The organism is Sulfurospirillum diekertiae (assembly GCF_002309535.1).
Classification (GTDB): Bacteria; Campylobacterota; Campylobacteria; order Campylobacterales; family Sulfurospirillaceae; genus Sulfurospirillum; species Sulfurospirillum diekertiae.
On the sequence record NZ_CP023275.1, the window covers coordinates 2,418,881 to 2,476,551 of the forward strand.

The 57,671-nt window shown below is 40.2% G+C and carries 58 protein-coding genes and 1 tRNA gene (2 of these 59 running past the window's edge); 30 read left to right on the top strand and 29 right to left on the bottom strand.

Annotated features, from left to right (window positions below):
* Both SJPD1_RS12435 and SJPD1_RS12440 read left to right on the top strand, forming a co-directional pair.
* Positions 1 to 20 carry the end of a sensor histidine kinase gene (locus tag SJPD1_RS12435; RefSeq protein ID WP_096047426.1) on the top strand. It extends 1,831 nt beyond the left edge of the window, so the window shows 20 of its 1,851 coding nt (coding positions 1,832-1,851); its start codon lies beyond the left edge, outside the window; its stop codon occupies positions 18 to 20.
* Positions 17 to 664: a response regulator transcription factor gene (locus SJPD1_RS12440; RefSeq protein ID WP_096047427.1), complete on the top strand. Its 648-nt coding sequence runs from the start codon at positions 17 to 19 to the stop codon at positions 662 to 664. The genes SJPD1_RS12435 and SJPD1_RS12440 overlap by 4 nt, the downstream gene beginning before the upstream one ends.
* Before the next feature lie 71 nt (positions 665 to 735).
* Here SJPD1_RS12440 and ureG read toward each other — a convergent pair whose 3' ends face one another.
* The 12 genes from ureG to SJPD1_RS12500 form a co-directional block, all read right to left on the bottom strand.
* Positions 736 to 1,326: an urease accessory protein UreG gene (ureG, locus tag SJPD1_RS12445; protein WP_096047428.1), complete on the bottom strand. Its 591-nt coding sequence runs from the start codon at positions 1,324 to 1,326 to the stop codon at positions 736 to 738.
* Between the two features lie 10 nt (positions 1,327 to 1,336).
* Positions 1,337 to 2,011 carry an urease accessory protein UreF gene (locus tag SJPD1_RS12450; RefSeq protein WP_096047429.1) on the bottom strand — a complete coding sequence of 225 codons (675 nt, stop codon included), beginning with the start codon at positions 2,009 to 2,011 and terminating at the stop codon, positions 1,337 to 1,339.
* Positions 2,001 to 2,435 carry an urease accessory protein UreE gene (locus SJPD1_RS12455; RefSeq protein WP_096047430.1) on the bottom strand — a complete coding sequence of 145 codons (435 nt, stop codon included), beginning with the start codon at positions 2,433 to 2,435 and terminating at the stop codon, positions 2,001 to 2,003. The genes SJPD1_RS12450 and SJPD1_RS12455 overlap by 11 nt, the downstream gene beginning before the upstream one ends.
* A 14-nt stretch (positions 2,436 to 2,449) precedes the next feature.
* Positions 2,450 to 4,153, bottom strand: coding sequence for an urease subunit alpha (gene ureC / locus SJPD1_RS12460; protein WP_096047431.1), 1,704 nt, complete (start codon positions 4,151 to 4,153; stop codon positions 2,450 to 2,452).
* A complete protein-coding gene (locus SJPD1_RS12465; RefSeq protein ID WP_096047432.1) occupies positions 4,150 to 4,836 on the bottom strand; it encodes an urease subunit beta in 687 nt (228 codons plus the stop codon). Before SJPD1_RS12465 ends, ureC begins: the two co-directional genes overlap by 4 nt.
* Before the next feature lie 12 nt (positions 4,837 to 4,848).
* A complete protein-coding gene (locus tag SJPD1_RS12470) occupies positions 4,849 to 5,601 on the bottom strand; it encodes an urease accessory protein UreD (protein ID WP_096047433.1) in 753 nt (250 codons plus the stop codon).
* Between the two features lie 2 nt (positions 5,602 to 5,603).
* A complete protein-coding gene (gene urtE, locus SJPD1_RS12475; RefSeq protein ID WP_096047434.1) occupies positions 5,604 to 6,299 on the bottom strand; it encodes an urea ABC transporter ATP-binding subunit UrtE in 696 nt (231 codons plus the stop codon).
* A 1-nt stretch (position 6,300) separates the two neighbouring features.
* Positions 6,301 to 7,089 (bottom strand): urea ABC transporter ATP-binding protein UrtD, encoded by a 789-nt coding sequence (gene urtD, locus SJPD1_RS12480; protein WP_096047435.1) that lies wholly within the window; start codon positions 7,087 to 7,089, stop codon positions 6,301 to 6,303.
* Positions 7,076 to 8,200, bottom strand: a complete 1,125-nt coding sequence (gene urtC, locus SJPD1_RS12485; protein WP_096047436.1) for an urea ABC transporter permease subunit UrtC — start codon at positions 8,198 to 8,200, stop codon at positions 7,076 to 7,078. The genes urtD and urtC overlap by 14 nt, the downstream gene beginning before the upstream one ends.
* Before the next feature lie 3 nt (positions 8,201 to 8,203).
* Positions 8,204 to 9,805 (bottom strand): urea ABC transporter permease subunit UrtB, encoded by a 1,602-nt coding sequence (gene urtB, locus SJPD1_RS12490; RefSeq protein WP_096047437.1) that lies wholly within the window; start codon positions 9,803 to 9,805, stop codon positions 8,204 to 8,206.
* A gap of 50 nt (positions 9,806 to 9,855) precedes the next feature.
* A complete protein-coding gene (gene urtA, locus SJPD1_RS12495) occupies positions 9,856 to 11,136 on the bottom strand; it encodes an urea ABC transporter substrate-binding protein (protein WP_096047438.1) in 1,281 nt (426 codons plus the stop codon).
* Positions 11,137 to 11,235: 99 nt separating this feature from the next.
* A complete protein-coding gene (locus tag SJPD1_RS12500) occupies positions 11,236 to 13,869 on the bottom strand; it encodes a response regulator (protein WP_096047439.1) in 2,634 nt (877 codons plus the stop codon).
* 68 nt (positions 13,870 to 13,937) lie between these two features.
* Between SJPD1_RS12500 and SJPD1_RS12505 the strand changes: the two genes are divergently transcribed.
* Entirely contained in the window at positions 13,938 to 14,999 is a 1,062-nt protein-coding gene (locus SJPD1_RS12505; protein WP_096047440.1) for a hybrid sensor histidine kinase/response regulator, read from the top strand.
* Positions 14,999 to 15,670: a response regulator transcription factor gene (locus SJPD1_RS12510; RefSeq protein ID WP_096047441.1), complete on the top strand. Its 672-nt coding sequence runs from the start codon at positions 14,999 to 15,001 to the stop codon at positions 15,668 to 15,670. The genes SJPD1_RS12505 and SJPD1_RS12510 overlap by 1 nt, the downstream gene beginning before the upstream one ends.
* Positions 15,671 to 15,676: 6 nt before the next feature.
* Here SJPD1_RS12510 and SJPD1_RS12515 read toward each other — a convergent pair whose 3' ends face one another.
* The gene (locus tag SJPD1_RS12515; protein ID WP_096047442.1) at positions 15,677 to 16,297 is read right to left on the bottom strand and encodes a lytic transglycosylase domain-containing protein; all 621 of its coding nucleotides are present in this window, start codon (positions 16,295 to 16,297) and stop codon (positions 15,677 to 15,679) included.
* Between the two features lie 228 nt (positions 16,298 to 16,525).
* Here SJPD1_RS12515 and SJPD1_RS12520 point away from each other — a divergent pair, with 228 nt between their 5' ends.
* From SJPD1_RS12520 to SJPD1_RS12565, 10 genes are all read left to right on the top strand, one after another.
* Entirely contained in the window at positions 16,526 to 17,473 is a 948-nt protein-coding gene (locus SJPD1_RS12520) for an AAA family ATPase (RefSeq protein ID WP_096047443.1), read from the top strand.
* Between the two features lie 10 nt (positions 17,474 to 17,483).
* Positions 17,484 to 18,311, top strand: coding sequence for a DUF58 domain-containing protein (locus SJPD1_RS12525; RefSeq protein ID WP_168171365.1), 828 nt, complete (start codon positions 17,484 to 17,486; stop codon positions 18,309 to 18,311).
* A gap of 1 nt (position 18,312) precedes the next feature.
* Positions 18,313 to 18,699 carry a hypothetical protein gene (locus SJPD1_RS12530; protein WP_096047445.1) on the top strand — a complete coding sequence of 129 codons (387 nt, stop codon included), beginning with the start codon at positions 18,313 to 18,315 and terminating at the stop codon, positions 18,697 to 18,699.
* On the top strand, positions 18,692 to 19,573 hold the full coding sequence (locus SJPD1_RS12535; protein ID WP_096047446.1) for a vWA domain-containing protein: 882 nt from the start codon (positions 18,692 to 18,694) through the stop codon (positions 19,571 to 19,573). The genes SJPD1_RS12530 and SJPD1_RS12535 overlap by 8 nt, the downstream gene beginning before the upstream one ends.
* Positions 19,574 to 19,576: 3 nt before the next feature.
* Positions 19,577 to 20,545, top strand: coding sequence for a vWA domain-containing protein (locus SJPD1_RS12540; RefSeq protein ID WP_096047447.1), 969 nt, complete (start codon positions 19,577 to 19,579; stop codon positions 20,543 to 20,545).
* The gene (locus tag SJPD1_RS12545) at positions 20,538 to 21,386 is read left to right on the top strand and encodes a tetratricopeptide repeat protein (RefSeq protein WP_096047448.1); all 849 of its coding nucleotides are present in this window, start codon (positions 20,538 to 20,540) and stop codon (positions 21,384 to 21,386) included. Before SJPD1_RS12540 ends, SJPD1_RS12545 begins: the two co-directional genes overlap by 8 nt.
* Complete coding sequence (locus SJPD1_RS12550) at positions 21,364 to 22,893, top strand: BatD family protein (protein WP_096047449.1); 1,530 nt, start codon at positions 21,364 to 21,366, stop codon at positions 22,891 to 22,893. The genes SJPD1_RS12545 and SJPD1_RS12550 overlap by 23 nt, the downstream gene beginning before the upstream one ends.
* 102 nt (positions 22,894 to 22,995) lie before the next feature.
* Complete coding sequence (locus SJPD1_RS12555) at positions 22,996 to 23,709, top strand: sulfite exporter TauE/SafE family protein (RefSeq protein ID WP_226372206.1); 714 nt, start codon at positions 22,996 to 22,998, stop codon at positions 23,707 to 23,709.
* 366 nt (positions 23,710 to 24,075) lie between these two features.
* A complete protein-coding gene (locus tag SJPD1_RS12560; protein ID WP_096047450.1) occupies positions 24,076 to 24,861 on the top strand; it encodes a transporter substrate-binding domain-containing protein in 786 nt (261 codons plus the stop codon).
* A gap of 135 nt (positions 24,862 to 24,996) precedes the next feature.
* Positions 24,997 to 25,665 (top strand): amino acid ABC transporter permease, encoded by a 669-nt coding sequence (locus tag SJPD1_RS12565; RefSeq protein WP_096047860.1) that lies wholly within the window; start codon positions 24,997 to 24,999, stop codon positions 25,663 to 25,665.
* A gap of 77 nt (positions 25,666 to 25,742) precedes the next feature.
* Here SJPD1_RS12565 and SJPD1_RS12570 read toward each other — a convergent pair whose 3' ends face one another.
* Both SJPD1_RS12570 and SJPD1_RS12575 read right to left on the bottom strand, forming a co-directional pair.
* Positions 25,743 to 26,561 carry a tetratricopeptide repeat protein gene (locus SJPD1_RS12570; RefSeq protein WP_096047451.1) on the bottom strand — a complete coding sequence of 273 codons (819 nt, stop codon included), beginning with the start codon at positions 26,559 to 26,561 and terminating at the stop codon, positions 25,743 to 25,745.
* Between the two features lie 93 nt (positions 26,562 to 26,654).
* Entirely contained in the window at positions 26,655 to 29,147 is a 2,493-nt protein-coding gene (locus tag SJPD1_RS12575; protein ID WP_226372207.1) for an efflux RND transporter permease subunit, read from the bottom strand.
* 240 nt (positions 29,148 to 29,387) lie between these two features.
* Between SJPD1_RS12575 and SJPD1_RS14570 the strand changes: the two genes are divergently transcribed.
* The 3 genes from SJPD1_RS14570 to SJPD1_RS12585 all read left to right on the top strand — a co-directional run bounded on the left by SJPD1_RS14570 (position 29,388) and on the right by SJPD1_RS12585 (position 31,203).
* Positions 29,388 to 29,487: transfer RNA gene (locus SJPD1_RS14570), tRNA-Sec, on the top strand.
* A 44-nt stretch (positions 29,488 to 29,531) separates the two neighbouring features.
* On the top strand, positions 29,532 to 29,747 hold the full coding sequence (locus SJPD1_RS12580) for a type I restriction endonuclease subunit R, EcoR124 family (RefSeq protein ID WP_096047452.1): 216 nt from the start codon (positions 29,532 to 29,534) through the stop codon (positions 29,745 to 29,747).
* A gap of 238 nt (positions 29,748 to 29,985) precedes the next feature.
* Positions 29,986 to 31,203, top strand: coding sequence for an OprD family outer membrane porin (locus SJPD1_RS12585; RefSeq protein WP_096047453.1), 1,218 nt, complete (start codon positions 29,986 to 29,988; stop codon positions 31,201 to 31,203).
* 63 nt (positions 31,204 to 31,266) lie between these two features.
* Here the strand turns inward: SJPD1_RS12585 and SJPD1_RS12590 are convergent, their stop codons facing one another.
* Positions 31,267 to 32,568, bottom strand: coding sequence for a DNA polymerase Y family protein (locus SJPD1_RS12590; RefSeq protein ID WP_138070111.1), 1,302 nt, complete (start codon positions 32,566 to 32,568; stop codon positions 31,267 to 31,269).
* A 324-nt stretch (positions 32,569 to 32,892) separates the two neighbouring features.
* Here SJPD1_RS12590 and mgtA point away from each other — a divergent pair, with 324 nt between their 5' ends.
* The 6 genes from mgtA (at position 32,893) to SJPD1_RS12620 (ending at position 39,486) form a co-directional block, all read left to right on the top strand.
* Positions 32,893 to 35,607: a magnesium-translocating P-type ATPase gene (mgtA, locus tag SJPD1_RS12595; RefSeq protein ID WP_096047455.1), complete on the top strand. Its 2,715-nt coding sequence runs from the start codon at positions 32,893 to 32,895 to the stop codon at positions 35,605 to 35,607.
* 23 nt (positions 35,608 to 35,630) lie between these two features.
* The gene (locus SJPD1_RS12600) at positions 35,631 to 36,545 is read left to right on the top strand and encodes a cation diffusion facilitator family transporter (protein WP_210394371.1); all 915 of its coding nucleotides are present in this window, start codon (positions 35,631 to 35,633) and stop codon (positions 36,543 to 36,545) included.
* Between the two features lie 273 nt (positions 36,546 to 36,818).
* A complete protein-coding gene (locus SJPD1_RS12605) occupies positions 36,819 to 37,280 on the top strand; it encodes a YccF domain-containing protein (protein WP_096047456.1) in 462 nt (153 codons plus the stop codon).
* A gap of 12 nt (positions 37,281 to 37,292) precedes the next feature.
* A complete protein-coding gene (locus SJPD1_RS12610; RefSeq protein WP_096047457.1) occupies positions 37,293 to 37,880 on the top strand; it encodes a DedA family protein in 588 nt (195 codons plus the stop codon).
* A gap of 54 nt (positions 37,881 to 37,934) precedes the next feature.
* Positions 37,935 to 38,513, top strand: coding sequence for a DUF4337 domain-containing protein (locus tag SJPD1_RS12615; RefSeq protein ID WP_096047458.1), 579 nt, complete (start codon positions 37,935 to 37,937; stop codon positions 38,511 to 38,513).
* Entirely contained in the window at positions 38,503 to 39,486 is a 984-nt protein-coding gene (locus tag SJPD1_RS12620) for a Ppx/GppA phosphatase family protein (RefSeq protein WP_096047459.1), read from the top strand. The genes SJPD1_RS12615 and SJPD1_RS12620 overlap by 11 nt, the downstream gene beginning before the upstream one ends.
* 2 nt (positions 39,487 to 39,488) lie before the next feature.
* On the opposite strand, the gene SJPD1_RS12625 is transcribed toward SJPD1_RS12620, so the two are convergent.
* Entirely contained in the window at positions 39,489 to 39,839 is a 351-nt protein-coding gene (locus SJPD1_RS12625) for a hypothetical protein (protein WP_096047460.1), read from the bottom strand.
* Between the two features lie 138 nt (positions 39,840 to 39,977).
* Between SJPD1_RS12625 and SJPD1_RS12630 the strand changes: the two genes are divergently transcribed.
* A complete protein-coding gene (locus SJPD1_RS12630) occupies positions 39,978 to 40,166 on the top strand; it encodes a hypothetical protein (protein ID WP_087439471.1) in 189 nt (62 codons plus the stop codon).
* 40 nt (positions 40,167 to 40,206) lie between these two features.
* On the opposite strand, the gene selD is transcribed toward SJPD1_RS12630, so the two are convergent.
* The 3 genes from selD to SJPD1_RS12645 all read right to left on the bottom strand — a co-directional run bounded on the left by selD (position 40,207) and on the right by SJPD1_RS12645 (position 42,213).
* Entirely contained in the window at positions 40,207 to 41,238 is a 1,032-nt protein-coding gene (selD, locus tag SJPD1_RS12635; protein WP_096047461.1) for a selenide, water dikinase SelD, read from the bottom strand.
* Positions 41,239 to 41,352: 114 nt separating this feature from the next.
* Complete coding sequence (yedF, locus tag SJPD1_RS12640) at positions 41,353 to 41,943, bottom strand: sulfurtransferase-like selenium metabolism protein YedF (protein WP_096047462.1); 591 nt, start codon at positions 41,941 to 41,943, stop codon at positions 41,353 to 41,355.
* Positions 41,944 to 42,024: 81 nt separating this feature from the next.
* Entirely contained in the window at positions 42,025 to 42,213 is a 189-nt protein-coding gene (locus SJPD1_RS12645) for a sodium-dependent tyrosine transporter (RefSeq protein ID WP_087439474.1), read from the bottom strand.
* A 122-nt stretch (positions 42,214 to 42,335) separates the two neighbouring features.
* Here SJPD1_RS12645 and SJPD1_RS12650 point away from each other — a divergent pair, with 122 nt between their 5' ends.
* The 5 genes from SJPD1_RS12650 (at position 42,336) to SJPD1_RS12670 (ending at position 47,773) form a co-directional block, all read left to right on the top strand.
* Positions 42,336 to 43,118 carry a substrate-binding periplasmic protein gene (locus SJPD1_RS12650; RefSeq protein WP_096047463.1) on the top strand — a complete coding sequence of 261 codons (783 nt, stop codon included), beginning with the start codon at positions 42,336 to 42,338 and terminating at the stop codon, positions 43,116 to 43,118.
* Between the two features lie 4 nt (positions 43,119 to 43,122).
* Entirely contained in the window at positions 43,123 to 45,369 is a 2,247-nt protein-coding gene (locus SJPD1_RS12655; protein ID WP_096047464.1) for a diguanylate cyclase domain-containing protein, read from the top strand.
* Positions 45,370 to 45,438: 69 nt separating this feature from the next.
* Positions 45,439 to 45,852, top strand: coding sequence for a MarR family winged helix-turn-helix transcriptional regulator (locus tag SJPD1_RS12660; RefSeq protein ID WP_096047465.1), 414 nt, complete (start codon positions 45,439 to 45,441; stop codon positions 45,850 to 45,852).
* 8 nt (positions 45,853 to 45,860) lie between these two features.
* The gene (locus SJPD1_RS12665; protein WP_096047466.1) at positions 45,861 to 47,012 is read left to right on the top strand and encodes an MFS transporter; all 1,152 of its coding nucleotides are present in this window, start codon (positions 45,861 to 45,863) and stop codon (positions 47,010 to 47,012) included.
* Positions 47,013 to 47,149: 137 nt separating this feature from the next.
* On the top strand, positions 47,150 to 47,773 hold the full coding sequence (locus tag SJPD1_RS12670; RefSeq protein ID WP_096047467.1) for a hypothetical protein: 624 nt from the start codon (positions 47,150 to 47,152) through the stop codon (positions 47,771 to 47,773).
* A gap of 48 nt (positions 47,774 to 47,821) precedes the next feature.
* Here the strand turns inward: SJPD1_RS12670 and SJPD1_RS12675 are convergent, their stop codons facing one another.
* Positions 47,822 to 48,859, bottom strand: a complete 1,038-nt coding sequence (locus SJPD1_RS12675) for an energy-coupling factor ABC transporter ATP-binding protein (RefSeq protein ID WP_096047468.1) — start codon at positions 48,857 to 48,859, stop codon at positions 47,822 to 47,824.
* Positions 48,856 to 49,557, bottom strand: coding sequence for a tungstate ABC transporter permease TupB (tupB, locus tag SJPD1_RS12680; RefSeq protein ID WP_087439483.1), 702 nt, complete (start codon positions 49,555 to 49,557; stop codon positions 48,856 to 48,858). The genes SJPD1_RS12675 and tupB overlap by 4 nt, the downstream gene beginning before the upstream one ends.
* An 85-nt stretch (positions 49,558 to 49,642) precedes the next feature.
* Here tupB and tupA point away from each other — a divergent pair, with 85 nt between their 5' ends.
* The gene (gene tupA / locus SJPD1_RS12685) at positions 49,643 to 50,482 is read left to right on the top strand and encodes a tungstate ABC transporter substrate-binding protein TupA (RefSeq protein ID WP_096047469.1); all 840 of its coding nucleotides are present in this window, start codon (positions 49,643 to 49,645) and stop codon (positions 50,480 to 50,482) included.
* 124 nt (positions 50,483 to 50,606) lie between these two features.
* Here tupA and SJPD1_RS12690 read toward each other — a convergent pair whose 3' ends face one another.
* From SJPD1_RS12690 to SJPD1_RS12720, 7 genes are all read right to left on the bottom strand, one after another.
* Positions 50,607 to 51,344, bottom strand: coding sequence for a winged helix-turn-helix domain-containing protein (locus SJPD1_RS12690; RefSeq protein ID WP_096047470.1), 738 nt, complete (start codon positions 51,342 to 51,344; stop codon positions 50,607 to 50,609).
* Between the two features lie 3 nt (positions 51,345 to 51,347).
* Positions 51,348 to 52,136 carry a formate dehydrogenase accessory sulfurtransferase FdhD gene (gene fdhD, locus SJPD1_RS12695; protein WP_087439486.1) on the bottom strand — a complete coding sequence of 263 codons (789 nt, stop codon included), beginning with the start codon at positions 52,134 to 52,136 and terminating at the stop codon, positions 51,348 to 51,350.
* 182 nt (positions 52,137 to 52,318) lie between these two features.
* Entirely contained in the window at positions 52,319 to 53,218 is a 900-nt protein-coding gene (locus tag SJPD1_RS12700; protein WP_096047471.1) for a formate dehydrogenase subunit gamma, read from the bottom strand.
* 11 nt (positions 53,219 to 53,229) lie between these two features.
* Positions 53,230 to 53,835 (bottom strand): formate dehydrogenase FDH3 subunit beta, encoded by a 606-nt coding sequence (gene fdh3B / locus SJPD1_RS12705; RefSeq protein WP_210394373.1) that lies wholly within the window; start codon positions 53,833 to 53,835, stop codon positions 53,230 to 53,232.
* Between the two features lie 7 nt (positions 53,836 to 53,842).
* The gene (locus SJPD1_RS12710) at positions 53,843 to 56,704 is read right to left on the bottom strand and encodes a formate dehydrogenase subunit alpha (RefSeq protein WP_096047472.1); all 2,862 of its coding nucleotides are present in this window, start codon (positions 56,702 to 56,704) and stop codon (positions 53,843 to 53,845) included.
* A gap of 18 nt (positions 56,705 to 56,722) precedes the next feature.
* On the bottom strand, positions 56,723 to 56,920 hold the full coding sequence (locus SJPD1_RS12715; protein WP_096047473.1) for a twin-arginine translocation signal domain-containing protein: 198 nt from the start codon (positions 56,918 to 56,920) through the stop codon (positions 56,723 to 56,725).
* A gap of 84 nt (positions 56,921 to 57,004) precedes the next feature.
* A protein-coding gene (locus SJPD1_RS12720; protein ID WP_096047474.1) for a TorD/DmsD family molecular chaperone crosses the window boundary here: on the bottom strand, positions 57,005 to 57,671 show its 3' portion. The gene runs 77 nt beyond the window's last position; the window shows 667 of its 744 coding nt (coding positions 78-744); its start codon lies beyond the right edge, outside the window; it ends in the stop codon at positions 57,005 to 57,007.

Consider the following 57,671-nt stretch of genomic DNA (forward strand, 5'->3'; position numbering starts at 1 on the left):
CCTTAGGAAACGCAACATGAAAATACTGGTTCTTGAAGATAACGAACGCCTTGCCAATGTCATCAAAAGTGTCCTGATTAAAGAAGGCTATCATGTCGATCTTTTTCTGGATGGTGAAAAAGCATTGGATGCACTCAACAATGGCTATCACTGCTTTATCTTAGATATTAATGTCCCTTCCATCGATGGACTCTCTATCTTAGAGACGGTGCGTATCTACCATAAAGAGATTCCTGCCATCATCATGAGTTCGAACCACGATCTGGAGAAAATACAAGCTTCTTACGAGATCGGCTGTGATGATTACCTCAAAAAACCTTTCTTTATCTACGAATTGGTACAGAAGGTGAAAAAACTCTGTCACAAACCCTCTTCTACGATCGCTTTATGGATCGGATATACCTATGACTATGTCAATCATCGCTTGTTTGATCCAAACAATGAAGAGATAAAATTGGCTAAAAAAGAGGGGAAATTTTTAGACCTTTTCATCAAAGACAGGCACCGTGTCATTACATTTAGCGAACTGGAAGAGTATGTCTGGGAAGGGGAAGAGACGAGTATCCTTAACATGCGAGCTCTCATTAAACGGTTACGCAGAAAATTACCTGATGGAGCAATAGAGATGATTAAAGAGGTTGGATACAGGCTAGGAGAATTGTAAACTTTCAACCATTGTTTAAGCTTGATGACCCCATGCACATATAGTATAGTAAACCCTGTATCCAGAACCCATCACATGAGCGCTTCAATCCACATCACAAGTTTTTGGAAGCTTTCAGGTTCTTTATTGGACAAAAAGAGTGCTGGTTTATTTTTACGATTTTCACTGACATCCGTATGCATTTGAGCCATATCGACCCCTACGTAAGGCGCTAAATCCGTTTTATTGACCACCAAAAGGTCACTGAAAAGCAGCCCTGCCCCTTTTTTGCGAGGAATATCCCCGCCTTGTGCAACATCTATCACATACATGTAATAATCAATCAACTCATACGAAAACGTTGCTGAAAGATTATCCCCGCCACTTTCAACAAAAAGAATGTCTAAAGGAAATTCCTTTTGAAGTGCTTCACAAGCTTTTTGATTCATAGAAATATCATCACGAATTGCCGTATGCGGGCAGCCGCCTGTTTCAACCCCAATGATACGTTCACTTCCAATATCGAGCTTTCCTTTTAAGTAATTCGCATCTTCCATCGTATAAATATCATTGGTCACAATGCCAATCGAATAGTTCGTTTTCAATAAGTTAGTGAGTGTTTCGATGATGGAAGTCTTGCCACTTCCAACAGGCCCTGCTACACCGATTTTAATGGTAGCCATACGTTCTCCTTCATGTCATAAAAAGCTTAGGTTCACACACACGATGTTGATAAATAGTTTGTTCAAATAATGGGTTAAAATTGCCCATCGTTGGAAAATGATGCTTTATTGCATCCAACAAAAAGTTATCCAACTCAAACAAAATTTCTTGAATATCCGAGGGCTTAATACGACTAATCTTTACAGCGCACATCGCAATTCCCATAAGATTTTTTTTGGCCCACATGACCAAAAACAACGCTTTATCCATCCCCAATTCAAAAGCATACGTCGATAATACCGCCAATTCATTACCAACAGCATACTGCATTTTAATTGCATGAAAATAATCCTTGACTATGGCATGATGCGGTAAGGCTTCAATATGCTTGAGATAATTACTGCCAATGTCATGCGAAGCTTGAGCAAAGGCATCGCTGAACATTGCTGAAAATTGGTAATCCAATCGTATCAGCACTTTAAGATTATGCGCCAAGAGATTTTGATAACACTGTGCCACGAAAGGAAATTCACATTGCCTATATTGATCAACAATGTGATTTTCAAGATACTGCTTTAAACTCTCTTTATCGTGCACCATTCCTGAAACAACGTGGGATTCCAGTCCAAATGAGTGCACAAATGAACCTGACGGGAAAGCACTATCGAGTACCTGCATGAAACGAGCGATGGCTTCAATGGGCATGATGTGCTTTTCCACTGGGTTGAAAAAAATCGTGAATCAACTGCACATGAATACCCTGCTTTTCTTTGATACTTTCAATCAAAGGGTGCAAAGCAACATCGTTGAGCACCATGATCGTCAAAGGCATGATACAAATGGGCTGATGGCGATTTCCTATTTCATACGCGATATTTGCAAACGAGATGGCATCATCAAATCTCATCTGAATCACCTCATCCTTTCCTTTTTGAACACAAATACGGTACCCATCTTCACACACCAAAAGATCATTGGCATGAAGATGGGAAGCACTGACTTTGAGGATAAATTCCACGCCTTTGTCACTTACTGCGGAGAGATGTGGCTTTTGCATATCGAACCAACCAAGAACGACAGCATCATCCGCTTCGCCTTCGTGCATAATGTGCGTTACTTTCTTAATCATCTATATCTATGCTCCTAAAAGAGAAAATAGCGTTGAGTCATCGGCAAATGCGTCATCGCCTTAGAATGAATGATGTTTCCATTCACACGCACTTCATAGGTCTCTGGATTGACATGAATATCACCCACAAAATCATTGAGTTTCATAGATTTTTTACTTAAATTTCGCGTGTTTTTAACCGCAACCAAACGCTTAGCAATATGCAATTTTTCCGCTAAATGATTTGTAATGGCCGCTTGAGAAGTAAAGATCACACTGATTTGACTGGGAGCCTTACCCAAAGAGCCAAACATTGGCCGATAAAAATTAGGTTCGGGCGTAGGAATGGAAGCATTGGAGTCACCCATCATACTCAGCGCAATAAAACCACCTTTTAAAATCATTGTGGGCTTTACGCCAAATAAGGCACGATCCCATAGAACTAAATCTGCCATTTTCCCCACCTCAACACTGCCAACAAGTGTATCAATACCACATGCAACAGCTGGATTGATGGTGTATTTGGCGATATAGCGTTTAATGCGAAAATTATCGTTTCGCGCCGTGTCTTCTTCTAAGGAACCTCGTTGTGTCTTCATACTGTGTGCAACTTGCCATGTACGCATAATAACCTCGCCGACTCTTCCCATCGCTTGCGAATCTGAACTTGTCATAGAAATTGCCCCAATATCGTGTAAAACATCCTCTGCTGCAATGGTATTGCCTCGAATCCGCGATTCGGCAAAGCTCACGTCTTCTGGGATTTTTGCACTCAGATGATGGCATACCATTAACATATCCAAATGCTCTTCAATCGTGTTTTTGGTATACGGTAAGGTCGGATTGGTAGAGGAAGGCAAAATGCTCTCTAAACCCGCTACTTTCATAATGTCAGGAGCATGCCCTCCACCTGCACCTTCAGAATGAAAAGTATGAATTGTACGCCCTTTAAAGGCATTAATCGTATCATCCACAAAACCTGATTCATTGAGCGTATCGGTATGAATGGCTACTTGAACATCCATATCATCGGCAACCTGTAAGCATGTGTCAATGGCGTGTGGTGTAGTACCCCAATCTTCATGGAGTTTTAAACCCATTGCACCCCCTTCAATTTGGCTCTTAAGCGCTTCGTAACTGCTGGAGTTTCCTTTGCCCATAAACCCAAAGTTAAGTGGTAAATCATCCACCGATGCAATCATCTTCGCCAGATTCCACTCCCCCGGTGTGCAAGTAGTGGCATTGGTTCCTGTATTGGGTCCCGTACCGCCACCAATCATCGTTGTGATGCCACTGGCAAGTGCTTCATGAATTTGCCCCGGTGAGATAAAATGGATATGTGAATCAATGCCCCCTGCGGTAATAATTTTGCCCTCCGCCGATAAAATCTCCGTATGCGCTCCTATTTCCAAGCCTTCGGTAATACCATCGCAATTATTGGGATTGCCACTTTTGCCAATAGCGCAAATAAGCCCTTCTTTGATGCCAATATCGGCTTTATAAATACCTGTATAATCCATAATAATTGCATTGGTAATAATCAAATCCGCACTGGCTATGGCCGTAGGCGACTGGCTCATCCCATCTCGAATTGTCTTTCCACCACCAAATTTACTCTCTTCGCCGTAAACCGTATAATCTTTTTCAATCTCTGCGATTAAATCTGTATCCGCCAAACGAAATCGGTCATTACATGTAGGCCCATACATTGATGCATATTTTGCTTTGGACAGTTTCATGCCTTACTCCCTAAAAAGACGTTTAAGCGTTGCATTGCAATTTCTTTGGTTTTGAGATCATCCAAATATCCTTCAACCAAACCATTAAATCCGCTGATATACCGTTTTCCACCATACGGAATTAAACTCACCTCTTTAATGGAGCCTGGCTCAAAGCGAACCGAAGTTCCTGAGGGAATATTGAGTCTACACCCATATGCAGAGACTCTTTCAAACGATAATGCACGATTAACTTCAAAAAAATGATAGTGTGAGCCCACTTGAATGGGTCTGTCTCCCTCATTTTTAACCTCCAGAACATGGGCTTCTTTACCTTTGTTGAGTTCGATATCGCCTTCATCAATCAAATATTCTCCTGGTAAGCCCGTCGTTGAAGCATCTATAGCGATGGGTTGATGCACGGTGACAAGCTTTGTGCCATCATTAAAGGTCGCTTCGGTTTGCACCATTTCCATCATAGAAGCGACTCCTTCCATGACATCTGTATGGCTTAAAATATGCCGTGCACTGACCATAAGCTCCGCCACACTTTTACCTTCTCTCGCACCCTCTAAAATGAAGGCGCTAATGATCGCCACAGCCTCTGGAAAATTAAGTTTGAGTCCTTTTGCTTTTCGCTCCCACGCTAATTGTGAAGCAGTGTAAATCATCAATTTTTCTTGTTCACGATATGTTAAAAACACTGTTTTTCTCCTTTACCATTTGCCAAGATGAAACTTAGCTTTTTGATTGATTGTACGATAAATTTGCCATGCCTGCGTCACCTTTTTTTTCACTTCCACCATGCTTGAACCTGAAAAAAGTCCTAAAAGCATTTGACGATTTTGGGTATAGCCAAAGCAGCCAAGTTGTGCATCAAAACAGTTCTTTGCATACGCTTCCAAATGAGCACATTTAACATACACTTTGGCAAAAATCATCTGGGAAGCATGATGGCGTATCAGATACGATTTTATGACTTCCTTGCTTAAATCAAATGCTTCGTGGTACTCTAAAACACCTTCAATACTAAAACGATTGCGTATCACCATACGTTCAAAATCATACGCTTCGAAGCTTCTACCATGGGTTAAAATATCGCTGTAAAAGAAGTCAGAATTTTTGGAAGCTTTTACATGTAAACATTGAATGAGCTTGGCACCTTGAAACAAAATCATCTCGTCATTCATATATTCAAGATTGGAGGAGACTAAATCAAGCTGAATCGCATGAATACCAAATTGCCCCTGCGGAGAAGGATAGACTTTCGTTGCCGATTCACTGGCCACAATACAGCTCGATTGTTGCAGTGAGAAATGAGTTTTAATACGATCCTTAGGGAAAATGCCTTCACCGATAGAAAGCAACTTTACATAGTTTTCCCCTTCATTGAAATGAAAATACCGTGAAGGCAATGTTAGCTTTTGAAGATCAAATCGGTTATGATCAAACGTAATGCTAACACTCATGGCTAAACAGAGAGATACTGGGTTACGGTGGTATCGTTTAGGTCAGCCATCTCACCGTGGGCAACCAAAGTGCCACGCTCTAAAATATTAAAATGATCACCATATTTTCGCGCAAACGGTAATTTTTGCTCAATCAGCATGATCGTGAGTTTCTCTTCATGCGTTAAATAGTGAATTACGCCCCCTATTTGTTGAACGATATTGGGTTGAATTCCTTCCGATGGCTCATCCAAAATTAAAAGTTTGGGTTCAAGACACAATGCACGAGCAATGGCTAATTGCTGCTGTTGCCCGCCTGACAAATCGCCACCTTTTCGCTTCAGCATCTCTTTAAGCACAGGAAAGAGTTCGTAAATTTTCTCTGGTACCTTACGCAATTTATTGCGATTGCCAAGCAATCCAATGTCAAGATTTTCTTTCACACTCAACTGCGGGAAAATTTCTCTGCCTTGCGGCACATAGCCGATGCCCAACCCAGCTCTCTTATCAGCTCCCAATTTGGAGATGTCAGATCCTTCATAATAAATTGCACCCTCCCTGAGAGGCAAAAGTCCCATAATGACTTTGGCAAGTGTCGTTTTACCTACACCATTTCTTCCCATAATGCAGGTACATCTTGAGGGGGATATTTCAAAACTCAGTCCTCTTAAAGTATGGCTTTGTCCGTAATATTGATGGATATTTTCCAAACGTATCATCTCATTCACCTAAATAGACTTTGCGAACTTTTTCGTTCTCTTGGATCATTTTCATTGGACCTTCTGCTAAAACGGAACCTTCATGCAAGACGGTCACTTTTTTAGCAATTTTTCGAATGAACTCCATATCATGTTCTACCACAACCACACTGTGCTCTTTGGCCAAATCAGTCAATATTTCCCCTGTTTTTTCCACTTCGCCAGGCGTCATACCCGCAACCGGCTCATCCACCAACAACAATTTAGGACTTTGCATCAAAAGCATTCCGATTTCCAACCACTGCTTTTGTCCGTGCGATAAAATCCCAGCAGGGGTATGATACAACGCTTGCAAACCAATCAGTTCCATTGTTTTTTCAATCGATATTTTCTCTTCAGGTTGTAATGTAGCAAAGAGTGTTTTAAAAAAACGTTTATCGGCTTTCATCGCCAATTCTAAATTCTCAAAGACGGTGTGATACTCAAATACTGTTGGCTTTTGAAATTTGCGCCCGATACCGAGTTGCGCAATGGAAGGTTCATCCATTTCACGTAAATTAGTGATCTGTCCAAAGATGACTTGCCCTTCATCGGGCTTTGTTTTACCCGTGATTACATCCATCATAGTTGATTTACCAGCACCATTGGCTCCGATAATACAGCGCAACTCTTGGTATTCTATCGTCAAAGACAACGCATTGAGGGCTTTAAAACCATCAAAACTGACCGTAACATTGTCTAAATATAAAATACGATCGCCCTTTTTAAATGTCTCAGGATCATCGTATGTGTGAGGTTTAAGCACGTGCATAGAGTTCTCCTTTACCTTTGAGCCTGAGCTTATGTAACAGGCCAATGACACCTTTAGGCAAAAAGAGTGTGACAAACACAAACAACCCGCCAAGGGCATAGAGCCATACCTCAGGAAGTGCGGAGGTGAAATAGGTACTAGCATAATTGACAATAAATGCACCTAAAATCGCACCATAAAGTGTACCACGCCCTCCAATGGCTACCCAAATGACAATTTCAATGGAAAAAAGTGGCGAAAACACACCCGGATTGATAATACCAACTTGTGGTACATAAAGAGCTCCCGCCACTCCTGCAAGCATTGAGGAAACAACAAAAATAAACAATTTGTATTGCTCCACCCTATAGCCTAAAAAGCGAACGCGACTCTCTTCATCTCGAATCGCTAAACACACACGCCCCAGTTTGGAGTGGATAATATACTGACAGAGGCTATACCCTAACACCAAAGCGATTAACGAAATCACTAAAAGTACGACGCGTGTTACATCACTTTGAAGGTCAAAACCTAAAATATCTTTAAAATCCGTCAAACCATTATTGCCACCAAAGCCCATATCATTTCTAAAAAATGCCAACATCAAGGCATACGTTAAAGCTTGCGTGATGATAGAAAGGTAAACCCCTGTCACGCGTGATCGAAACGCTAACCAACCAAAGAAAAATGCCAGTAATCCAGGGACTAATACCACCATAATGAGCATAACTCCAAAATGGTCAAAGCCATGCCAAAACCATGGGAGTTCTTTTAAGTTCATAAACACCATAAAATCGGGAAGCTCTGGATTGCCATAAACGCCTCTATCGCCAATTTGACGCATCAAATACATTCCCATTGCGTAACCACCCAGTGAGAAAAAAGCCCCATGTCCGAGGCTTAAAATTCCCAAATAGCCCCATACTAAATCTAAGGCTAATGCCAAAAGAGCAAAAGAGAGATATTTACCAAGCAGCGTCACTGTGTATGTTGACATGTAAAAAAAAGACCCTTTAGGCAGTGCTAAATTGGCAAAAGCCACATAAAGAACAACCAAACTTAAAAGGATCAATAAGGTTTGTCCACCTTTATCGTATTCAAATATACGTAAGAGAATCGGTTTTCGTTTCATCGTTTAATCCTGTGCATCTCGGCCTCTTTGAGGGAAAAGCCCTCGAGGTCGTTTTTGTATAAAAAGAATGATGAAGATCAAAATGATCACTTTCGCTAACACCGCACCTGCAACAGGTTCAATAAACTTATTAATCTCACCGAGTGTCATCGCACCAATCAAGGTTCCCCATAGATTTCCAACACCACCAAAGACAACGACCATGAATGAATCCACGATATACGCTTGCCCTAAATTAGGACCAACATTGGTTAATTGACTGAGTGCAACTCCTGCAATACCCGCAATACCCGAACCTAGACCAAAGGTTAGCGCATCAATCCACCCCGTTTTGATTCCCATGGCTTGAGCCATGCGTCTATTTTGCGTTACCGCACGTACTTTTAGCCCTAACGATGTTTTATTAAGGAGTGCTAAAATACCACCAAAAACGATTAAAGAGAAAACAACAATATACAAACGATTGTAAGTTAACGATAAGGCGTTATTGATTTCTAACGTTCCACTCATCCATTGGGGCGTTTTAACCTCTTGATTGAGAGGAGAATAGACACTTCTCACCACTTGTTGTAAAATGAGGCTAATACCAAATGTAGCTAAAAGTGTTTCAAGTGGCCTTCCATAAAGATGACGAATCACTAAACGCTCAATAATAATGCCTACAAGACCGCTTACACAAAAGGCAAGTGGAATCGCTAATAAAACAGAATATTCAATAGCTTGAGGCATCATTTGTTGCAACGTATAAGTAGTATAGGCGCCTAGCATCATCATCTCACCATGCGCCATATTGATGACTTTCATAACACCAAAGGTAATAGCCAAACCAATGGCAGCTAGCAATAAAACCGAACCGAGACTTAAGCCAAAAAACGCTTTTTCTATCCATGCGTAAACGGATCTACTCTGCTCAATAGATGTAACAGATTTTGCGGCTAATGCTTTAAGATTTCCATCTTCACTTGCTACTATAAAGGCATTTAAAGCCTGTAAAGCCTCCGAAGATAATGCATCATTAAGTGCAGTAATCGCCTGCTGTTTCACTTCATCAGATCCAAATTTGACCTTCAAAATCCAATCCGTTTCTTGTAGAACTTTACGTACTGCACTCTCTTTTTCAACAGCGAGTGCTCTGGTAACGAGTTCTATGTTATCTTCGCTTGTATTTTTGAGAATATCTTTAGCCGATTGCAAACGAACAGAAGTTTTTTTAGAAAAAAGATTGAGTTCGGCAAGTTTACTGCGAACAACACTTCTTAATTTATTATTGATTTTAATCTTTTGAAAGGATGCTTTTGGCTGTGCTTCTAAAAGTTGATTTGTCTCTACATTTTTACATTCGAGACTATCCTCTTTTTCGCGCACAACTGCAACGATTTGTCCCAAATCAGCTGTCACATACAAATCACCGTTTAACAATGCTGTAAGAAGGGTTGATAGCCTTTCATCATCACTGTATGATTGGCTCAAATGATCGATGACACTCTCTTTTTGTGTAAAGCTATTCGATGTTAACGCAAGGATATCTTCATGAAAATCACTTGCATTCAGCGGTGAAACCAATAAGAAATAAAAAAGAATAATGCTTACCCATACTGTTTTCATGTGCGCCTCATATCGTCAATACGGAGGGAAACTCCCTCCGTAAAAGACCATTAATAATTTTGTCCGGAACATTTACCGGTTTTAACATTGTAATTACCGCAATGAAGTGGAGATCTCCAATCCGCGATAAGATCTTTACTTCCGGGAAGAAAATCGCTCCATGCATCACCCACAACGGTGTCAGGTGTTTTCCAAACGGTTTCAAATTGACCATTTTCTTGAATTTCACCAATTAAAACAGGTTTGGTTAAGTGATGGTTTGGCATCATCGTAGCATAACCACCAGTGAGGTTGGGTACTGTGATACCGATCATTGCATCAAGGACAGCATCGGTTTTGGTTGTACCTGCTTTTTCCACTGCTTTAACCCACATATTAAACCCAATATACGTTGCTTCCATTGGATCGTTAGTCACACGTTTATCGTTTTTGATATATTTTTTCCACGTAGAAATGAATTGTTTATTGATAGGCGTATCGACACTTTGGAAATAGTTCCAAGCAGCCAAATGTCCGACTAATGGTTTTGTATCTATGCCTGAAAGTTCTTCTTCGCCTACAGAAAATGCTATGACAGGGATATTTTCAGCACTGATGCCTTGGTTAGAGAGTTCTTTGTAAAAAGGAACGTTTGCATCACCATTGATAGTTGAAACAACGGCTGTTTTTTTGCCCGTTGAACCAAATTTCTTGATATCACTTACGATACTTTGCCAGTCAGAATGACTAAACGGTGTATAGTTGATCATAATATCTTCATCTTTTACGCCTTTAGATTTAAGGTATGCTTGTAAAATTTTGTTGGTTGTTCGTGGATAAACATAGTCTGTTCCAGCCAATACCCAACGTTTTACGCCCATATCTTTCATCAAATAATCCACAGCAGGAATCGCTTGTTGATTAGGTGCAGCCCCTGTGTAAAATACGTTTTTAGAAGACTCTTCACCCTCATATTGAACAGGGTAAAACAAAATGCCATTTAGCTCTTCCACAACAGGAAGCACAGATTTACGAGAAACGGATGTCCAGCAGCCAAAGGTAACATCGACTTTGTCTTTGGTTAAAAGTCCACGCATTTTTTCAGCAAACAGTGGCCAGTTTGAAGCAGGATCAACGACAACAGGCTCTAGCTTTTTACCTAATACGCCACCTTTTTTATTTTGCTCCTCAATGAGCATTAAAACCGTGTCTTTCAGTGTTGTCTCTGAGATGGCCATGGTTCCTGATAGTGAGTGTAAAACACCAACTTTAATCGTATCTGCCGCTTGTGCCATATATCCCATACCAATGATGGCGGCGATGGATATACTTTTAACAATACTCTTAAGCATTTTGCCTCCTTATAATTTTCAAAAACAATTATAAAAAAGAAGTGTTGCGCAAGTGTTGTTTTTTCTCTTTCAGAAAGAGTGTGAATGTTTATTTTTTAATCATTGGCAGATTTTAGCGATTTTACCAAAATCAAAACGCTCCAATGCTTCTTGAATTTTTTGCGTAAATTCCTCACTTAGCGTATGCTGAGCAAGAAGCGTTTGAATCATCTCTCCATCCAACCTCATGGAAGCATCCACAAACTGTTTTAAGAGGAGAGGATCAAGACTTGGTTGTACATCTTCGTTTACATGTAAAGGTTTAGACTCTTGTGATGCGTACACCACCGTAAGATGGAGTGCATTGGCCAGTTTTGTCACTAAAGCGTATTCATCAATCGGTTTTTGTAAAAAGTCATGTGCTCCAACGCTTAGGGCTTCTTGCTTATCTTCCGAAAAAACATGGGCGGAGACAATGATAATAGGAATATGCTTGGTTACAGCAGAGACTTTCAGACGCTTTGTGGCTTCTAATCCATCGAGTTTTGGCATCAAGATATCCATAAAAATCAAATCAACGGAATGCAAAGTAGCCTGTTCTATTGCTTCCAAGCCATCACTTGCTTCTAAAAGATTAAAAGAAAATGGCTCTAAAATTTGACGAATAAGAAAGCGGTTTTGAGGCATATCATCAACGATCAAAATTGTTTTTTGAGTATCACTGATAAGCGCTTGAATCGGTTGTTCTTTTACATGTAACGTTGGCTCTTCTAAAGGAATCTCGCCGTCAACCCAAAAACGAAACGTGCTTCCCTTCCCAAACGTACTTTCAAGCTCGATACTGCCTCCCATACGTTCAACCAACTCTTTGGTAATGGCAAGCCCCAATCCTGTTCCACTTTTACTGTACTTATCCGATTCAATTTGTTCGAATGGTTTGAAGATACTCTTTGTATATTTTTCGTCGATTCCAATACCTGTATCGCGTACAAAAATCTTTAATTGGTTCTGTGAAAAGTTTACATGTAAAAGAATAGAGCCATCTTCTGTGAACTTAACTGCATTACCCAAAAGGTTGATAATAATCTGCCTTAGCCTTTGTTCATCACAGATAATCCAACGAGGAACGCTCGGATCAAGTTCAATCTGAAATGCCAACCCTTTATCCTCACAACGGCTTTGAAACATCTGTTGAATCGTTGCAATGCTTTGATAAAAATCAAAGGTCGTTGGTTTAATATAAATCTTCCCCGCTTCAATTTTAGAGAGTTCTAAAATTTCATTAATGAGTTCTAGCAGATGTTTTCCACTGTTTTCAATAATCATGGCATTCTCTTTTTCCACGGCACGAAGATGTGAAGACTGACATAGCAGTGTCGCAAAACCCAAAATTGCATTAAGCGGTGTGCGTAGCTCATGGCTCATATTTGCTAAGAAAACCGATTTGGAGTGATTGGCAGCTTTGGCTTCTTCGGTGGCTTTTTTCAGGGTTTCTTCGTAGCGTTTGCGCTCTGTTATGTCGCTAAAAACAACAACCGCACCTTCAATGTAGCCTTTTTTATTTAACATCGGCGTACTCACATAATCAATAGGGAAAAACACACCCTCTTTTGTTGCAAACTGCATATCAGCTATTTTTTCAAGCATCATACGCTGCGTATAGGTAGATTTTTGATTCATTTTTTCAGAATCAGTCATTTCATAAAGGTATTTTCCAATTAACGTTTCTTGATGCTCATAGCCTAAAAGGCTACACCCCATAGGATTGATAAATTCAATACGCCCTTTTGCATCCAACCCAAAGATACCTTCTGCTGCCAAATCTAAAAGTGATTTATTTTTCTGCTCGCTTTCGATGAGTTTCATAGCATTATCTTTAAATATGGTCATCGTATCGATCATCTCTCCCACTTCATCATGATTTTTATATGTGGGTATAACCGTATCCATATCGTTTTTTGCCAATTGTAGCATTGCGTTTTTAAGTGTCTCTAAGGGATCAATGATGCGCGATAAAATAATAGTGAATGAAAAAAGAACTAAAACAATTAACGCAATAATGACAAAACTGACATAAGTTTCTAATTTTTTAACCCGCTCATGTGCCTCTAAAATTCGTGCTTTTGTCCGTTTTTCAAACGCTTCTAAAAAATGATCAATCGGCTTCATAATCATTATTTTAGCTTTGTGGTATTCATCCGAATGCATAATGCTACGAGCCAAGGCAGGATCAGGTTCTTTGTGCACGGTATAGTTGCCATCTTTATCTTCAAAAATGCCCACAAGTGCATTCATCGCTTTTGTTTCAAGATAGGTTAACTGGTCTGATTTAGCTTTTGAATCATAGAGTAAATCTAACTCTTTTTGTTCAAAACCCGCTTCTTTCATCAATGTTTTAAGGGATATCGCATTACCATCAAACACAGGTTCGCTACCATCTAATGTATAAAAATCCCAGAAAATACGATTGTAGTTTTTAGGCCTCGGTATTAAGCCATCACGAATATCCAAAATTGTTTGAAATTGCTTTTTAAACATCATTTTACCCGTCACGATATAGGTGCGAGCAACGCGCGTTAAATCATCGGAACTTTGACGTAATTCATTGGCAAGTACAAAAGATTTATGTTGCATTTTGTAAGCAGATTCGAGTTGCAGAATAGCTTGATTGTAATCATTGATAATAAAAACAACAAAACAAAGGAACAACGTATTGATGAAGAAGAGAACAATAAAAAGCTTTTTGAGTTTCATCGTTTAACCTTGAATTCATGTAAATGACTTATAATAACCAAATCCTAATCCAAAAAGCACCCATTATCATGGATAAAAAATATACAATTTTAATTATTGATGATCAACCCGAAAATCTCCACTATTTACGGCGTATTCTTATCCAAGAGGGATACGACATCAAAGCCACTTCGGATGGTTACATGGCGATAGAAGCAACCAAATGGAATATCCCTGATCTTATTTTACTTGATATTAAAATGCCCATCATTGATGGCTTTTCTGTTTGCAAACTGCTCAAAAAGAATCAGCTCCTCGAAGAAATTCCTGTCATCTTTATCAGTGCCTTGGATAATATGGAGTATAAAATACATGCCTTTGAAGAAGGGGGTGTTGATTATATCACCAAACCCTTTGAACCTAAAGAAGTTTTAGCACGCGTTAAAACACAATTGCAAATTCATCAAAATAAATTAATGATTAAAAAGCTTTTGCAGCACCAAGATATTTTTATCAAAAAAATTATGCACGAGATCAACACACCTTTAAGTATTATTTCACTGAATAGTGATGCTCTAGAAAGAGTTTTAGGAGAAAGAGATGAACTCAATGCTATCAAAGCATCCACCAAAACGCTTTCATCTATTTACAGTGACCTTTCGTATTTAGTAAAAAAAGAGTCACGCCACTATGAAACAAAAGAGATTTTCGTGCTTCCTTTTTTGGCATCTCGCATTAGCTTCTTCAATGAAATAGCTCGTATCAAAAATGTACATATCAACTTTGAATATTCCAATGAATTCACAATCATCATCAATGAATATGAGTTAGAGCGTATTATTGATAACACACTTTCCAATGCCATTAAATATTCTAAACCTAATCAAAGCATTGATGTTTTTATGGGAGACTATGAACAAAAGCAAATTATAAAAATTCAAGACCATGGTATGGGAATTGAAGAGGGAGTTGATATTTTTATGCCTTTTTATCAGCAATCCATTGCCAATATTGGTTTAGGACTTGGCTTAACTATCGTCAAAGAAATTTGCAATAAATACGCAATTACAATTGATGTGTCAAGTCAAAAAAATAATGGCACGACCTTTTTATATGATGTGAGTGTACTAAGTCAGAAAGTGAACAATTAATGAAACTTCTTTTACTTGAAGATGATGTAGCACTGAATAAAATCATCAAACAACTCTTGGAACAGCAAAATTATGTAGTAGAAAATTTTTTAGATGGATATAGCGCTTTAGACAAAATTATCCATAGTAGTTATGATATCTATATTTTAGACATTAATGTGCCAGGATTTGATGGTCTTCAAATGCTCGAATTTATCCGCAATCAACACCAATCCCTTCCTGTAATTATCATCAGTGCATTTTCAGATATTGACAACATCAAAAAAGCCTATGATTTAGGGTGTAATGACTATCTGAAAAAACCTTTCACCATTGAAGAACTGCTTGTACGCATTCGCTACCTTATTAAACAACGTTATCCAACACAAAGCACCTCTACCGTAATACTATTTGGCAATGGTTTTGGCTTTGATGTTGAAAAACAACAACTTCTCAAAGCTGATCATGAAATCACATTGACCTATAAGGAAAAATTGCTGCTAGCCTTGTTGATCCAACATCTTAATCAAACAGTATCCATTCAGACTATCCGTGAGTATGTTTGGGATGGCAAAGAGTTGGAAGCCGTTTCTATTCGCTCAATTATTTTCAAATTGCAACAAAAACTTTCTAATGGTATGATTGTTAATGTCAGAAGTGTAGGCTATAAGCTTATTTCAATGCAGTACTGAGATGCATTATGATGGGTCGCGGTAATAAAGCTTCGTTTTGTCTTTCTGGTAAAAGTTATACAGTTTTTGAAACTCTTTATAAACTTTAGCGGAGTACGGATTGTCATCAATCTTGCCATTATACGCATTAATGGCATCTTTATTGTTTTTATGTCTTATAAAACAGGTCGCTAAGATGTACGCACCCACTTGAATGTTGGTATTTGGATCGAAGAGATCATATAACGAGATATTGGCTTTATCAAGCAGTGGCTTATGAATGGAGTTAATCTGCATGATACCCATATCAAAACGCGGGTAGTTATGGGTGTAGAGAAAATGCACCACCATCTTGAATTGTTCTTTGTTTTTGCTCTTGATCGCAATGACTTGCGAATACATCTTGCTCTCAATCCCTTTTTGTCTTAAAAAAGTACTGAGTTCTTGCGCTTGCTGTGGAGTCATTTTATTGGCGCTAAAGGCTACCACGTAGCGATCAAGGTCACTTTCGACTTTGGCGATGGAGTATAAAAGACGGGGTTCAATGCCGTAAATTTGCCCCACTTTTACCCAAATATTTTCGCCCGTATTGGGCTGTGCCGCCCATAAAAAAAGAGGAAAAAGGGTTAGTACAATCATGCGTAACATTTTAAGCCTCCTCTTTTTCTAAAGTTTGTTTCATTATAAATGAAGCAAACTTTATTCTCTATAAAGACTCTTTTCTTGCGCCATTGGCACTATTTTGAACCTGTGTGACGCACATCAAACACATTTGATTTTGTAGATTTTTATCTATTTCGTTAAGGTAGTATTTAAAAAATATTAATTTTGATCCTATAGACTACGGTTAAGAAAAAAATCAAAAAAGGTGATAATGTGGAAAACACACTTCAAGCCATCAAACAAGAGATTAAAAAGGTGATCGTTGGACAAGAAGAACTTGTGGATGCCATGCTCATAGGTCTACTCAGTGGTGGGCATATTTTGGTCGAAAGTGTACCGGGGCTTGCCAAAACGACAGCGATTAATGCGCTCTCAAAAGCACTAGGACTGGATTTTAAACGGGTGCAATTTACGCCTGATTTATTACCCGCCGATGTCATCGGAACGGAAATTTACGATCAAAAAAACGGCGATTTTAAAATCAAGCATGGCCCTATTTTTACCAATCTTCTCTTAGCCGATGAGATTAATCGAGCCCCTGCGAAAGTACAGTCCGCCCTTTTGGAAGCGATGCAAGAGAAACAAGTGACCATCGGCGATGAGAGTTTTACCCTCTCGCTTCCTTTTTTAGTCATGGCAACGCAAAATCCGCTCGAACACGAAGGCACATACCGTTTACCTGAAGCACAACTGGATCGTTTTTTGATGAAAATCATCGTAGGCTATAACAGTTTTGAAGAAGAGATGGAAGTGGTCAATCGTGTCGTACAGCGAGGCTTTGAGAGCATTGTCAAAGTGGCCGATGCTCAAGATATATTGCGTCTGCAACAACAACTCTCTTCCATACACATTGATGAAGCGTTGCAAAAGTACATGCTTCAGATCATCTTTGCCACGCGCTCGCCTAAAGCGTATGGTCTGGACTCCTTAGAAGCGTACATTCATTTTGGGGCGAGCCCTAGAGCCTCGATTGATCTGCTTAAAGCCTCTAAAGCGTTAGCACTGATTCGTGGCAAAGATTATGTCTCTCCGTATGATGTGGCAGAGGTGGTATCTGGGGTATTACGTCACCGCATTATCTTAAATTACCAAGCTGAAGCAGAAGATATCAGCGTGGATTTTATCATCAAAAAAATCATGCAGACGATCAAAGTACCGTAAAGGTATCATGATGCAGACTCAAAAAGCCATCTTGGTTAAAACCAAGCGGAAGATTTTCGCACTCCACACAGGCAATCACCCCTCCATCTTTGAATCACGGGGGATTGATTTTAGAGAGATCAAAGAGTATACCTTTGGCGATGAAATACGCAAAATCAACTGGAAAGTGACCGCACGCGAGCAAAGTCCTTATGTCAACCGCTTCAATGAAGAGCGCGCTTTAAATGTATTGGTCGTTTTTTTAGTGAGCGGAAGCATCTACTTTGGAACGCAAAAGCTCAAACAAGAGAGTATGGCAGAAGTGCTATCCGCCCTCTGCTTTGCTACGCTCAATCAAGGCGATTACTTAAGTACGCTCTTTTTTAGTGATAAAGAGGAGTTTTTTCATGCCCCCACGAAACAAACGGGTGCATTGGAGCGTTTGGTGGATGCGGCACTCACGCTCAATCCACTCTCCAAAACCGTGGACTACACAGCGCTTAATCATTACATCATGAACCGCATCAAACGCAAATCGCTCATGTTTGTCATTGGTGATTTTTACGGCGATGTGGATTTGAGCGCGTTGACAGCCCGCAATGAAGTTTATGCCATTATGGTGCGCGACCATTTTGAAGAGCTTCCCAAATTGCAGGGTGAGCACACGCTCATCGACCCCAATACGATGCGCCAGAGCTCTTTTTCGCTGAGTGGTTCACAGCTCAAGGCTTACGCCAAAAAGATGGAAGAGCAAGACGCTCGAACCATCGCGCATTTTAAAAAACATAAAATCAAACACACCAAACTCTATACGGATGAAGAGCCGTATGAGAAGTTGTTTGAACTTTTTAGGGGTTAAGATGGAGCAATTACGTGATATTAAAGGCTTGGTTGAAATTCCTTTTCCCACGCTTTGGCTCATCATCGCCGCTCTTACCTTGGTGTGCCTTCTAGCTCTTGGAGCATCTCTTTGGTACCGTTCCCATCAGCGCAAAAAAGCGCACAGTGTGAGAGCAAAAGCACTGATCGCTTTAAAACAGATGGACTTTAGCGATGCTAAAGCAGCAGCATACTGTTTTACCCACAATGGATACCTAGTGCTTGGTGAAAACACTTTACATGTAAAGAATTTTGAGGCGATTATTCAAGATTTGGAAGCATATAAATTTAAAAAAGAAGTCCCTTCGTTGGATGAAGCAATGATTAAGCGTATGCAAGCGTTTATAAGTGAGGTTTCTCATGTTTAGTTTTGAATACCCTTACGCATTTGCGCTTTTACTCCTCTTTTTCGCTGGTTTCAAGTGGTTTAAGATGCGAAGCTCCATTTTGATTTTCCCCAATCTACCGCTGCTCCAACAAATTGAGCACAAAGGTGGTTATGCAAGGCTTATCAGCAAATACCTAGCTATTTTTGCACTCATTACCGCCCTTGCTTCGCCTGTTATTAAAGATGAAACCATCCTTCAGCACGGCAAAGGGTATGAGCTCTCTTTGATTTTAGATGTGAGCGGTTCGATGCACGAGAGCAATAAAATGGGCATTGTCAAATCCATCGTTCAAGAGTTCATCGAAGCACGCAAAGACGATAAACTAGCCCTCAGTGTCTTTGGCGATTTTGCCTACGTGGCGGTACCATTGACCTTTGATAAACACAGTTTGCTTGACCTGCTCAGTCGCCTTGATGCAGGTGTTGCGGGGGTGCATCAAACCGCACTGTACGAAGCGCTTTATCTCAGCAGTAACATCTTTAAAACCTCGACCTCTAAAAATAAAATTGCGATTTTACTCACTGACGGTATGGACAATGCTGACACAATTCCCATTGATGTAGCGATTCACACGGCGCAAAAATACCACATCAAAGTCTACACCATAGGCGTTGGAGGCTCAGGTGATTACAATCCAACGGTCTTGCAAACCATCGCCAAAGAGACGGGCGGCATCTTTTTTGAAGCCAATTCCAAACAACGCTTGGAGGAGATTTACCATCAAATTGACAGCTTAGAAAAAAGTGAAATTACCGCCGACAAGTACGTCAAAAAAGAGTACTTTTTTCAGTATTTTCTCATAGGAGCCCTTGTGTTTATGGGACTTTATATGATACTTTCCAACAAGGAGTAAGGTGTGGAATTTTTAAATCCAGAAGCTTTTTGGGCACTCTTAGCACTGCTACCCTTCAGTTATTTTCTCACCCGACGTAGCAGCAGCCTAGAGTCACTCTTTGCCCCTGAAATCTTTGCCAAAATTAGCTTTTCACGCCAAAGTATTTCGAGGCGTTCGCGCAATGTGCTGATGCTTTTGGCGATGAGTTTTGTCATTATCGCTCTTGCTCGCCCCGTCCTCAAGGAAGGCGAAATCACCGTCGATACCACGTCAATAGATGTCGTTGTGGGCTTTGACCTCTCCGCCTCCATGTTCAGCGATGATGTTTACCCCAGCCGCTTTGCGCTCGCTCAGCAAAAATTTGATGATCTTTTAAATGTCTTTCCTGAAGCCAATGTCGCGGTGATCGGTTTTAGTTCACAAGGCTTTTTGGTCGCTCCACTCAGCAGGGACTTTCACACTTTGCGCTTTTTGGTCGAACACATGAATGCCCGCTCGGTATCGCAAAAAGGAACCAACATCCTCTCAGCCCTTCAAAGTGCGGAAAACTTGATGAAAGAGAGCACACACAAAGCGTTGATTTTACTCACTGATGGTGGCGATACAGAGACATTTGACAAAGAGATCGCCTATGCAAAAACGCACGGCATTAAAGTCTATGTGTACGCCATCGGTACGGAAAAAGGCGGCGCGATTAAGGGTGAGAATGGAATGCTCACCGATTCCAAAGGCAATGTTGTCATCACGCACCTCAACGAGTCGATCAAACAGTTAGCACTTCAAAGCGATGGAGCCTACTTGCGCTACTCGTTGCGCCATGATGACATCAAAGCGATGGTGGAGGATATTCGCTCTAAATTTAAAAGCCATACCCGTAAAAGCGACACGATTCATGCCTATCAAGAGCTTTTTTATTACCCCTTAATGCTCGGTATTTTGCTTCTTTTACTGAGCCTGATTTCCTTGCCACAAAGGAGAGTTCATGGTTAAATCACTCTTGTTACTTGTCTGCTTGATGGGCATTACGCAAGCAGGGTTACTGGATTTTTGGAATGCAAGTAAAGCCAAAGAAGCTTATACCAAAGGCGATTATCCAAAGGCGACATCTCTTTACCAAAGTCTAGATCAAACCAACGATAATGCCGCCTACAATTTAGGCAATGCCTATTACAAAGAAAAAGCCTACGACAAAGCTTTAGAGGCGTATCAGCATGTTAAAGATCCAAAACTTTTGCCTCAAACCTTACATAACATGGGCAATAGCTACGCACAATTACACCAAAATGATCAAGCCATCAAAGCGTACGAATCAGCGCTCAAGCTCAAAGAGGATAAAGACACACGGTTCAATTTGGAGCTCTTAAAAAAAGAGCAACAAAAACAAGACCAAAAACAGAATAATTCATCTGAAAACAATCAGAAAAAAGACAACCAACAAAAATCCTCGTCCAAAGAACAACCAAAAGACAGCAATACCTCTCAAAATTCAAGCAATTCTGAACCGCAACAAAGCGACAAACCTTCTCAAAATGAGCCAAAGAATGCTCAAGATGCCAACGCGTCGGCGCAACAGCAACAGAGCACACCTTCCAAACCTGAAGAGAAGCCTTCGTCTGACACACACGATGCACAAAAGCACGATGTGCCAAAAGAAGACGACACGAAGGGTGAACAACAGGCGCAAGCGGCTCAAACAGATGATGCTCATGCACCTATTAGCAACCATGAAGAACACCAATGGGACAAAATACTCAATCAAAGAGGGGTCAATACGTTGATGTTGCCGCTAAGCAACAAAGGAGAAAAAGATGATACTTCAAAACCTTGGTAAGATGGCGCTTCTTTGCGTCTGCTTCGGTGCTTCACTTTTCGCAGACGCTTCCATTCGCGTCGATAAAATGGCATTGTATCCAGGCGATACCGTGACCTTTACCCTGAATGCAGAAGGAAGTGATGTCACCTTCCCTAGCATCAGTTCGGTTGATGAGTTTCCCATTTTGGGCACATCCAGTGCCAACAGCATTCAGATGATCAATGGAAACACAACTCGAAATATTTCACGCAGTTACACCTTTTCGCCAACGCACGATGTGACCATTCCTGCCTTTTCCGTTACCATAGCAGGCAAAGCGTACACCACAGAGCCTCAAAAAATCACCGTTTTAACCCCCAAAGCCAGCAAGTCGGGTGAGCCTTTTGTGCTAGAGCTCAAAGCCAATAAAAAGAGTGCATATGTCGGTGAGCCGATTAAGCTTAGCATGGTTTTCAAACAACAAGTGGGTGCTAAAGCCGATAAAGTCGAAGTGAGCGAGCTTTCACTCAAAGATTTTTGGGTTAAAAAAGAAGAGACATTGCATCAAAATGTCGAAGGCGAGTATGTCACCAAACAGTATGATTACGTGCTGTTTCCTAAAAAAGCAGGCGACATTGAGATTCCTGCCATCTTCTCGCGTGTCGGTACGGCTGTCAAATCAGACATGGGAGGTGGTGGACTGGATAGCTTTTTCAATGATTCACTGTTCGCCCCCATGCAAATCAAATGGAAACAGGTTTTCTCCAACGCGTTACATGTAAATGTAAAACCCTTGCCTGCCAACATCTATCTTTATGGTGACTTTTCCATCGAAGCGAGTGTGGATAAAACGTCCATCGAGCCCAATAAACCCATCAGCCTGATTCTTCACATTAAGGGCAAAGGAAACATCGACGACATCGCCCAGTTCAATCCTTCTATCAACGATGTCGCCATTTATGCCGATGCACCCAAAGTAGATGCTTCTTTAAACAAAGAGGATTATGAAGGCGAATTTAGCGAGCATATTGCCTTGGTGTCCGATAAAGATTTCACGATTCCCTCGTTTGAACTCTCTTACTTTGATGCCAAAACGCATACCGTAGTCACCCAAAAAACCAAAGAAATCCCCATTCACATCATCGGTGCAGTGATAAAAAGTGCGCCTACGTTAGAGAAAAACAAAAGCAGCGAACCAATGGCGGAACACACAACGTCTGATGAGCCGAAAAAACCCTTTTCTATTAAACCGTACATGAATGCTATTTATGGCATATTGGGCATTCTTTTCATTCTAGCCTTTGGCATATGGTTCGCTCAAACCAAAAAAGCGCACCCAATTTCACAAACACATGCTTTAGCATCCGCGATTGATAAAGCCAAAAGTGATAAAGCCTTGTTCGATCTCTTGCTTCCTTATGCTAAAAAAGATGCGTTGATTGCGGAGATTTTAGCTAAACTCGAAGCCAATCTTTACGGTGGCGCACAGAACATTATCGACAAAAAAGAGCTCAAACGGTTAGTGGAAGAAAGAGCGATTGGGTAAAATTTTGAAGTTAAAATCGTTGCAAATATCTTTACATGTAAAGATATTTTGAGTGGCTTGGTAAATTTTTGTATAATTTTTTAATGATCAAGGAGCTACACATTGATAAATGACTTTATTTTGGGGTTGATCACTTTTCTCACATCCGTCCTTACGGGTGCGGTAGGAATGGGTGGTGGATTATTATTGATCGCTATTCTTCCATCCTTTTTACCACTCAACGCGCTTATCCCCGTTCATGGACTAACGCAAATATCGAGCAATGTATCACGAGCTTATTTTGGGCATAAAGATATTCAGTACAGTGTTGTCCCAAAATTCTTGATTGGTTCACTTATTGGTGTTGGCATCTTTGCTTTTTTACTCAATCTTATTACGATCAACTATATCCCATTATTCATTGGAACGTATATCTTGTTATCTTTATGGTCGCAAACCTTTAATGAGAAAATAAAAAAATATGAAAGCTACTACGTCATTGGATTTTTTCAATCAGGACTTTCTGTTGTTGTCGGCACAACGGGTCCACTTGCCATAACAAAACTCCTAAAAGAGTTTGAAGATAATGATAAAGTCGTTGCAACCTCCGCGGTACTTATGAGCATTACGCATATTTTAAAAGCACTTGTCTATCTCAATTTTGGATTTATCTTTGCTGACTATCTTGGGATGATTTTCTTTATGATTACCTGCTCTATTTTAGGCTCATACGTAGGTACAAAATTGAGGAATAAGATCGATGGTAAAAAATTATTCTTTGCATTGAGAATAGTGCTCTCTATTATGGCTCTCAAATCAGTCCTATCAATTTTTTAATAAAGTTTTGCAAAGCTCTTCTTATTGCAAAGCCTACGCTATGCTGCTGTGGCGCTCAATCTAGCCTCTTTTGAGGCAAAAAGGCTTCTTATAAAACGGTAAGAAGCCTTTTTGCATGTTAATCTCTTATCTTTAAAAAAGCTGAAAGAGCGTAGCCTTTCACTACACTATACATCAATATTTCTTGTTTAGAATCTTTAAATTTTTGATTTTAGTATGCAGAAAATTAGGAGTTGAGGAAAGGGGGTATTTACCCATTTTGATCTGTTTTGAAACTTTACATGTAAAGAAAGTTAAAAGTCTACCCCTAACCGATACCTAAGAAAATTCTTAATACAATAGAGAAATTTCTTAAAAGGAAAGACGATGTTTAAACACCTTATTAACGTTCTCATTGGACTCAGTCTTTTTACAACCCTTGTAAATTCAGCGGAAAGACCACTCATCGTTGGCATGGAGTTGCAGTACCCTCCTTTTGAGATGAGTGATAAAGATGGAACGCCTAGTGGCGTAAGTGTCGATTTGGCAAAGGCTCTGGGAAAATACCTCGGACGCGAAGTCACAATCGAAAATATCGCGTGGGATGGGTTGATTCCTTCGTTGAAAACTGGGAAAATTGACCTTATCATCTCTTCAATGACGATCACGGATGAGCGCCAAAAGACGATCGATTTTTCGATTCCTTACGCGCAATCCAACTTGGCGATTTTAACCAACAAAACAAGCGGTGTGAAGAGTATAGAAGACCTAAACCAAAAGGGTAAAAAGATTGCTGTGAAAAAAGGTACAACGGGGCATCTTTATGCAAACCAATACCTCAAAAATGCCGAACTTTTAGTCTTTGACAAAGAAAATGCCGCAGTTTTAGAAGTGATCCAAGGCAAAGCGGATGGTTTTTTGTATGACCAGCTAACGATCTATAAAAACTGGGCTAATCATAAAGAGACAACCGTTGCACTGTTAAAACCGTTTCAAGAAAAGCCTGAGTATTGGGGTGTCGCCATCAAAAAAGGGAATGATGCACTCAAAGAGCAAGTCAATGCGTTTATCAAGCAAGCCAAAAATGACGGCACGTTTGATGCGCTATCGAAAAAGTATCTCACAGAGGCTAGAGCGACGTTCGATGCGCTTGGGATTCCATTTTTCTTTTAAGGCAAAACCATTTTACATGTAAACGATTTTTTCATCCAAGAGATTGACCAAAAAGAGAATGTAAAAAAAAATAAGAGCGTTTATGCCTTTAACTTTTTGGTTCTTTCTTGCATCATCATCGCTGTCTGTTATGGTATGTTTAGCTCGGTCTCCTATGAGTTTCATTGGGAAAGCGTCTACGCGTACAAACAAAAGTTTATTGATGGCTTTTTCATGACGATCGTTATCTCCTTTTTTGCCTTGATTTTAAGTCTTTTCATTGGAGTTTTTTTTGCGTATGGACAAAATTCTAAAGTGATTCTTTTGCGGTTTTTTTCGCGGTTTTATATCGAGCTTATCAGAGGAACACCACTTTTGGTGCAAATTTTGATCTTTTTCTATGTCTTTGCCAACAATCTTGGCTTTAACAATCGCTATATCGTTGGAACGGTGATTCTCGCAATGTTTTCAGGTGCTTATGTGAGTGAGATTATACGAGCAGGCATCCAAAGTATTCACAAAAGTCAGTACGAATCGGCTCAATCCCTTGGCTTTACCCCGTTTCAAACCTACCGTTATATCATTTTTCCCCAAGCGTACAAACGCATCATCCCTCCGCTTACGGGGCAATTCGCCTCCATCATCAAAGACTCATCCTTGCTTTCGATCATCTCGATCAGTGAGTTTACTATGAATGCCCAAGAGGTCAACGCTTATACTTTTTCAACCTTAGAGAGTTACATACCCCTAGCCATTGGGTATTTGATGCTCACCTACCCTATCTCATTTTGGGCAAAAAAGCTTGAAGAGCGGATGAAAGACTAATCGGTTTTAAATCTTTACATGTAACGTGAAAGCGAGTAAGAAAAGTAGCCTTGCGCCACTTTTCTTGCTTTACTTTTTTACCAAGAATCGCTACTGGAATCACTCATGCTATCACCCGAAGAACTATCATCCCATGAAGCACTATCGTTAATGCCAAAGTCATTGTCTCCAAAATCAGAAGAAGACGGTTGTGGGGTAGTGTCCACGGGGGGCGCAGTATGGGTTCCTACGTTGGGCGTTGAGGCGTTGTTATTGGCAAAATGGTTAAACAACGCTTCACCTGCAGCCACGCCAACGCCTGCGGCAAGTCCTGTCGCCAATCCTGAAGCGATGCCACTTCCCATTCCTCCACCTTGTGGACTGGAAGGATTCATAGGAGCATTGTTAGGATAGGACGCAGTAGGAGGTGTTCCACCGTTCAAGCCATTGTTGGAAGATGTAGACTTTCGGCTAAACGCTGATCGAATAAGGAAAACAAAGACAAGTGCACCTCCCCCAAAGAGCAATGCGGTTGTCCATGGAAAAGGTTTAGTGGAAGAAGATGCGCTTTGATGCTCATTAGAGAGAGTCTTAGGAGCACCCAAGAGTCCTAGCTTATCTTTAAGCGTTTGAATCGCTTGTGGTTTGGCAAATGGCAATCCTGGCTCTAACTGCTCAGCAACGCTAAGTTCAGAACGCGCTTGCGTAATTTGACCTTGGGCTGAGAGTATTTCAGCATTGACAAAGTGCGCTTTAGCGCTTTGCGGATGTGCTTTTAAAACCTCTTCAACCATTGTGTGTGCTTCACTGAGTTTACCCGCTTGCGCTGCTTCGTAAACTTGGTGTATCGTAGGCTCTGCATGTGCGACACTCACCACGAAAATGAGAACCGTTAAAAATCCAAATATTTTTTTCACGACAACATTCCTTTAGAGGATAATATAATAGTGAAATAGTAACGCAATAGTTTTAATAGCGATTAAATAGACTTTTACGCATATCTCTATGGCTTAAAGTTCTTTTGTTTTAGGCGTTCCGAACGCTTTAAACGTTATCAGCAATAACGGTGAGAGCAAGAGATCGGCAACAATGGCAACAAAGATTGTAGCGACAGTCAAAAGTCCAAATACAATGGTTGGAACAAAGTTGGATGTCACCAAAACCATAAACCCTATCACGGTTACGCCAGCGCAATAATACATAGGATTACCAACACTTGCATGCGATCTCACCATTGAGGCAACATAATCACCATCTTTTTTAAGTTCAGCTCTAAATCGCAGATAATAATAAACGGTATTGTTCATCGCCATATCAAAAGCAATGGCAGCAATGGTGATATTCATAATGTCCAGAGGTATTTTAAAGACACCCATAATTCCAAATACGATGCCAATAGGAATAATATTGACAACAATCGCAATAAGCCCTATTTTAACAGATCTAAATAAAAATAAGAACATCAATCCTAGTATAGATATGGTTTCACCCACGGTTAAAATCTGAGTTTGATAGAGGGATTGGAGCATATTATTGTATAAAACCATCATTCCCACAATATCAAAATCACTCTCTTTCAAGCCAATTTCTTTTTCCAATCCTGCTCTTATGGTATTGATTAACTCTTCGCGCCTGAGATCTTTTGAAGAATCTTTGATACGTATGATAAATCGTGCTTCATCGTTTTCAATGTTAATATACGAATCTAAAAGCATATTTTTATCTTCCTCGGGAAGTGCTTTATAAAGAATTCCCAGTTCAAAGCTGTCCAACCCTTGCCCGTTTTTAATGATTTTCCCAACCCTTAAGAGTGTTGCAAGCGATGATACATTTCCAACATTATTCATGCTTTCAAGAAATGTTTGAATTTTTAATATTTCTTCCATCTTTTGGTCGGTAAACCAGTATTGCGCTTCACCGCTTTGTTTGTTAAACTCTTCTTCAAAACTATCAAGTACGCTAGGATCTGAACTTTTATCCAGCGTTACCTGTTTTTTAGGAAATCTTACGACCACTTCAAGGGGTGTTGTCCCCCCTAAGTTTTCATCAATTTTTTTCATACCTTGGTAGATTTCTGTTTTATCTCTAAAATAATTAATCATACTGTTTTCAACGACAAGCTGTGTTGTTCCAACGATACTAAAAATGACAACAGCAAGAGAACCCAGATAAATTGTTTTCGGATACGCTTTAACGGCATTGGCACACGCCAATGTTAATTTAGTAAATTTGTCATATGTTAAGACAGGAGCTTTTTTCTTCAAAGCCATCAACATTGCAGGTGAAAATATAATGGCAAAAAGGAAAGAGATACACGATGCCACGGCCATCATCCATCCAAAATTCATAACCGGAAGGATGCCACTGCTGATAAGCGACATATACGCAACGATTGAGCTACATACAACAAACGACATCGGTAAAACCATTTTTCCCATCGTAATGGCAATGATCTCTTTTTGCGATAACTCAGGATTTTTGATGTAGTTTTCACGGTAATTGGAGACAAGGTGAATGGACAAAGAGATCGCCATAATAAGCTGCATGGAGACAAAATTGGAAGAAATAACGGTGACTTCTAATCCAAAAAGGGTGTAGAGTCCCGCCGTTATCACAACCGCAGAAAATGCCACCGTAACAGGGATCAATACATACCGTAACTGTCTAAAAATGATCCAAAGCACTAAGATCATAATGAGAATGACCGAGATACCATACGTTTTAATGTCATCTTTGACAAAGCTAATCATGTCATCCGCAACCATCATAACGCCGCCTAAAAAGAGCTGCCCGCTATCTTTATGCATATCGATAATATCTCTCACCTCTTTAATCACGCTATGCGATTTGTCCTTGACGACCTCTCTATACTCTTTAAACTCTTTTTGAATGTGTTTAAGTTGAAGAGATTCCTCTTTGGTGAGTTTTTCTACTTTTTGTTTATCCAGAAGCGCATTGCGAGCTTTGACAAACTCCATGTATTTTGTATCATCTTTTAAATTGATCAGAATGCCCGTTGTTTTAAAATCCGCACTGACAAGATTGTTTTTATAAATAGGACTGGTTGTAAACTCCTCTTGCACCATGGTCTTGTTAATATCTTTGCTTTCAAGCGTTCGTATGTCATCAATAAACTCTTTGATAGACCGAGGTGGACTCTCAAGCAGCGGAACATCCAAAATGCTCACGACACTTTTCACGCTATCCACTTTTAAAAGTGCTTCTTTAAGACTTCTGATCGTATTGAGACTCTTCTCAGAAAGCATAGGATCATTGGGTGAAAAGGAGATGACAAGATAGTCCGAACTGGTATAGCGTTTGTGAATCTCTCTGGTAAGTTGAAGGTCTTTATCGTTTTCAAGGAGCAATGTTTCAGCGGAGGCATCTACACTGAGATGTACCGCAAAATACCCAAGGAACAGTGTCACTAAAAGCAGGATTGATAAAACGATTTTATGATTTTTGGTTATAAAGTCCGAATACATTTCTACATATTTTTCCACGAAAATTTTCCATTCAATTTTAATTTTTCAAGCGTTTTGTTGGATAATTTAGAATAACTACCATTGAGTCTGCAGTATCGTTGCTTTTTCTCTCAAACATTTCGCTATTTTATTTGTTGAATTATATCTTTTTTCAAACACATTTCCTTAATTATGGTTTGACAAAGCACCAAATACAAGCATATCAATCCCCTATAAAGCTCTTTTTTACTTTGACTTCGTTAGAATAATTCACCTTTTGCGGGGGTATGTGACTCTGGTGTGCACCACGGCCTTCAAAGCCGATTGGGTGGGCGGTTGACCGTCTGCTGGTAGGTTCGATTCCTACACCCTCTCGCCAACTCTCAAACACTACACAACTTTACGACACTACAATGGAACATTATGGGCGAAGAAAACAAAAAGAAGCCCTCATCAAAACCCTCAGTGGCACGGTTCAACTTAAAAGCTGAGCTCATTGAAAAATTTATTAACGACCATTTAATGCAATTAGATGACACAGATGCGATAGAAAGTGCATTTGAAAGCTTTTGGGATGCCGAGAAAAAGAAGCCTATGAGTCTTTTTACATTTAAAAAAAACCTTAAATACATACTTTGACCATAGGTTATTACCTCCACTTTTAACACTATTTCACCTTCTACTATTTTTGTGAGTAGCTTCATTTCTTATGAGACTGGCAAAGATACTATTGCTTTTGTTACAAATACAGAAAAATTTATTCCTATATATATTTAATTTTTAATATTAATATTAAAAATTTATAAAAGTCATTTTCACGTCGTTTTCATCTGTTAAATTAAGGAGCATTTAAATAAAACTTTAAAAGGAGAAACGTATGAGACTAGCTAAACTTAGCTTGGTGGCTATCGTAGTTGCTGGACTTGCATCGAGTGCATTTGCAGCTTCAACAACATTGGAGGACGCATTTAAAAATGGTAAAGTAAGTGGTGAGTTTAGAGCTTACTATTTTAGTAAAACTGACAGTGCGGGCAACAATAGAGAAGATCTTTTCACGACAGGTATTTTGCTTAACTATAAAACAGATACATTATATGGTTTGGGTGCTAATTTTACAGCGCAAGGTAACGCTTCACCATTTGCTACGGATGCGGACAAAGTCAGATTTAATAGCGATGAATACGGCACGGGCGCTGTTCTTTCAGAAGCATATCTTTCATATACCCTCGGCAAAACAACTGCTCAAATTGGCCGTATGTTTATCGATACACCTCTTGTAAGCAGTAGTGGTTCAAGAATGACGAAAGAAGCATTTGAAGGTGTTACTGTCGTAAATACAGACCTACCAAATACAACATTAATTGCTGGTTATGTTCAAAAATTCCAATCTAGAACCGATGGTAAGGGTAATGTTGGTAAATTTACAAAATCATTTGCAACAGGTTCTGCGGATGCTGTTGATCTTGACAATGGTGCTTATACCTTAGTAGTTATCAACAAATCAATTCCTGGATTAACATTAACAGGTGCTTACGCCTATGCAGATGTCGAAGATGTAGATGGTATCCATTTAGGATATGTTGAAGCATTGTATACAGGTAAAGCAGGTGATTTTGGGTATACCCTTGCTGCTCAAGACTATTACAATAGCTTCAAAAATGCCGCAGGATTTGCAGATGATTCAATCAATGCATATGGTCTTAAAGCAGGTTTGAGTTTTAAAGGTCTAAATGGTTATGTAGCATACTCTAAAACGAGCAATGACGATGTAGCTAGCGGTAATATTATTTCTGGATTAGGGAATGGTGCTGACTTACTTTATACCGATCCTGTTTTCTCTACTCCAGGATATCAAAAAAATACCGATACGTATGCTGTTGATTTAAATTACGACATTACAGCGGCAGCAAATGTTGGTGCCCGTTATGTAGAGTCTGATTTCAATGACAATACAAAAGGTTCATACACCTCTCTTTACGCTTCTTACAAATTTGACGGTGCTTTGAAAAACTTCAAATTAGGTGCTGAGTTTGAGTCTAAAGGTAAAGACAAAGATGGTGATCAGTTGAGATTTAAAGCCAACTACAAATTCTAATTTTTTCTTTCTTAGCCCACTTCATTTTGAAGTGGGTTCCTTTTTAAATAGTCTATTCATGATTTATTCTTTTTCATTTTCTTGTTTCTCAGCCCCACTCCTTATAATATCTATACCGTACTTATCACGTAGTTTGGTCAGTTTCTCAGACAACCGTTTTGACTTCTCGTCCTCCTCTACATGTAAAAGGGAAAAGGTCTTGGTTTGTGAAGGCGTGATGAAGTTTGAAAGCGCCAAGCCTAGATGCAAAATTCCATAATGGGGGTGAGTGTCAAGTGATGAAAACATCTGAACAACCCACTCACGGTACAAACCCTCGCTAAAAGAGCGATCAAGCGTTTGGGAGCTTTTAGATGAAATGCCATTTTCATAACGCAGATATAAATAATAAGTCGTTGGGTGCAAATCCAGCTTCGCAATCGTATAAGAGAGATGACGTGAGAGAATAATTGCACGGCGCAACACCTCATCACGGTTATGAATGACATGAAAATTGCGCGAAATGCCGATGGAACGACGATCTCGCTTGGTCACCACGGGATCATTATCAACCCCGCTGATGCGCGCAAGCAAGTCTTTACCGATGGTGCCCCACGCGGAAACAAGCTTATGATGCTCCAACACCTCGCCCAAAGTTGCAATACCATAGCTTTCAAACTTTTTCTGAAGCACCCGCCCGATGCCAGGAAAGGTTGCAATGGGCATCAAAGAGATAAACGAAGCGATCTCATGTTGAGGAACTAACGTCAGTCCATAGGGTTTGCGAAAATCTGTCGCAAGTTTTGCGATCCACTTGGAACTTGAGGCTCCAATAGAAATGGGCAGATCAAATTTCTCTAAAATCTCTTTTTGCAAGGATGCAATAAAAGCGTGCGTTGCTTCCTCTTTCACCCATCCCCTTAAATCGCCCCAAAACTCATCAATGCTGTACTGCTCCAAGATGGGGATTTTGGTCTGTAAAAAAGCTTTGAGTTTGGTGGAAAGCAGTTGATAAAAAAGATGGTCACTAGGTACAATGAGAAGCTTCGGGCACATCACCAGTGCATCACGAAGCGAAGTGCCTGTTTTGATGCCGTACTTTTTGGCTTCGTAACTCTTCGCAATCACAATCCCATGAACACGCCCTTTTTCATCCATAAACTCGCTTTTCCACGCCTCTTTATCGAAGCTTGAAAATGTTTTTTTATGTTGAATGAGTCCATTGAAACCACCCACGGACTCGGTCATGACGCTTTCACTATCAAGCGTACTAAAGATTTTAGCATCACTACTTTTGCACACAACAACTGGCTTACCTTTCAAAAAAGGTGTCCTCGTTCGTTCAGCAGAGACAAAAAAACAGTCCAAATCCAGATGAATAATCACGCAAAACCTTTTTACATGTAAAGATAAAAACAGTATAGACGAATTTCAAAAAAAGCTTCAAAAATATTTCTATATGAAATCTTTTACTGAGTCAACGTAGCCACAAAATTTTTCATCTCTTGTCACCCATTTATTTAAAAAATTTAGCTACAATTCTACGCAAATAAAACCACCTAAAAAGAAAGGAGCAGTCATGGACGATCACCCGAGTTCTCGTAAAGTCTGCTCCTTTGTAGGTGGTTTGTTTTTGCCCTGCACAAAACTTTAAATCAGCCGACTCTAAGCCCTAAACCACCTTCTTAACATTATAAGAAGGAATGAGCTATGTTCAAATATGACTATTTTTTTCACACCTTGGTGCCTGCATTTTTGCCAAAAAACTTTAAAGCATCCAAGCAAAATATCGCCAGTACACAGTCTAGCACCCACAAACTCAAAGAACTTGCAACCTGCTCCAAAGAGGAGCTCTTTGAAAAGCTTGGTAGCTCTGAAAAAGGGTTAAGCAAGCATGAGGCGCACAAACATCTTTTAAAATTTGGGGCGAATATCATTTCGGAAAACAAAAAAGCCAACCCTTTGCTGGTTATTTTTGAAAATATTAAAAATCCATTGACACTCATGCTTATCGTTCTTGCCAGTGTTTCATTTTACATGGACGATGTACGAACCGCTGTTGTCGTAGGAGGCATGACGCTTCTGAGTGTTGCGCTCTCTTCCATGCAAGAATTTCGTTCCAGCAAAGCGGCTGAAAAACTCAGCAGTATGGTCTCATCAACAGCAACGGTACTCAGGCAAAATGATGAACCCAGTTCAGATGAAATCACTACCCAATCCAATCATAAAATCCATGAATCTCACTCTCAAACCATTGAAATAGCCATCAAAAAGATTGTACCTGGCGACATTGTCCATCTGAGTGCAGGTGACATCATCCCCGCCGATCTGAGAATCATCAGCTCCAAAGATCTCTTTTTAAATCAAGCCTCACTGACAGGTGAAGCGATGCCTGTGGAAAAAGTTGCCATCAATGAACCGCATGAAATTGAATCCATGATAAGCGCACATAATATCTGTTTTATGGGTTCCAGTATTGAGAGTGGAACAGCGATTGGCGTTGTGTGTACCACAGGAAAAGAGACCTATCTTGGCTCCATTGCCAAAGTGATTGAGAGTGCGGCGGAACCAACAAGCTTTGATATAGGCATCAAAAAGTTTACATGGTTGATGCTTCGATTTATGTTTATAATGGTGCCGGTGGTGATGCTGGTCAATGGCTTTTTAAAACATGATTGGATGGGTGCCTTTTTATTTGGACTCTCTGTTGCCGTGGGGCTTGCTCCTGAAATGCTACCGATGATCGTCACAGTCAATTTAAGCAAAGGTGCCTTTGCACTCTCAAAGCAAAAAGTCATTGTTAAAAAGCTCAGTGCCATTCAAAATTTTGGAGCAATGGATATTTTATGCACCGATAAAACAGGCACACTTACCCAAGATAAAATTATCCTCGAACAACATGTCAACGTCAATGGCGAGAAATGTAACCATGTTTTAGAATTAGCCTACTTAAACAGTTTCCATCAAACCGGCTTAAAAAACCTTCTAGACGTCGCTGTTTTGGAGCACTCTGAAATCGAGGGATTGGCAGTTAATGAATTTCCCAATAAAGTAGATGAAATTCCTTTTGATTTTAACCGCAAACGAATGTCCGTTGTGGTTGGTAAAACCGACAATTCACATCTTCTCATCACCAAGGGTGCTGTCGAAGAGATGGTTAAAGTCTGCACACATGTTGAAAAAAATGGTGAGATTTTACCACTGGATACTACGATGTACAGTGATATTTTTAATCTGGTTAATGAATACAACAATGATGGTTTTAGGGTTATTGCCGTCGCCTACAAAAACATACCCAATTCTCAACAAGCCTATGCAATCCAAGATGAATCCCAAATGATTTTGGCAGGGTTTATGTCCTTTCTTGACCCTCCCAAAGAGAGTGCAAAAAAAGCAATCAAAATGTTAAATGAGTACGGCGTCAGCGTTAAAGTTCTCACCGGTGACAATGAACGTGTCACGACAAAAATCTGTAAAGATGTGGGGTTGGAAATTACTGCTATTTACCAAGGAGCTGACATTGATGCGATGAATGAAGAGGAGCTCAAACTTGCTGTTGAAAAAGCCAATGTTTTTACCAAACTCTCCCCTGATAATAAAGCACGCATTGTCAGTGCCCTCAGACAAAATGGTCACACCGTTGGGTTTATGGGCGATGGGATCAATGATGCCCCTGCCCTTAAACTCGCTGACGTGGGTATCTCGGTCGATACCGCCGTAGATATTGCCAAAGAGACCGCTGACATCATCTTACTGGAGCGCAGCCTACTTGTGTTAGAACAAGGTGTCTTGTTGGGGAGAAAAGTGTTTGCGAATATCATCAAGTACATCAAGATGGGATCAAGTTCAAATTACGGGAATATGTTTAGCGTGGTAGGAGCCAGTGCCATTTTGCCTTTCATTCCCATGCACCCGATTCAAATCGTCACCAATAACTTTTTATACGATCTCTCTCAATCCACAACGCCAACCGATCATGTGGATGATGAACTGATCAAAAAACCAAAAAAATGGGATATTGCCGATATTAAAAACTTTATGCTGATCGTTGGACCTACAAGTTCAGTGTTTGATTACATTACGTTTGGTGTGATGATTTATGTGTTTGATGCGTGGCATAATGAAGCACTGTTCCAAACAGGATGGTTTGTTGAGTCTCTCATCTCACAAACACTGATTGTACACATTATTCGAACTGATAAAATTCCATTTTTTCAAAGTACCGCAAGTTTGCCGGTTATCTTGATGACGGCGAGCATTATGTGTTTAGGAATTTGGTTGCCTTTTTCTCCGTTTGCCTCATCCTTAGGACTGGTTGCCTTACCTACGGAATACTGGAGTATCTTAGTGGTGATGATGATAGGGTATATCTTTTTAACGCAAAGTGTTAAAATGTACTACATCAAGAAATTTGCTAGAATTTAAAACAAAGCGTATAGGAGTCTGTCTTGGGAAATTTTACGGAAGAAATGGGGATGGAAGAAGAGAGTACAGCAAAGACCAAAAGAGCTGTTAACAAAAGTATTTGGGTCAGTGCTTTTGTCAATCTCTGTTTATCTATTTGCCAAGTTATTATTGGTATTGTATCAGGTTCACAGGGTTTGATTGCTGATGGTATTCACTCTTTATCAGATCTAGGCGCTGACTTTGTCGCCCTTGTGGCGGCATGGAAAAGTCAAAAAAAGGCAGATACACATTACCATTACGGTTATAAACGCTATGAAAACTTAGCTTCTATGATTTTAGGTGGATTGCTTTTAGTGGTAGGCATTGGCATGGTCTGGTCGGCAGTGCATAAGCTCCAAACGCCAGAATCTATTCCAACGGTGCATCTAATAGCACTTTGGACGGCACTGGGTTCACTCATGGCAAAAGAGTTGCTCTTCCGCTATATGTTAGCGGTTGCCCAAAAAGTGAAATCCAGTATGTTGATTGCCAACGCTTGGCATGCAAGATCGGACGCGGCATCGTCTTTGGTTGTCGCCATTGGTATTGTTGGAAACCTTGCAGGTTTTCCTATTCTTGATCCTATCGCGGCTTTAATCGTTGGATTTGTTGTGAGTAAAATGGGATGGAAATTTTTATGGGATGCCACACAAGATTTGTTAGATAAATCCATCAGCGAAGATCAAGTAGACGCTATTGCTGCCGAAATTGCTGCAACACCCGGTGTCATTGGATTTCATCAGTTAAAAACACGCAAAGCAGGTGATTTGATTTTGGCTGATGTCCATTTGGATATTGATGGTTCCATTACCGTAACAGAAGGTCACATCATAGCCAAAGCTGTCAAAGCCAATGTTATGTCCAAACATCCAGTGCTTTATATTATGATCCATGTGGATCCAGTATTGAAAAAATGAATGTCAAAAAGCAATAAAGTGATCAAGTTTTTCTCATTGACTTTTTATTTACAAAAGGTTAATCACACGTTTAATCTATTCTCCTATACTTTCATTACCAAGTCAATAACCTCCTTTTTGTGAAACACTCAATCATTTTAAAAGATGCGCTCAGATTGCCCGGTCTGAGCGTTACTCTTTGCCCTCCTTCTTTTTCCAGCATTTCACCCTTTGTAATCAAAATCAACCTTACTTTTAAGTAGAATACGACACTCAATCTGTTAAGGAAGTAGTATGCGTTCAATTGGCAACTTTTTATGGTTTATTTTAGGTGGCGTTTTTATGGGACTGTGCTGGTGGATTGTAGGCGTGTTGGCTTTTATCACCATCATTGGCATCCCGTGGGCAAAAGCCTGTTTTATCATCGGTCAATTTACTTTTTTCCCTTTTGGTAAAGAAGCCATCAGTCGTAAAGAGCTCCTGCACAAAGACGATATTGGAACCAGTACCTTTGGAACTATCGGCAACATTCTTTGGTTTCTCTTTGCAGGCATTTGGCTCGCTCTTGGTCATGTTTTCTCTGCGATTGCATGTTTTGCCTCGATTATTGGTATTCCTTTTGGCATCCAACACCTCAAACTTGCCGCTATCTCACTTTTTCCCATTGGTCAAACCATTGTTGATAAAGAGGTTGCAGCAGCCGCTCGAAATTTTAATGCAGAACAAACAGCCGCTTCCATGCGACACAAGAATTAAATTAGGTAGATTATGGAAGACTTTTTTATCTCAAGCATGCGAGAGTATGGGTATATTATTCTTTTTTTCTGGAGTATTTTAGAAGGTGAAAGCGGTCTGGTGATGGCTGGACTTTTTACCCATACAGGTGACATGCAACTTTTTACCGCTATTTTTGTAGCAGGTCTGGGTGGCTTTGCAGGAGATCAGATCTATTTTTACATTGGAAGATTTAACAAAAGCTATGTGCATCGCACACTCAAAAAACAACGACGTAAATTTGCACTGGCACATCTCCTGCTTAAAAAACATGGCTGGCCGATCATTTTTTTACAGCGTTATTTGTATGGGCTTCGCACGATCATCCCCATCGCCATAGGACTGACTGGATATAGCGCTAAAAAATATGCTGTGATTAATCTGTTTGCGGCATGGTGTTGGGCAGCATTGATTATTATCCCCGTGTGGTACTTCGGAAATGAAATTTTAGGTGTCATCAAATGGGCAAAAGGACACTGGTACTATGCACTGCCGCTTGTGGGCACACTCATTGGTGTGGCATACTACTACATCCATACGATTACCGAAAAAACATTAAAAGCCAAAGTAGATCAAAAGTAGTATTTTTTTTGATAAAATACGCGCGCATTTTTAGATTTTAGAAGAGGATACACTATGGAAAGTAATGCCATTGAAGAACATTTAAAACAAGTCGAGGAAGCTCTAGCAGAAGTCGAACACAAAGAAGAAGAGGCAGAAGGTTGGCTTTCGTATATTTCGCTGAGTACCGCTATTATCGCTATTGTTACAGCCCTAGTTGGTTTGTATGAATCACAAATTACATCGAAAACAATCCTCACCAAAAACGAAGCGGTACTGTACCAAAGTCAAGCCTCTGATCAGTGGAATTTTTACCAAGCTAAAAGTGTGAAAGCGCATATTTACACAGTCAACGCTGAGATCTACCCTGATAAAGCGGAAGATTTTAAGAAAAAAGTAGCGGTTTATAAAAAAGAGCAAGAAGAGATTAAAGCCGAAGCAGAGCGTATTGAAGGACTGAAAGAATTGCGTAATGAGCAGAGTGATCACTACTATCACATCCACCACATTTTAAGCTTTGCGATTACCTTTTTACAAATTTCTATTGCGCTTGCCTCTATTTCAGCACTCACCCGCAATAAAAAGTTTTGGTTAGGTTCTTTAGTGTTAAGTGGTATTGGAGCCATTATCGCAGGCTACTGCCTTGTTCTTTAAAAAAAGTTTTCTCGCGCGCCTTTTTCTCTACGTTTTTGTATGCCACGCTGCCCTCTTTGGAGAGCAGTATGGCGCCATCGAAATAGGAGGGAAAGGTGTTAAGGCCTATGTGATCGAGCTAGATAATAATCTTACCAAGATCAACTATCGAAACGCTCTTAACACCGCTCCTCAAAGTGGTATAACAGAACATCGCATAATGACACCAGAGATGATAGATCATGTTAGCTCTGACATTGTCATACTTAAAAATACACTTCAACATGACCAAAACATATCTGAACAGAACATCTTTATTATCGCTAGCAGTGCTATCCATAAAATCAAAAACAGACCCGCGCTAGAAGCCAAAGTCAAAAAAATGACGCATCATGCTCTGTATTTTATCGATGAAAAAGAGGAGAGCACGTTTGCTTTTTACGGTTCTGTTCCTAAAGCACAATGGCTTAACGCTTCCATGATCGATATCGGCGGAGGGAACACAAAAGTAGCTTGGATGGATGCACAAAATGTCATTGATTTTTTTGAAATTCCCCTCGGAACGGTTTCGTTAACCCAACAAGCAGACTTACGTGACACCAATACTTCCTTTGAAGCAAAATGTGTCAGTGTGATTCAAAATGAGCTCTCAACACTTCAAACAACTCACACAAAAGAGGCACTCTACGCCAGTGGTGGTATTTTTTGGGCAACAGCCTATTTGAAAACCAATGGTCATTTAGAGTCGTTTGTTCGTTTAGAAAAAGCGGATTTTGAGAAAGTTATCGCCCTTTTTTCACAGGAAGAGCGAAAAGAGTGTAGCGAAGCGAGTGCGCAATGCTTTTTGTTAGGCTACTATGGTGCTAAGAACTTGGTTGCGGGAGCTTTATTGGCAAAAGAGACGATTGATGCAATGAATTTTTTTGATCAAAAAGTCTATTTTGCAAAAGACGGTGCATGGGTCATTGGTTGGCTTTTAGTCCACACCCAATAATCTCACACCACTTTTTTTAAAAAGGCACTTCCACATTTAGGACAATTCCCATCCCACTCTAATAAATGATGTCCATGACACTTCTGACAACTGGGTTTATGCAAAAGTTTTGGAACAAGAGAGGAAGGATTGTGCGTATGCTTTTTAAAAGCAAATTGTTTTACATGTAACCATATAACCTTGAATGCTTGAATCAAAAATCGTTTGGGATGTGGTTTTTCTTGGAGATGTCTGCAATCAAGGCAGACCATCCATTTTTTCTGCAAACGAATATGTCGATGCGTTCGTGCGAGTGTAATATGCTCTGTTTCGTAACTACAAAGAGGGCATAAGAGATAATGCTTGGCTTCCATAAAGTATCCTTTACAAGCGATCCCTGCTTTTGCGATATAATGTATCACATATTAACTCAAGCATTTTAAGTTCCAGATTAATTTTAACTCAAATGGAAATTTGCCGATATAGAGTTAGCTCTTGATAAGGAGTAGATAATGGACGCACTCAATAGTAGCATCCCGTCAAGCACAGAAATTTATGCGATGAAGCAAGCAATGAAGGTTCAAGAACAGATGGTTTCAAAAATGTTGGAATCTCTGCCTCAACCAACAGACACTGCATCAGCGCAAGTCTCTGGGCTGGCATCAGAGGGTATTGGGTCAAACCTTGATCTCAAGGCGTAACCCAAAGCTGAGATAACCCTTTTGGGTTATCTCCATTTCTTTACATGTAAAGGAGTGGGTTTTCACCCAAAGGTAAAATTTCCGCAATAATCGCACTATAGGTGAGCCCTTCATCGTGAAGGTGTTTCAAAAGTTTTGGTGCATCATGTTGAGACACCGCCATCAAAAGTCCGCCAGAAGTTTGAGCATCGTACAAGATGATCTCATCTTTGTGAGGCACTTTGGCGTATACTTTAGAACTTAAATAACTTTTGTTCGTATATGCTCCTGCTGGAATAATACCCATGTCTGCCATTCCTCTAGCTTCGTCTAAGATCGGAATATTTTTAAGCTCAAAAGCAATCGTCACGCGGTTAAAACTCATCTCATAGCTGTGTCCAAAAAGTCCAAAACCTGTCACATCGGTACACGCACTCACATCATATTGGCGCATAATGCGTGAGGCTTTATGGTTAAGGGTTGCTAGGATAGAAGCAACCTTTTCAACCACTTTAGCTTCGAGCATATCTGCTTTAATTGCTGTCGTTAAAATGCCCATTCCCAAAGGTTTCGTTAAAATCAGCACATCACCAATGCGAGGCGTGTTGTTTCGATAAATCTTTTTAGGATGAACAAAACCCGTCACACTCATACCATAGGTCATCTCAGGTGCTTCGATGGTATGCCCACCAATGATGATACCGCCACACTCGACAACTTTACTTTGTCCACCCTCTAAAATTTCTTTCAAAATAGAGCGTGGCTGATGACAGCCATCAAATCCGACAATGTTCATAGCCGTAGCCACTTCGCCACCCATGGCAAAGACATCGCTCAGAGAGTTTGCCGCTGCAATCTGTCCGTACACATAAGGGTCATCCACCACAGGAGTGATGATATCAACCGTTTGTACGAGTGCGCGTTCTTCATCGAGATAATAAACACTCGCATCGTCACTGGTATCCATACCGACCAAAATATTCTCATGCGTGCAGGAAAGACCGCCTATGGCTTCTGTGAGGTCTCCCGGACCCAGCTTGGCAGCGCAACCAGCAGCTTTGACATATTTGGTCAATTTTGCTTCGTTATTCATTTAGTACCTTAATTTCAACTTCTTGACCATGAAATGATCAAGAAGTAGTGTGAGCCTTCGCTCGAGAAAACCCAGTGTTAACGTAGTTTGAAAAGCTTTGCTTTGAAAGCGTTATTATAATGATATTGTGCCATCTCCACCAAAAAGCATCTCAATCGTACCAAAAGCATTACCGATTTTACCCACTTTGAGTTTGTCGCTCACACCAAAAAATTCTAAACAAACACCGCAAGAATAAATCTCAACGCCTTTAGCTTCAAGCGCTTTGAGCACTTCCATAATCGGTGCGCTCTCATCTGCCGTCGTTAAAAGAACGGCTTGATTGACACAGACAATGTGACGAGGCAGTTTAGGAAGTTCTAATGTTGACTTTAAAAAGCCTACGATCAGTTTTGCACCCAGTTCGCCCTCACCGACTTTATCGCTTTTAAGGAACAAGGTTTTGTCTAAAAACTTCTCATCTTTAGCATCAGCCACAACATTACATGTAAAGCCTTTGACGATCGTAATCAGACTTTTACCCTCCGCCAAATCTTGCACTCTTACATCAAATCCGCCATTTTGTGCAAAACGAGTCACGTTTTCTTTGGAAGCTAAAGAATTGACGATAACCTCTAATACAGAGTCATTTGGGAGTGTTTCCAACGCTTTTTTGGTTTGTAAAACGGGCTCTGGACATGCCAAGCCACTACAATCTATTTTCATGATTTTCTCCAGTAAGTATAATTAAGTTAGTCTAAACCTTAGACCTAAAAAAAAAGAGGGAAGAGAGAATAAAATCCTCTCTTATTTTGCATTCATTATTTTTTCAATCCACGCACTTGCTTTTTCTACACTGTCAAATTTTTGACTTTTTGCCACTTGATTTTGACCTTCGTAAAAACGAACACGAATACCATCTTGCACCTCATCAATTTTGATGCGTGTAATACGATCGGCATTGAGGTAAACTCTATCGTTTAGTTTAACAAACATTGTAAACTCCTTTATCTTTATTGGCTTTATTCTAGCACGATTTTGGTAAATTATGAATTTAGGAAATTGTTTTGTGTTATACTTTAGAATGTGAATATTTTTACAATGAAAAGGTCACAATTATGGCACATGTATTTTGGATCTTTTTGATAGCTTTAACATCAACATCTATACTCAGTGCAGATGTGCTCTCAACGATTTTTGAAACAAAAAAAATACGTGTTTGCATCTGGCCAGAGTATTACGGCATCTCTTATATCAATCCGCGAACACAAGAGCTCACGGGCATTGATATTGATTTAGCAAAAGAGTTTGCCAAAGATTTGGGTGTCAGTGTAGAGTTTAAATCCAGCTCATTTGCGACACTCATTCAAGATATTAACACACATTATTGCGATATAGCTATGTTTGCCATTGGCCATACGGAAGAGCGAAAAAAATACCTTACCCTTACAACACCTCATCTTGCAAGTGATGTCTATGCGATTGCCGCCAAAAGTAATCGCCGTATTCAAACATGGGACGACATCGATAAAGAAGGTGTTGTCGTTGCGGTTGCCAAGGGAACGTATCATGTGAAACTCATGCAAGATTACCTTAAAAATGCCAAACTGCTGATTGTCGATTCTCTTCATGCAAGAGAACAAGAGGTTGAAGCAGGACGTGCTGATGTTTTTATGAGTGACTACCCTTTTGGTATTTATATGCTTGAGGAACAAGAGTGGGCAAAGCTAATCAAACCGACTAAACCATTTCACATCACCCCTTATGGTTGGGCAATGGCACAAAATGAGCCTTCCTTTGAGCAAAGAGTTGAAGCCTTTATTAAGGCTATCAAACAGGATGGCAGGCTGTTAAGTGCTTCAAAGCGCCACCATTTAGAACCTATTGTTGTGTCCGAGTAATTCGATGAAGCAGTTTTTATTAGAGGAGAGAAATGTCACTCGGTATATTATCGCAGCGATTGTCATTTTTGCGATGATTATTGGGTTTATCATTATGGCACTCTCTAGTTTACGCCAAGAAGCCATCCAAACACATCGTCATATTGCCAATCTTCATGCCTACACAATTGAAGAACATTTTTCTCAAATCCTTCAACATGCGAGTATAACAATAGATCGTATCCCACTTTTAAGTAATGAATCAATTTCCGAGGTTGCTCTTGCCCCTGTTTTTACTGAACTTTTGCATAATGCTCCCTATTTACGCTCACTCTCTCTTTTAAATGACGAAGGTGTTATCGTAGCAAGTTCTCATGAACTTAATATTGGCAAGAAAGTATCCATAGACAATTTTTTGCCTATTCCTTTTGGAGAAACACCCTTACTACGCATCGGTGTTCCATGGTCTGGAAGAGATTTTGATAATGCCCATTCGAGTAGTATTGAAAAACCTATACCTTCTTCAGAAATAACCTTTTTACCCCTACTCAAAAAAGTTTTTTTCGAAGACACGCTGTATTACGTTATCGCTAACATCAATATTGATTATCTTACCAATCGCTATACAAATACCCTACCCACAGATCAAGGCACTGTCTCTTTGTGGAGACTAGATGGCACTCTTTTAGTCTCAACCAATCCACAATTTTACCTTGGATCTTCACACTACAACATGAACCATCTGCAACACGTCAACGAGGACTTTTTTACCCATCTACAAAAGGAAACCCATACTCTTTTAGATGTTTTTCGTCTCGCCAAAGTTTTTCCTTTTATTGTAGAAATTCAAACGAATGAAGCCAATACCCTTGGTTATTGGGATAAAGAACGTCAAAAGATACTAAGTATCATCACGCTTCTCATTACCCTTACAGGGGTACTGACATTGGCATTGATTGTGCGTTATTACAATGAAAACAGCCGCCAAAGAGAACAACTCTCCTATGAAAAACAATTCCGCATTGCTATGGAAGCAACACAAACAGGTCTTTGGACATGGAATTTAAAGACAAATCAAGTCACGTGGGATCCACAATGTTTTTTACTCCTTGGCTATCAGCCCAACTCTTTTGAAACGCCATGGGATAAAATCTATGAATTAACCTATCCTGATGATGCGAATGATATGCTATCTTCGATTCAAGATCAGATTCTTGCCCAATCAATCTTTTTGATTGAACGCCGAATGAAAGCGGCTTCTGGTGAGTGGGTCTGGATACAAGTAAGAGGTAAAGTCATTGAATTTTCAGAGCTAAATGAACCTTTACTGCTTACAGGTGTTTACATCAACATTGATACGCAGAAGAAAGTTGAGCAACTCCATCTTTCAGCCGTTGCGTTTGAAACGCAAGAGGCTATTCTTATCACCGATGTTCATGAAAAGATTTTAAAAGTCAATGAAGCTTTTACACGCATTACAGGCTATAGCGACAATGAGATCCTTGGAGAAACACCCCGAATTCTTCATTCAGGCTATCACGATAAAGCTTTTTATCAAGTGATGTGGAAAGCATTACTTGAAGAAGGTTTTTGGCAAGGTGAACTTTGGAATAAGCGAAAAAATGGCGAAATTTATGCAGAATTTATTACCATTACCGCTATTCGCAATGATCAAGGTACCATCACCCACTTTATCGCCAATTTTAACGATATAACCACCAATAAAGTAGAACAACTGAAAATTCAAGAACTGGCTTACTATGATCCTCTAACCCGTCTGGCAAACCGTCGCTTGCTAGAAGAATCTTTGCACAAAACCTTAAAACACTGTCTTTATGAGAACCATTTGGGAGCATTGCTTTTTATTGATTTGGATTATTTCAAAGAGCTCAATGATACCTTTGGGCACGATGCAGGAGATATGCTTCTGATTCAAACGGCAGCACGCCTTAAAGAGACAATCCGAGAGAGTGATCTTGTAGCACGCCTTGGCGGTGATGAGTTTATTGTCTTACTCAAAGATATTGGTAAACAACACGGTAGCGCTAATCATCTGACAGAAAATATTGCCCATAAAATTCTCTCACTTTTATGTCAGCCTTATGCTCTGGCCCATGGAAATTATCAACTGGGAGCAAGTATTGGATGTACTATTTTTGGAAATGATCCTAAAAAAGACAGTACTATGCTTCTCAAAGAGGCTGATCTTGCCATGTACCAAGCTAAAGAAAAAGGGCGCAATCAGGTTTGCTTTTATGAGACCTCTTCTTAACCATATTTTTTAACGCTTCAATAAGTTTGCATATGCAATAATTGCATATGCAAATATTTGGAGTATCTTATGAAAGAAACACTCAACAATACGGTTGGCTTTAGAGTTGCACGCGCCGCCAACCATATTAACCAAACCATCAATACCCTTTTAAGTGAATATGGCATTGCACCTGAACAGAGGATTTTACTTGAAATTCTTACCTCATGTGAAAAAGTTAACCAAACAACATTAGCAACACTTTTAAATAAAAGTAACACAACCATCAGCCGAACGCTGGATTCACTGGAAAAAAAAGAGTTGATTGTTAAAAAATCGGTTGAAGGCGATAAGCGTGCCAATGTCATTGCTGTAACGCCACAAGGTCAAGCACTTTTAGAAAAAACGGAAGCCTGTGTAATGGCATTTCGAAATACTTTAGCCCAAAAGCTGACTGATGAAGAGCGAAAAACACTCTTCATGCTTCTTGAAAAACTCTCTTAAGGCCTTTTATGAGTCATATACACAGCAATAATCTCGCACAAAAAGTCACTGTTTTTGCAACTTTTCTCGCATTTATGGGCATGGGTGTGGTTGATCCCATCCTTCCTGACATCGCACACCATCTTGGGGCAACCAGCTGGCAAGTCGAACTTCTGTTTACAACGTACATTTTTATGATGGCACTGATTATGATTCCTGCGGGAATGCTTGCCAGTAAATTGGGGGACAAACGCGTCATGGCTTTGGGACTTGCCATTGTCGCAATTTCTGCCCTTTTGTGCGCAACGGCGCAAAATATCTCAATGTTAGCGCTTTTTCGAGCTGGCTGGGGATACGGTAATGCTCACTTTTTTGCAACCGCGCTCATTCTTTTAATTGCACTCTCCAGCGATCACCACAAAGCCATTGGTTTGTTTGAAGGTTCCATCGGATTTGGTATCGCAGCAGGTCCTCTTTTGGGAGGCTTTGTTGGTCAATACTCCTGGCGCTACCCTTTTTTAGTCACGGGTGCTTTAACCGTTGTCGCTTTTTTATTAGTGGTTATTTTTGTTAAAAATCCCAAAGAGAAAAAATCTCATAAACCCGCTGGCATCCAAGAGCTTAAAGCCTTATTTCACGATGCAAAATTCGTCAAAATTTCATTAGCAGCGATGCTCTATTACTATGGTTTTTTTGTGGTACTTGCGTATTCGCCCTTGGTGATTCAGATGACGCCTATTGAGATTGGACTCCTCTTTTTTGGATGGGGATTTGCACTGGCACTTGGTTCGGTGGTGCTGAGTACACAGCTTGAACGAAAGTGGAAAGCCAAAGAGATCATTCCTGTTGTTTTGGCTCTTTTTGCCATAGTTTTGATAGCAATGATGTCCGTGAGTTCGCTAACGTTCATGGCAATTTTCATCATTTTAAGCGGTTTACTTTCAGGAATCAATAACTCTTTACTCACGACATACGTTATGGAATCGCACTTTGAGCGCAATATTATCTCAGGTGGTTATAATTTTTTACGCTGGATGGGTGCGGCTATCGCGCCCATTGCATCAGGGTTTATCGGCGAAACAGTGGGGCTTAAAATTCCTTATCTTGTCGCTGCCTGTTTATCGCTTATGGCATTAGCGCTTATTGTTCACACCAATAAAAAATACCCAAAAGCACACTAATCGTACATGTGCCATTGTGTGATATTGATATGAATAAGCAAGGGTAATTTTCATCAAAAAAGCGGATCAAAAATTGCTTTTCGTTGGTAGGTTCTTGCTTCTGCAGGAGTTTTCATGCATCCAAAAGGAAATGCACTATGAAAGTCTATGGAATCGTGTTAGCATGTATCACAACCACTTTGTTAGCGGATCTTGCCTATTTTGATCGTGATGTCAATAGTACACAACTGGAACAATGCAAAGCCTTTTTCACAAAAGAGAAAGATATTAAAACGATTCATCTGCTCAATGCTCAAACGCTAGAGTTTAAAGATGAATATCTGGGCGATGACCCTGAGTACAAAACACTCCTCTACACGCTCAAAGGCTGTTTTTTCAAAGAGAAATATCTTATCTACAGTGATTTTATGCCCGATAGCGAAGCCTATTATGCCCTTGATTTACGCGATGGTAAGGGAATAAGACTCGATGGAATGCCGTATCTTAACCCTACTCAAAACTATTTTGCAACCGAAGCAGAAGAGTCCCACCGCATCACTGTTTACACCTTTAAAGAAGATCGCATTGTTAAAGTTTTCACCCATAAATTTCATGCGCAGTGTGTTACTCAGCACACGGCATGGTTAGATGATCATTCACTCCGTTTTGAACTTGAATGTGATGGACTCTTTGATGAAGATACCAATACAACCAAAGAAAACACCATAGAGACATTCAAACTGATCCAAAAAGATTCAAAATGGGAGATCATACAACCCTAAGCCTTAGTTCAAAAGGACGCTCATCTCTCACAACAGTATTAAAAACACTTACGCCTCTTTGGAAGGCACGTTAATTGCCGATTTGGCAAAACTCACATACACATTTTGAGAAGGGTAAAAGTGGTAACGCTTAAAGTATTCAAAGCTCTCCACACACTCTAAGAGATGATTGCCGATGACAATTTTGAGTGAAATCTCATTGGTTTTGGTGACATGCAACACATCACGTATGATGCCTGTCAAATAGACCGTATCATCTTTACATGTAAAAGGTTCAATCGAGACTGAAATATCACGTGGGTTAATCGCCACACCTCGTTTTTCGCCGATACGATAGCTTTTTGGTAATGACATACTTTGACTTCCATCAAAGTCAAAAAAGCGCTCATCCCCACTTTCACGCCATTTACCGACGATGAGATTGGTTGTTGAAAAATCCATCAAACGTCCAAAATGAAGCCCAACTTTACGTGTAGCAATTTCATTGAGCCACAAAAGATCATGACTGGCAATGACAATGGTAGTTCCCCACACTTGATTGGCATGTAAAATAGCATCGGTAAATTGTGGAACACCGCTGTAATCAAGACTATTGGTTGGTTCATCAAGTAAAAGCATCTTTGGATGAAGGACGAGTCGTGAAGCCAATGCCACACGTTGAGTCTCTCCACTGGAAAGTTCATGCCATGCCCTATGTAAAAATTTTTTAGGCAAAAGTCCAACTAACTCTAACGCTTCATTCATTCGCTCTGGTGCATCTTCAAGGGTTCCTCTGATTTTGAGTCCAAAGAGAAGATTCTCTCGTACACTACGTTTGAGTAGGTAAGGTTCCGGCAATAAAATACCAATTTCGCGCTTGAGGGACAAAGGGATGGAACTCGCATCAAAACCACGATAACAAAGCGTGCCACTTTGTGCTGCTTCTAAAAAGGCAAGGTGGCGTAAAAGCGTACTTTTGCCACTACCATTTGAACCTACGAGTCCTAAAATTTCACCTTCATATACCTGTAATGTTTGAATGTCCAAAACAGGCTTTTCACCATACAACGTTCGTAAATTTTTAAGTTCATACATGACCGTATTCATACAACGATTCTCGCGCGTTTTTTCAAAAAGAAGAGCATAAAATTAAGCGAAAAAGCGATGCTCATCAATACCAATCCAAGTGAAATACCCATGGCAAATTCGCCTTTGTTAGTTTCTAATGAGATCGCCGTGGTAATGGTACGGGTAAACCACTTGATATTCCCGCCAATCATCATTGCTATGCCCACTTCTGCTACCACACGACCATATGCAGCAACAGCAACGGCGATCAATGCATGACGAAGCTCCCAAACAACGCTTCGAATCATCTGTGCCATCGTTAATCCAAAGGAGGCAAGTGTGAGGTAAAGTTTTTTCTCCATTCCTTCAACAGCCGTAGCACTCAATGAGACAATAATCGGCAATGCCAAAAGTGTTTGCCCAATCACAATGCCCGGTAAGGTGTAAAGCAGTTCATAGCTTCCAAATGGTCCACGGTTAGAGATAAACGCGTAAACAATCAGACCTACCACTACCGTTGGAATGGCAAGAAGGGTGTCGGAAAGAAGCTTGAAAAATTTTCGCCCAGGAAATTGAAAAAAGCCCAAACAGAACCCTAATGGCAACCCAATAACAATGCTAAAAATAATAGAAAGAGTTGAACTTTTTAGCGTCACATCAACCGCCGAGATCGTTTCAGGATCAAGGTTAACAAGTAACCAAAAAGCTTCTTTTAAGCCCGATAAAATAAAATCCAAAATTATCCCTACTTTTACATGTAATTTAAAAAAAGATACGCTACACTACAAACATGCTAAATAAACATATTCGGAGGATTATTCAATGTTTTCAGTAAAGAACCGCTTAAAAGGGAAAGTGCTTTTCTCGCTTCTTGCCCTCAGTTCGCTACTCTGTGCGGCTGACCTTAAAATGGCAACAACCACGAGTACAGGTGACACTGGTCTTTTAGATGTCCTTGTTCCTAAATATAAAGCCGACACAGGTGTTGATCTTAAATGGGTCGCCGTTGGAACGGGTAACGCTTTAAAACTAGGTGAGAACTGCGATGTTAGTGTACTTTTTGTCCACTCTCCTTCATCTGAAAAAACATACATGGAAAAAGGATTTGGCGTTGAGCGAACCCCTGTCATGTACAATGACTTTGTTGTTATTGGCACACCTGACATGAAAGCCAAATTTGCGGGTAAAAGTATTTCAGAAGTGTTCAAAATTATTGAAACGGAAAAGATTAAATTCGTCAGTCGTGGTGATAAATCAGGAACACATGATAAAGAAAAAGGTGTTTGGAAAGATGCTTTAGGTCATACACCTGAAAAACAACCATGGTATCTTGAAGCGGGGCAAGGCATGATCGCTACGATCAACATCGCAGCAGAACAAAAAGGTGTTACGTTAACAGATCGTGGAACTTACATCAAATACGAAGCAAATTATAAAGGTAACCCACCTTTGGTTATCGTTTATGAAGGTGCTGATGCACTTAAAAATTTCTACTCCGTCATTGCCGTTAACCCAAAAAGATGTGCCAATACCGACTATAAAGGCGCTCTACAATTTATAGAGTGGGTCACATCTGACAAAATTCAAACAGAAATCGCCAACTTTAAACTGATGGATAAACAACTCTTCTATCCAGACTTTAAAACTCGCGCCAAGAACTAATCGTAAGGTTGCCCTTTACAGGGCAACCTATATGAACTTAAAAGAACGCTAAGACTTAACCCTAAATCCTAATACACATGAAATATTACATAATCTTCATAGCACCAAAATAGCTTACTACAATTTAGTCTTCAAACTCTTTTTTATTCCTCGGCTTTAGAAATAACTCTTTAAAACGTTCATTGGCATAGGTTTCAATCTCCGCTTGAAGCTTTCGGTAATTGTCCATAAATTCACGTGCTACAGGAGTAAGCGTTGTTCCTGCATCTTCGCCACCCCCTTGCTTGGTTTGAACCATGGTGTCGTTAATATTTTTTTGCAAGATTTTGATGTGTGTCCATGCTTTTTTATAATTCATACCGATCTTTTCAGAAGCTTTAGAGATAGACCCCTCTTGCTCAATCAGCTCTAAGATTTCTGTTTTACCCTTGCCAAAAAGCAATTCACCCTCAGCATTTTCGATCCATGTTTTGGTTTTGACATACAAACGTGGACGTGCTTTTTCTTTAAAACATCCTAATTCACAAAATGTTACATCGTAGTTTTTTTCTTTCAATGTGCCACGAATTTTTTTAAGTCCAATACCAGCTGCCGCAGCGCGTGCAGCTTTACATGTAACACGATTCTTTTCATCTAACAGTGGCGTGAGGCGATTCTCTGCCTCTGCGTCGTAGATACCGCCTTCAAGTTTCCCAAACTGTCCTAGTTCACAAGAGTCGATGCGTATATCCATTGCTTTGGCACATGCACCCACTTCGAGGGTAGAACACTTTAGTTTTGCTGCGATTTTAAAGCCATCGGTGCAGTCTAGTTTGCCTTTTTCATTCAAATATTTTTTGATCAGTTCTTCCATCTCAGACATTTTCTACTCCTCAACGATAATTCGCTGTGGATTACGGTAAACATTCATCGTATCACCCCTAACAAATCCAATGAGCGTTAATCCAAATTTCTCAGCAATCATAAGCCCTAAACACGTTGAAGCCGTACGCGATGCCAAAATAGGAATTTGGTGCATGACGGCTTTGGCAACCATCTCGGAAGAGAGTCTACCGCTCACCATCAAAAAGGCATTACGCACATCAACACCTGCTATCTGCGCTTTTCCAACCACTTTATCAATCGTATTGTGCTGCGCGATATCTTCGCCAATGAAATATGTATGTGCATCAGTAAAAAGCTTCGCAGTATGTACGCACCCTGTTTGTTCGTACAAAGGACACTCGGTGTAAAACTGTCCCATCTCTTTACAAAGAAGATCCGCACGGAGTGTAAAATCACTTTTTATGACTTTCGCTTCAATCGCTTCGGGATCAATGTTGGCAGTCATACTTCTTCCACATCCACTGATAACAACACCTTCGGCATTCAATTTTTTAATATTAGCTACATTGACTTTAGCTTCGATGTGCACCTGCATACCATCATTGAGGAGTTTGAGTGAAGTGACATCACTAAATTTTTCGATGATATTTTCACTCATCAAATAACCGATGGCAAGGGCTTCTTGATCAACCGGTGTGGCCATAACCGCACCCACTTTTTCGCCATTGACATAAATTTCTAACTTGATTTCACGAACAAGTATATCGTCTCGCTCAAACTTCTCTTTGCCCTTAATTTTAGTAATCTTGGTTGAATAAACTGGCTCCATACCTTCCCCTTAACGTGCTTGTTTCGCATATTGTAGCACTAAAAAATAAATAAAGAGCAAGAGATTTTACGCTCTTGCTCTTTACATGTAAAGCACGCACTTACTCTGCCTCGCAAGAGGCAAGCTTCAGTGACCTAGTGTTTAACGTAGCTTTTCAAGCTTGGCTTGTAAAGCGTGTCAAATTAAAACTTACCCTGATCTCTCAGTTTCTTATACCATGTACTATGAAGAATCTTGACTTCTTCTTCTTCAACATACCCAGTAATAATACTATGCACTGCTCCTTTAATAGCAAACATGGACATATACACATGGGTGATAAACATTGCAACGATTGCAAAGCCCATCACATTATGAATAATAGCTGCTGCTCTAAGTAAGTCTATTTGGGACAGACCTGTGAGATCATGCAACATTTGCATTTTAAAGTCTAGGAAGAACATCATAGCTCCACTTAAGATCATGGTAATACCACCAAGTATTGCTACCCAGTACCACATCTTTTGACCGGCATTAAATTTACCTGCCAAGATTGGTTTTTTCTCTTTGGAGAGGTAGCCTCCTAGGATCATAAACCATTTAATATCATCCATATTAAAGAGGGCTTCTTTTAACCACATCAGAGCCATAGGAATGACCACAATGGTAAAAGGTATGGTAAAGATACCGTGAAGGTTTTTTGCCATTCTTACAAAGGTTCCTCCCCCAAAGAAGTCACCGAATACGATGATGAATCCTGTTGGGATGATGACCAAGAAGCTGATAGCGGCTACTTGGTGGATAATTCTATTATAGAGGTTAAAGGCGTAGTATTTCTTATCACTGTGTGGAAATACTTTTGGGCCTATAATCTTATAATGGATAAAGAAGGCTAAAGGAACTCCGATTAAGACGCCTAGGAAGATCCATGCAAAGTATTGATGCTGTAGCATGGTGAACAAGGGTCCTAAGTGGGTACTTCCCTCTTTTCCGTATCCTAAGATATTTTGTATGCGCATCTCACCCCAGATTTGGCTTTCAGTGGCGTATGCCACTGTTGCCAAACTCAGAGCTGCAATGATCATGCTTATGTACTTTCTCATTGCTGCTCCTTTCATTGGTTTTTATAAGCCTTGTCCCATCCATAAGGAGAGTTTGCGCCTTTTCCACCACGAGCCATCACGCGCGCTCTGTAAACGTTCGATACGGATTCAGCATCACCGACAAGAAGCGCTTTTGTGGAACACATTGCTGCGCACACAGGCACTTTTCCCTCAGCGATACGGTTTTGACCGTAAAGTTCTCGCTCATGAACCGAATTCGTCTCTAAAGGACCACCGGCACACATGGTACATTTATCCATTGCCCCTTTAGCGCCAAAAGCGCCATCTCGTGGGAATTGTGGAGCACCAAATGGGCAAGCGTAAAGACAATAGCCACAACCGATACATTTATCTTTATCATGAAGCACGATGCCGTCTTCTCTGATATAGAAACAATCCACAGGACACACTTGTTGACAAGGTGCGTCGGTACAGTGCATACAAGCAATCGAAGTTGAGAACTCTTTACCTGGGATGCCTTCATTGATCGTCACAACTTTACGTCTACTGATGCCTACAGGGAGTTCATGCGCTTCGGCACATGCTACGCTACACCCATCACACTCGATACATCTGCTCTCATCGCAGTAAAATTTCATTCTTGCGTATTCCATCATCTACCCCCTACGCTTTTTCGATGCGACACAAGCCGCCCTTAGTTTCAGGAATCTGAGTAATGATGTCGTAACCGTAGTTCGTAACGGTATTGACACTCTCGCCGCTTGCATAAGGCTTCGTTCCTGCTGGGAAATTACCCGTTCTATCTGTTCCTTGGAAGTAACCTGCAAAGTGGAATGGCATAAAGACCATATCGGGAAGTACGCTATGAGAATACTTCGCTTTCACTTTAATTTTGGTACCTTCAGGTGAGTGTACCCACATCATTCCACCGTTTCTAATGCCATGTTTGAGCGCTAAATCTGGGTGAATATCACAGAACATCTCAGGTGTTAATGCCGCGATGTACTTAGATGCACGGTTTTCAATACCCGCACCGTTCATCGTGACTAAACGTCCTGTTACCATGTTAATTGGGAACTCTTTTGAATAGTCTTTTGCATTTTGGATAGAAGCGTACTTCGTCATAACACGGAAGTGGTTTGCTTTATCTGCATACGCTGGGTATTTTGCAACCAAATCTTGTCTTGGTGAGTGGAGTGGTTCTCTGTGCATTGGGATATGATCCGGGAAGTTCCAAACAATCGCACGCGCTTTTGCGTTACCGTACGGTGAAAGACCAACTTCAAGCGCCAATTCAATTAACTTGCCAGTAGAACATACTTTCCAGTTTGCACCACACGCTACTTTTTCTTCTTCTGTCAATGGACGACCAAGGAGTTTCTCAATATTCGCTTTTGTAACTTCTTCGTATCCAGTTTCAATGCTAGAACCCTTAGGTGCTGAACTTTTTTCTGCCAAGAGATTAACACCGTCTTTTTCCAAGCCAAAGTTATTTCTAAAGCCCATACCACCATCTTTAACAGCGATGCTGGTATCGTAAAGGTTTGGCGAACCGCCGTGTTTTGTTGTCCAGCAAGGCCATGGTAACCCATAGTACTCACCTTTCATTGGTCCAAAACCTGCACCGCTGACTTCATCAAACATATGCCAGTTATCGGTATGCTTTTTAATACGCTCTGCTGTCCAACCTACTAAACCAATGGTTCGAATGGTACGTGCAATTTCATTGGTTGCATCTTCTGGCCACTGGAACGTTGTTTTACCAGGAATTGGCTCAAGTACACCTGTTTTAGGATTGATTTGCATTAACATGGTTTTAGTGTATTGCTCGTAGAAGCCTAAATGTTTTGCTAAAGCAAACATAATTTCTTGATCCGGTTTGCTCTCATACATAGGCTCAACAACTTTGTATCTCCACTGTGCACTTCTGTTGGTTGCAACACAATAACCACTGGTCTCAAACTGAGTTGCTGCAGGGAGAATAAAGACGTTGTCTTTTTTATCGGTTAAAATAGCCGCTTCGTTGACAAACGGGTCTGCAAGAACTAACAAATCAAGATTGTCTAAGCCTTCTTTAATTTTTGCTTGTTGTGCAACAGAAGTAATACCGTTACCCATAACAATCAATGCTTTGAGGTGTGTGCCTGCATTTTCGATTTTTTCATCGGATTTTACATTTTGAACACCAGCCCACCATCTTGCAAGTGAGAAACCAGTTTTTGTCATCCATGTTGCGTCTTTGAATTGCTTGACAAGGTAATCGTATTCAACGCCCCACATACGAGCAAAGTATTTCCATGAACCTTCTGCTAATCCATAATAGCCTGGAAGTGAATCAGAGAGACATCCCATATCGGTAGCACCTTGAACGTTATCGTGTCCACGTAAGATGTTTGTACCACCCCCTGCTACACCCATGTTACCAAGAGCTAACTGGAGAATTGGAGCCATACGCGTATTGGAAGTACCAATTGAGTGTTGTGTAAGACCCATAGCCCAAATCAATGAACCAGGACGATTTTTTGCATAGATATTAGTGATTTGAATGAGTTTTTCAGCTGGAACGCCTGTAACATCTGCTACAACTTCTGGTGTCCACTTTTTAGCTTCTTCACGAATTTTATCCATACCAAATACACGGTCATCTATATACTTTTTATCTTCCCAACCATTTGCAAAAATGATGTTAAGCATACCGTACATAAACGGAATATCTGTACCGGGGCGAATTTGTGCATAGATATCAGCTTTAGCAGCTGTTTTGGTAAATCGTGGATCAATAACGATAATTTGTGTATTGTTGCGCTCTTTTGCTTTCAATAAATGTTGGAAACCTACAGGGTGATTAACCGCAGGGTTAGATCCGAAAATAATAATTGCTTTTGACTTTTGCATATCTCCAAGAGAGTTTGTCATAGCACCGTATCCAAATGTATTCGCCACACCGGCGACTGTGGAAGAGTGTCAGATTCTAGCTTGGTGATCTGTGTTATTTGTCCCAAAGAATGCAGCGAACTTTCTAAAATAGTACGCTTGCTCATTGCTCATCTTAGCAGAACCTAAGAATTGAACAGAATCAGGACCATCTTTTTTCTTAAGGTCTGCTAATTTGGTTGCAATGCGGTTAAGCGCATCTTCCCAAGAGAGACGTTTCCACTGACCATTTTCTTTGACCATTGGGTATTTGAGGCGTACTTCAGATCTGACCATATCGATCATATCAGCACCCTTACAGCAGTGTCCGCCAAGGCTGATTGGGTGGTCTTGAGCAACTTCTTGACGAACCCATACGCCATTTTGAACTTCTGCAATCACACCACACCCTACGGAACAGGATGTACAGATAGTTTTAACTTTTTTACTTCCAGGAAAGGGATTTTTAACCTCTTCCTCTGTTGCGGCTCGTGTCACATTCTCACCAGCAAACCCTGAAGTAGCGCCAAATACGCTAGCAACGGCTGCCATTTTGAGGAATGACCTTCGACCTACGGTCGTTGTTAGAGCACGTTCGGTTGTTTTTTCCATAACGCTATGCCTCCTCTTTTATAGGGCAGATTTGTAATAATCTTCCCATGCTTGTGTTTTCTTGTACGTAATCTCTTTCTTTTTAGATTTACCTACAACAACGCCATTTGAACCTTTTGAACTAGAAGAACTTGCTTGTGCACCCACTACACCAACGGCAGCGACAGCACCCACAAGTGCAGCTTTTGCGACAAAGCCACGTCTGCTCTCATTCATACAATGCTCCTTGTATACATTAATCCCTTTTGCAAGAGATTGCTCAAAAAAATCACCATTTTCTTGAGCAACCTCTTTAGGTTACTAGCGTAGGGTACGCTCTACTTTTGCTTCCAGCCCTGCCATCTTTTTAGCTTTATTTTCCGCTCTTCGTCTTGCTTCTGCCCCTGAAATCACTTCGACAGGTTTTTGAACTCTAACTTTTTCTTTAAGAGGTGGTTTTGCCACTTCAAAATACATACGCTCAAACGCCATAAATGCGTTAAGCACAATCGCAATGGATTGGTAAGCTTTGGACATTGGATGTTCATAAACGTTGATAATAAACTCATCCATAAAAGGGTTTATAACTTCCGTAAAAAGGCAATGTTGGATGTTTTCATACTCTTTTCCACCATGCATAATGAGCTCAATGAGTTCATGCATAAAGGTAAAGATAAATCCAACACTGTCTTCATTCTCTTTGAAATTAGCTTCATCGCGTCTGATTTTGGTTTTGGCTAAGAAATTTTTAACAGCTACGCGTTGATGTCCACTCTCAACACCTTCATCGTAATAGGAAGCGGTATTGCGAACGACTTTGTAGGCGGGATTATGGAAGACATCATCGTACTCTTGAATCAGTGCATTTTGACCTTTTTCAGTTAAAAATGCTTTAATTTCTTTGAGTGCTTCTGCTGAATTTTCATCAATAGGATTTTCAATCATTACATCAAGTGCTTCTGAAACACCTTTGTAACGATCCAAACTT

Bases quoted from the DNA above. Each gene is read 5' to 3' on its own strand.
- SJPD1_RS12440 (WP_096047427.1), top strand. From the start codon at position 17: ATGAAAATACTGGTTCTTGAAGATAACGAACGCCTTGCCAATGTCATC.
- ureG (WP_096047428.1), bottom strand. From the start codon at position 1,326: ATGGCTACCATTAAAATCGGTGTAGCAGGGCCTGTTGGAAGTGGCAAG.
- SJPD1_RS12450 (WP_096047429.1), bottom strand. From the start codon at position 2,011: ATGCCCATTGAAGCCATCGCTCGTTTCATGCAGGTACTCGATAGTGCT.
- SJPD1_RS12455 (WP_096047430.1), bottom strand. From the start codon at position 2,435: ATGATTAAGAAAGTAACGCACATTATGCACGAAGGCGAAGCGGATGAT.
- ureC (WP_096047431.1), bottom strand. From the start codon at position 4,153: ATGAAACTGTCCAAAGCAAAATATGCATCAATGTATGGGCCTACATGT.
- SJPD1_RS12470 (WP_096047433.1), bottom strand. From the start codon at position 5,601: ATGAGTGTTAGCATTACGTTTGATCATAACCGATTTGATCTTCAAAAG.
- urtE (WP_096047434.1), bottom strand. From the start codon at position 6,299: ATGATACGTTTGGAAAATATCCATCAATATTACGGACAAAGCCATACT.
- urtD (WP_096047435.1), bottom strand. From the start codon at position 7,089: ATGCACGTGCTTAAACCTCACACATACGATGATCCTGAGACATTTAAA.
- urtC (WP_096047436.1), bottom strand. From the start codon at position 8,200: ATGAAACGAAAACCGATTCTCTTACGTATATTTGAATACGATAAAGGT.
- urtB (WP_096047437.1), bottom strand. From the start codon at position 9,805: ATGAAAACAGTATGGGTAAGCATTATTCTTTTTTATTTCTTATTGGTT.
- urtA (WP_096047438.1), bottom strand. From the start codon at position 11,136: ATGCTTAAGAGTATTGTTAAAAGTATATCCATCGCCGCCATCATTGGT.
- SJPD1_RS12500 (WP_096047439.1), bottom strand. From the start codon at position 13,869: ATGAAACTCAAAAAGCTTTTTATTGTTCTCTTCTTCATCAATACGTTG.
- SJPD1_RS12505 (WP_096047440.1), top strand. From the start codon at position 13,938: ATGGATAAAAAATATACAATTTTAATTATTGATGATCAACCCGAAAAT.
- SJPD1_RS12510 (WP_096047441.1), top strand. From the start codon at position 14,999: ATGAAACTTCTTTTACTTGAAGATGATGTAGCACTGAATAAAATCATC.
- SJPD1_RS12515 (WP_096047442.1), bottom strand. From the start codon at position 16,297: ATGTTACGCATGATTGTACTAACCCTTTTTCCTCTTTTTTTATGGGCG.
- SJPD1_RS12525 (WP_168171365.1), top strand. From the start codon at position 17,484: ATGCAGACTCAAAAAGCCATCTTGGTTAAAACCAAGCGGAAGATTTTC.
- SJPD1_RS12530 (WP_096047445.1), top strand. From the start codon at position 18,313: ATGGAGCAATTACGTGATATTAAAGGCTTGGTTGAAATTCCTTTTCCC.
- SJPD1_RS12535 (WP_096047446.1), top strand. From the start codon at position 18,692: ATGTTTAGTTTTGAATACCCTTACGCATTTGCGCTTTTACTCCTCTTT.
- SJPD1_RS12545 (WP_096047448.1), top strand. From the start codon at position 20,538: ATGGTTAAATCACTCTTGTTACTTGTCTGCTTGATGGGCATTACGCAA.
- SJPD1_RS12550 (WP_096047449.1), top strand. From the start codon at position 21,364: ATGATACTTCAAAACCTTGGTAAGATGGCGCTTCTTTGCGTCTGCTTC.
- SJPD1_RS12560 (WP_096047450.1), top strand. From the start codon at position 24,076: ATGTTTAAACACCTTATTAACGTTCTCATTGGACTCAGTCTTTTTACA.
- SJPD1_RS12565 (WP_096047860.1), top strand. From the start codon at position 24,997: ATGTTTAGCTCGGTCTCCTATGAGTTTCATTGGGAAAGCGTCTACGCG.
- SJPD1_RS12580 (WP_096047452.1), top strand. From the start codon at position 29,532: ATGGGCGAAGAAAACAAAAAGAAGCCCTCATCAAAACCCTCAGTGGCA.
- SJPD1_RS12585 (WP_096047453.1), top strand. From the start codon at position 29,986: ATGAGACTAGCTAAACTTAGCTTGGTGGCTATCGTAGTTGCTGGACTT.
- mgtA (WP_096047455.1), top strand. From the start codon at position 32,893: ATGTTCAAATATGACTATTTTTTTCACACCTTGGTGCCTGCATTTTTG.
- SJPD1_RS12605 (WP_096047456.1), top strand. From the start codon at position 36,819: ATGCGTTCAATTGGCAACTTTTTATGGTTTATTTTAGGTGGCGTTTTT.
- SJPD1_RS12610 (WP_096047457.1), top strand. From the start codon at position 37,293: ATGGAAGACTTTTTTATCTCAAGCATGCGAGAGTATGGGTATATTATT.
- SJPD1_RS12615 (WP_096047458.1), top strand. From the start codon at position 37,935: ATGGAAAGTAATGCCATTGAAGAACATTTAAAACAAGTCGAGGAAGCT.
- SJPD1_RS12625 (WP_096047460.1), bottom strand. From the start codon at position 39,839: ATGGAAGCCAAGCATTATCTCTTATGCCCTCTTTGTAGTTACGAAACA.
- SJPD1_RS12630 (WP_087439471.1), top strand. From the start codon at position 39,978: ATGGACGCACTCAATAGTAGCATCCCGTCAAGCACAGAAATTTATGCG.
- selD (WP_096047461.1), bottom strand. From the start codon at position 41,238: ATGAATAACGAAGCAAAATTGACCAAATATGTCAAAGCTGCTGGTTGC.
- yedF (WP_096047462.1), bottom strand. From the start codon at position 41,943: ATGAAAATAGATTGTAGTGGCTTGGCATGTCCAGAGCCCGTTTTACAA.
- SJPD1_RS12645 (WP_087439474.1), bottom strand. From the start codon at position 42,213: ATGTTTGTTAAACTAAACGATAGAGTTTACCTCAATGCCGATCGTATT.
- SJPD1_RS12650 (WP_096047463.1), top strand. From the start codon at position 42,336: ATGGCACATGTATTTTGGATCTTTTTGATAGCTTTAACATCAACATCT.
- SJPD1_RS12655 (WP_096047464.1), top strand. From the start codon at position 43,123: ATGAAGCAGTTTTTATTAGAGGAGAGAAATGTCACTCGGTATATTATC.
- SJPD1_RS12660 (WP_096047465.1), top strand. From the start codon at position 45,439: ATGAAAGAAACACTCAACAATACGGTTGGCTTTAGAGTTGCACGCGCC.
- SJPD1_RS12665 (WP_096047466.1), top strand. From the start codon at position 45,861: ATGAGTCATATACACAGCAATAATCTCGCACAAAAAGTCACTGTTTTT.
- SJPD1_RS12670 (WP_096047467.1), top strand. From the start codon at position 47,150: ATGAAAGTCTATGGAATCGTGTTAGCATGTATCACAACCACTTTGTTA.
- SJPD1_RS12675 (WP_096047468.1), bottom strand. From the start codon at position 48,859: ATGAATACGGTCATGTATGAACTTAAAAATTTACGAACGTTGTATGGT.
- tupA (WP_096047469.1), top strand. From the start codon at position 49,643: ATGTTTTCAGTAAAGAACCGCTTAAAAGGGAAAGTGCTTTTCTCGCTT.
- SJPD1_RS12690 (WP_096047470.1), bottom strand. From the start codon at position 51,344: ATGTCTGAGATGGAAGAACTGATCAAAAAATATTTGAATGAAAAAGGC.
- fdhD (WP_087439486.1), bottom strand. From the start codon at position 52,136: ATGGAGCCAGTTTATTCAACCAAGATTACTAAAATTAAGGGCAAAGAG.
- SJPD1_RS12700 (WP_096047471.1), bottom strand. From the start codon at position 53,218: ATGAGAAAGTACATAAGCATGATCATTGCAGCTCTGAGTTTGGCAACA.
- fdh3B (WP_210394373.1), bottom strand. From the start codon at position 53,835: ATGATGGAATACGCAAGAATGAAATTTTACTGCGATGAGAGCAGATGT.
- SJPD1_RS12715 (WP_096047473.1), bottom strand. From the start codon at position 56,920: ATGAATGAGAGCAGACGTGGCTTTGTCGCAAAAGCTGCACTTGTGGGT.